Below are 56,646 nucleotides of genomic sequence, written 5' to 3' on the forward strand. Positions count from 1 at the left end.
AAGGGATCACCGCTGTTAAAATTTGCGGTGGAAAGTGAGCTTTAGTGCTTGCTGTCCACCTCAGGGCGTGTTGTTATTGGTCTATTGTTACTCTGTGTATCGCAGCATGCGCAGGCTAATAAGATACAAATTGATAAAGTACAGCCGGCTAAAGCGCTGCGTATTGTGGCACTAGCTCCGCACATAGTAGAAAACCTGTATGCAATAGGCGCGGGAGATAATATTGTTGGCACAGTTGATTACGCCGACTACCCTGCAGCGGCAAAAGGTATTACTCGTATTGGCGGTTACTATGGTATTTCAATCGAAAAGCTTTTAGTCCTTAAGCCAGATATAGTGATTGCGTGGAAAAGTGGTAATCAAAGCGATGATTTAGCACAAATAGAGCGCTTAGGTATTAAGCTTTATTTAACTGATCCAACTACAGTTACAGGCATTGCCGATGAGTTGCTTATGCTAGGCAAACTTACCGGTAACATTAAACAAAGCGAGCAAGTGGTAAAAGCATTTAATACTAAACTTGCAGCCATTACAGCCAAGCAACAGGGTAAAAGTAAACTCACCGGCTTTTATCAGCTCTGGTCTGAGCCGATGATGACAGTGTCGAAAAATACCGGAATAAGTGAGTTAATGGCTACTTGCCAAGTAACCAATGTATTTGCAAATAGCCGCACCGACTATCCACAAATAAGCATAGAAAATGTGATAGTGGCTAAGCCGCAAATTATAATTATTCCGGATGAAAAATCAGCAACACCGCAACCCACTATTAATTGGCAGCAATGGCCAGAAATACCCGCAGTAAAAAATAAGCAATTTTTATCTGTAAATGCCGACTTACTACATCGCTTTTCAGCGCGAATGCTAGATGGGCTGGCCGACATGTGTGATAAAATAGACGTATCACGCCAACAAATAAAGAGCATACAATGAGCGATTGGACTGCATTTTTAAAGCAAGAATTACAGCAAGCGTATATGCAGCAAACACTCGACTACGTTGCTAAGCGCCGCAGCGAAGACGTTGCTGTTTATCCTCCAAAAGATCAAGTGTTTAGCGCATTTACTGCAACACCGCTTAGCGATATACGCGTTGTTATTTTAGGGCAAGATCCTTACCACGGTGAAGGCCAAGCACATGGTTTGTGTTTTTCGGTATTACCTGAGGTTAAAAAACTGCCACCTTCGCTTAAAAATATTTATAAAGAGCTGGCTAGCGATATAAACGATTTTGTTATTCCTACCCATGGCTACTTACAAAGCTGGGCAGAGCAAGGAGTATTTTTACTCAATACAGTACTTACGGTAGAGCAAGGCCAAGCCCATTCGCATAAACACTTAGGGTGGGAGCAATTTACCGATAAGGTTATTGCGCATATAAACACCCATTGTGAAGGCGTAATATTTATTTTGTGGGGGGCTCATGCACAAAAAAAAGGTAAGGGAATTGATAGCGCACGCCAACATATTTTAGCGGGGCCGCACCCGTCACCACTGTCTGCTCATCGAGGTTTTTTTGGCTGTAGGCATTTTTCAGCCACTAATGCGTTATTACAATCTCAAGGTAAAACGCCGATTAATTGGCAAGTATAATTTTAACTTTTAAAACCAAAGGCCCGCAAATAATGCAATGCGGGCCTTTTTAGTTAGTCGTTTAAAAGTCGAGTTCATTAACGGCTATGCTGTCTGTAAAGTAGTCCAACTCCTGTAGTTCTTTGCGTAAACGATACTTTTCTTGTATTGCTTCGATTTCGCGCCATCTTCTTTTTTTATTTTTTTGAGAAGCTTCCTTTTTTGTTTCAGGACCTTCTATTATATTGCTCAGGCTATCCATGAATATCTCCTTTAGACTGCATTTGATACCAGTCTTATTAAAAACTAAGCTATAACTGCTCACTAATTTAATGGTATAGGTATTAACTTCGCGAATACCTATACCATAGGCCTAGCTAAAATAGAATATAAAAGTGACAATTGTGTTACTAAATTGTGATTTATTGATGAAGGTTTGCTTTATGGTGGGTTTATAAGTTTTTTACATATAAATTGCAGGCATAAAAAAACGCCGCAACTGCGACGTTTTTTATACAAGCGTTTAAGCCAATTACATGGCTTTAAAGCGTGCTTCTAATTGCTCTTGAGCATCAGCAAAAGAGCGAATACCTTCAGCTAATTTTTCAGTCGCCATAGCATCTTGGTTATGCAACCAACGAAATTGAGCTTCGCTAAGCGGTGCCGGTTTTGGCTGCTGCGCAACATCTTTTGCTAGTAAATATTCTGGTGCATCTTCAAGGTTACCCAACTCTTCTAAAAGGTTAGGGCTAATAGTTAGCTTATCGCAACCAGTAAGGGCAAGAATTTCGCCGGTATTACGAAAACTTGCACCCATAACTACCGTTTTGTAGTTGTGGCGTTTATAAAATTCAAAAATGCTGCGTACAGACTGCACTCCTGGATCTTGCAGTGGGTCGGTCGGCTTTTCCATACCGTTAGCAACGTGCCAATCTAAAATGCGACCTACAAATGGCGAGATTAAAAATACGTTAGCATCGGCGCAAGCACGTGCTTGGGCATCACTAAACAATAAAGTAAGGTTACATTTAGTACCTTCTTTTTCTAGTTGTTCAGCGGCTTTAATGCCTTCCCAAGTAGAGGCTACTTTAATTAAGATTTTATCTTTGCTTACGCCTTCTTTTTCGTAAAGACTAAGTAGCGTGTGCGCTTTATCAATAGTTGCTTGGGTATCAAACGAAAGACGTGCATCTACCTCAGTAGAAATATAACCAGGTACAATAGCGCTAATTTCTTTACCTAATAATACCGCAAAGTAGTCGCATGCTAGCGCTAGTTGCTTCGCTGGATCTTGCTCGGTTTCTTTGGCGTAGCTCCATGCTTTATTTAAATAAGGCTTATAGGCTTCAATCTCGCTCGCTTTTAATAGCAATGACGGATTGGTCGTTGCGTCTTCTGGTTGATGCTTTTTAATTGCTTCAATATCACCCGTGTCGGCCACGATTGATGAATGTTGTTTTAGCCTTTGTAGCGCGTTAGTCATTTGCTTTCCTCATTCCAAGCAAGTTAAAAGAAAATCTAAACTACTTTAATATTACACCATACTGCAACAGCGAAGTAATGCTTGATAGGTCTTATGTCCTTATCAATATAAAAACGGTTATGTATGAATTATTAAGGTAGGATCAGTCTGTTTAATATTAAACAAAACGTGCTTTTCGTTTCATTTAATGTTGAAATTGACATTAAATAAATTACAAGTCAATAGCTAACTATGATCACTGTTATTTCACCTGCAAAAAATCTTGATTACACCACGCCACCTGCAACCGATAAGTTCACTCAACCGGAATTACTTGAGCACAGCGAAGCACTGATGCAAGTATGCCGTGAACTAACCCCTGCGCAAATTGGCAGCCTGATGAAAATTAGCGATAAGCTCTCAGGGCTTAACGCTGCTCGCTTTAGTGAGTGGGCACAGCCATTTACCACAGAAAACGCTAAACAAGCGGTACTGGCCTTTAATGGCGATGTATATGGTGGTTTAGATGCTAGCACGCTAACGGCTAATCAGCTTGATTACGCACAAAGCCACCTACGCATATTATCGGGCTTATATGGGCTTTTAAAGCCGCTTGATTTAATGCAAGCGTATCGCCTTGAAATGGGCACCAAGCTTGAAAACAGTCGTGGTAAAAACCTGTATGAGTTTTGGGGCAGTGTAATTGCCAATAAACTTAACGAGGTATTAAAAGCCGAGGACGCCCAATACTTAGTTAACCTTGCTTCAAACGAGTACTTTAAAGCGGTTGATAAAAAAGCCCTTAATGCACAAATAATTACTCCACACTTTAAAGACTGTAAAAATGGTCAATATAAAGTAATTAGTTTTTACGCTAAAAAAGCACGAGGCATGATGGCGCGTTACCTCATCGAAAATAAAGTAACTCAGCTAAGCCAGCTTAAAGAGTTTACAGTAGCGGGTTATTACTTTAGCGCCGAAGCAAGTGTGAAAGAGCTTGAGCCAGTATTTTTACGCGATGAACAAAGCTAAAACTTAAACCTTTACCTAATCTATAAAAGCCATGCACAGCATGGCTTTTTTAATACTGGCGCTATACTTGCAATTGATATGCGAATTCAAGATTGATTCTAATCACATTATAAATCAATAGGTGCAAGTTACATGTTTAGTATTCCCTCAATTAGCGACGCCGAAAAACTTATCGAAGAAAAGCTCGGAGGGTGGTTTGATGTCGTTATAAGCCATATTCCTAATTTTATTGTGGCAGTTATTATTGTCATTCTATTTTCTATGCTGGCTCGCTTTGCCGGTAACTTAATGAAAAATTTATTGCGCCGCTCCCTCGATTCAAAACAGATAGCTGATTTAATGGCTTCTATATTTAAAGTGCTGATATTAAGTGTAGGAGTGTTTATAGCACTGGATTTTATGGGCTTAAAAGGCACGGTAACGTCATTACTAGCTGGTGCCGGTATTGTTGGTTTAGCGATTGGTTTTGCATTTCAAGATATGACCGAAAACTTAATAGCAGGTATTGCTATGGGTATTCGTAAGCCATTTAAACCAGGTGATGTAATAAAAACTGATGATGTGTTTGGCTCTGTGCATTCAATAAACCTGCGTAATACACTAATAGAGAGCTTTTATGGGCAGCAAATACTAGTGCCTAATAAAATACTATTTAGAAATGTATTGCGAAACTACAGCACGCTAGGCGTTAGACGCATAGAAGTGTCGGTAAGAATTTCATTAACAGAAGACATAGAAAAAGCCGCAAACGTTATTGTGGATAAAATTAATCAATTTGAGTTTGTAATACGCCAAGATGAAACGGCCGTATACGCCGAGAGTTTTGGCGACAGTAGTATTAATTTATTATTGTGGTTTTGGATTAAATACCCTGGTGAGCCAGACTTTATGACAGTACGCCACAAAGGTGTTGTGGCAGTACAGCAAGCACTAAATGAGGCTGATATTCGTATTCCATTCCCAATACGTAGTTTAGATTTTGGGGTTAAAGATGGCGAAAACCTCGATGCAATAATAAGTAATAAAGTAAATACACAATCGTCAAAGCAAGAAGGAGCCGATGGCTCTACAATCAATAAAGAAGACTAGATAACCTGAACGCTGGTTAAATTATATTGCGTAAAAGTTACTTTTAACCAGCGCGCATTTACACAGTAATGTGCGCTGGTTTACTGATTAAACCAGCAACCAAGTTGCGGTGCCTAAAAAGGCAAATATACCTACTATATCGGTTACTGTAGTGAGTATTACACTGCCAGCAAGTGCAGGGTCTATTTTCATACGTTTAAGTATTATAGGAATACACGCACCCGCCACACCCGCAACAACTAAGTTCATAAACATTGCAAACGCCAGTACCGCGCCAAGCATTAAGTCCCATTGCCATAGGGCTATAACACTGGCAATTAAAACAGCCCATAAAATACCGTTTAATGCACCAATGGCGAGCTCTTTTATCATTACAAAACGTTGGTTAGTTTGGTTAATATGGCCCACTGCTATACCACGAATAACCAAGGTTAATGACTGGCTACCGGCCACCCCACCCATTGAGGGGACAATGCCGTTAAGCACGGCTAAAATAGGCAGTATTGCTAAAGTGCCTTCAAAAAAGCTGGCAACAAAAGCAGCTGCCAGAGCCGTTAATAAGTTAACACCTAGCCAAACAGAGCGTTTTTTTGAGCTTTTTAAAACCGGTGCAAAGGTATCTTCTTCATCATCAAGACCCGCTAAACCTAATAAGTGATGCTCTGCGTCTTCACGAATTACATCAACAATGTCATCGATAGTAACACGGCCAAGTAGCTGGGCGTTGTCGTCAACTACTGGGGCTGATATCCAGTTATGACGTTCAAATAACTGCGCCACTTCGCTTTCATCCATCGAAATAGGAATAGACTCACAGTCTTCATCCATTAGGTCGTGAACAATTTTTTCGGGCGAATTGGTTAGTAAGGTACTTAACGATAAAGCGCCTAAAAAACAGTTATGCTTATCGACAACGTAAAGGTCGTCGGTACCCTCAGGGAGTTCGCCGCGCAGACGAATGTAACGCAGTACCACATCTAGGGTTACATCAGGGCGAATGGTTACTGTATCTGTGTTCATCAGCGCGCCAGCAGAGCGTTCCTGATAGGAGAGTGCTTGCGTAGCACGTTCTCTATCTTGAATGTCCATGGCGCTAACCACGTCTTTATAAACCGTGTCAGGCAGGCTTCGCAGTACTTCACCTAAGTCATCGTGGCCCATGTCTTCAGTGGCAGCAGCAATGTGCTTAGGTTCCATTTGGGCAATAATGCCTAAACGTACATCTTCAGAGAGTTCTTCAAGGACATCACCTTGTACATCTGGATCAACTAATTGCCAGAGCAGGCGGCGAACTTTATGTGGTGATGATTCTAGTAAAAGTGCGGTATCACAAGGAGCTGTTTTTGCCAGCATGCGCCTAACTTGAACAAACTGACCACTATTGAGTGACTTGGTCACTTGTTGTAATTGTTGTAGTGGGTAGTCTTGTTCGAAAGTTTCGGGCATTGGCGTCCTTAATTTATTTTTATAACGTTAGGGAAGAAGTTAGTCATTAACTTCGTTCAGTTTATCTTACTTTTTTTAGCCAAACTAGCTTAAGGTTTCACTAACCCTATATTTTAGCTCGTTTACTTGGTTTAAATAAAGTGCCTACTATTCATGTTCGTTAAAGCGCTGCGCTATTAATTGGCCAACGGCATGTAAAGCATGCTCAGCATCGGGTCCTTCGCACACTACTTTTACTTCTTTACCTTGGCTGCTTTCTAGTAACATTAAAGCCAGTACGCTATCGCCAGCGGCTTCTTTTTCATCTTGAAATAAAGTAATAGATGCGTCAAATTGTACCGCTAATTGTGCTAATACGGTAGCGGCTCTAGCATGCAGACCAAGTTTGTTTTTTATTAAAAACGTATTTTCTAAGCGCATAAGATACTCTACTTAAGCTGAACAGATGATTATTTAAATTGAATTATTTTTCTTGCTCGCGATGGCGAATTTTTACATTAGGGTGAGACATAGCAAAGCTTTCACCAATTGTTTGCGCTAAATAAACTGAGCGGTGCTGACCACCAGTACAACCAATAGCAATGGTTAAATAACTGCGATTATTACGCTCTAGGTGTGGTAACCACGTTTGTACAAAGGTTTGAATTTGCCAAGTGAATTTTTGCACAATACTATGACTAGCTAAATAATCTTTTACTGGTTGATCTAATCCAGTTAAAGGCTTGAGCTCCGGTTCCCAGTGTGGGTTTGGTAAAAAACGCGCATCAAAAACATAATCAGCACCTTTGGGAATACCATGCTTAAAGCCAAACGACTCAAAGGTAATGATAAGCTGTTTGTCTTTTTTACCGAGTATGGTTTCACGCATAGATTCAGCAAGTTGATGCACACTTAAATCGGTTGTATCAATGACATGATCAGCCCGCGTTACGAGTACATCGAGTAATTCTTTTTCTTTTTTTATTGCTAAATCTAGCGGTAGCGAATCAATCGAAAGCGGGTGCAAACGACGTGTTTCTGAATAACGGCGGATTAACGTTTGATCGTCGCTATCTAAATAAAATAACGTTGGTTTAGCAAAGTCGGGCAAGTACTCAAGGATATCGTTAAACTGCTGCTGGTCTTTAGGCAGGTTACGCACGTCTATACTAACGGCTATTTTATCGTAGTTATCAGAGACACTGCGCACTAATGAAGGCAGCAAATTTACCGGAATATTATCTACACAATAGTAACCTAAATCTTCTACAACACGTAAAGCAACTGACTTACCAGAACCTGAACGGCCACTTATAATAATTAATTCCATTTACCACCCCTTTATTAGTAACTAGGATTGATCCAAAATAACTTGGTATAACGCTTCATCAGACTTTGCCGCACGCAATTGCTTACAAAACTCTTTATCGTTTAGTTTATCAGCTATTGTGGCTAGTGTTTTCAAGTGCTGCTGGTTATCGCCATCGGGCACTATAAGCGCAACAAAAATATCAACTGGACGATTATCAATTGCATCAAAATTAATAGCGGTTTCGCTTATTAAAATTAAGGCAAGAGGCTCTTGTGCCCCGCTCATACGGCCATGTGGAATTGCTATTCCTCGGCCAATACCGGTACTACCTAGCTTTTCTCTTGCCAATAAAGCAGTGAGAATATCTTGCTGAGGTAAATACGGCATTTTTTTATGCGCGAGTTCACTGATGAATTCTAAAATTCTTTTTTTACTATTAAAAAGGACCACAGCTTTGCTGCAGTCCTGGCATATAAGTGAGCTTAATTTCATAGTGTTAGTGTCGAGCAAACTTCTCTTTGTGTTTAATTACTTGACGATCGAGTTTGTCAATCAACGAGTCAATGGCAGCGTACATATCTTGGTGTTCGGTCGATGCAAATAGCTCAGCGCCACTTACAAAAATTGTTGCTTCAGCTTTTTGACTTAATTTTTCTACATCGAGAATAACATGCACATTAGTTATGTGATCTGAGTGTCTTTGCAGCTTTGCAAATTTATTATTTACATAGTCTCTTAATGAGTCTGTAATGTCTACATGACGACCAGTTAAGTTTAGTTGCATCAGCATTTTCCTCTTTGTTGTACGTCTTAAATCAAGCTTTTACGTTGATTCGACGGGGGAATAGCCAGAGATTCGCGATATTTTGCAATTGTCCGTCTAGCTACTTTAATTCCTTGCTCAGCCAATATATCTGCAATCTTGCTATCACTCAATGGTTTGGCTAAGTTTTCTGCAGCTATCAACTTTTTAATCAGGGCACGTATGGCAGTTGATGAACATTCGCCACCATTTTCGGTGCTTACATGGCTTGAAAAAAAGTACTTAAGCTCAAAAATGCCACGTGGAGTGTGCATATATTTTTGCGTAGTGACCCGTGAAATAGTCGACTCGTGCATTTCAACTATTTCGGCAACATCGTTTAATACCATAGGTTTCATGGCTTCTGGGCCATGTTCAAAAAACGCTTGTTGCTGCTTAACAATACAATTAGTTACTTTCAGGAGTGTTTCGTTTCTACTTTCTAGGCTTTTAATAAACCATTTAGCTTCTTGTAAGTGCGAGCGAATAAATTGGCTGTCACCGCTGGATTTTACTGTACGAGACATAGCCGCATATTGGCTGTTAACACGTATTTTTGGCATGCTATCTGGGTTTAGCTCTACCACCCAGCGGCCTTTTATTTTTTTAACAGACACGTCAGGTATAACGTATTCAGACTCTTCTCTGACAATAGTATCCGCAGGCTTAGGATTAAGCGTATGAATAAGTGTCATTATTTCTTTAAGCTCTTCTTCTTTGAGCTTAGTTTTTTTCATTAACGTACGATAGTCGCGAGCAGCGAGTAAATCGATATGATCAGTTAACACCATTTTTGTTTCGTTAATATAAGGGGTGTCTTTATCAAATTGATTTAATTGAATGCATAAGCATTCTTGCAAGCTGCGAGCTGCAATACCAACAGGATCAAATAATTGAATGCGCTTTAGCACTGCTTCTATTTCATCTAGTTCTACTTCGTGTTCGTCGTCAGTTTCTTGGTTAAAGCTTGCTAAAAGGTCTTCGCAACTGAGGGTTAAAATACCAGAGTCATCTACGGCTTCAACGATAGCTATGGCAATAGCTTCGTCGGTAGGGCTAAAAGGGGTGAGCTGTAATTGCCACATTAAGTATTCATGCAGGGTTTCGGTTGATGCACCTTGATAAATAGATTCATCTTCAGGCATTGGCCCTGATGAAGAGGCAGGCGCTGCGCTCATATATTCATCCCATGATACATCCATGGCCATGTCGTCGCTTATGGTGTCTTTATTTAGTGCTTCGCCGCTATCTTGCTCATACTCGCTTGGGGTGTCGTCAGCAGAGGCGCTAACAGTAATGTCATCTGCTTTTTGCTCGTTTTTACCTGCTGATTCTTCCGTGTAATCTTGTTCATCAACTTCAAGTAATGGGTTGCTATCAAGTGCTTCTTGTATTTCTTGCTGGAGATCCAAGGTACTAAGCTGCAATAAGCGAATAGCCTGTTGCAGTTGCGGAGTCATTGTAAGTTGCTGGCCCATGCGCAGCTGTAATGATTGCCTCATTTATCTCTAACAATCCTTATAAATTGATATGATTAATCTTAGCAGATGCTTATAGTAATAACATAAATATTACAGTTTGAACTGCTCGCCTAAATAAACATCACGTACTGTTTTATCGTTTAATACAAATTCAGGAGTACCAGATGCAATTAGCTCCCCATGAGAAACAATGTAGGCTTTTTCACAAACATCAAGGGTTTCCCTTACATTGTGGTCGGTAATTAGTACGCCAATACCACGATTTTTAAGGTGTTCTATAATTTTTTTAATATCGAGTACTGAAATAGGATCCACGCCAGCAAAGGGCTCATCAAGCAATATAAATTTAGGATCTGCAGCTAAAGCACGTGCTATTTCTACGCGGCGACGTTCACCACCAGATAGCGCCATACCTAAGCTGTCGCGAATATGTTGCAGGCTAAATTCGTCCAATAAACTATTTAGGGTTTCTTCCCTGGCTTGTTTATTTAGTTGCTTACGCGTTTCTAAAATAGCCATTAAATTTTGATACACAGTGAGCTTTCTAAAAATAGAAGATTCTTGTGGTAAATAACCAATACCTAAACGAGCACGGCTGTGCATAGGAAGTAAGGTAATATCGTTATCATCAATTAATATTTTACCTTTGTCGCTATGAACTAAGCCTACAATCATGTAAAAGGTAGTGGTTTTACCTGCGCCATTTGGGCCAAGTAAACCAACAATGCTGCCAGCTTTTACTTCAAGTCCTACATTTTTAACAACTTCACGGCCTTTATAGCTTTTTGCTAATAGCTCTGCTTTTAATGTACTCATGGCTGACCTTTATTGAGTTTTTGTTCTTTTTTTACGTCTACAGGCACTAAAATAGTGTGTACCCGATCAGTTGAGTTTTCATCTTTTTCAGCGCTTATAAGCTGTTGCTCTATATCGTAGGTGATGCTTTTAGCCGTAATTTTTTGCCCAGCTTGAGAAATGTTTGCATCTCCTACCAGGGTTAAAAAACGTTTCGCTACATCGTAACGTACTTCGTTAGCGCTGGCGCTCATGACAGTGCCATCTGCTTGCTTTTCTTCAAAATATGCAGGGCTGCCCGTGGCAATTAATAGTTGTTTATTACCGCCAAGTTCGTCGCGCTTATGTACTTCTAAACGATCGGCGGTGATACGACGATTACCGTGAATTATCTCGACGTTTTTCTCAAAAATACCAACGTTTTCTTTTAGTTGGCCTTCTTGGCGGTCAGCACTAATAGAAATTTGATTAGCTAATGGGGAAGTACTTTGCTCTGCCGCATTACTATTAAATACAAGTATAAGCGATGGAATAATAAGTATTTTTGCAAGGTTATTGGTCATAATATAGTGTTCGCGTATGGTTAATTAGTTTTATCACCTCGGTTGTTAAATTGGCTTCAAGGCCTTTACCGGTGATCTTTAAATTCGGTCCAGTTATAATAACGGGCTGTTCGCTGCGCATAGTGAGTAGCATTATATCTACTTGAATATTGTCGGCGGTAATTTTGTCTATCATTGCGCCATCAATTAAGTTTTGGGCAGTTACATTACCCTCTAAAATTAATTGTCTTTCATCGTAAAGTGTTGCTTCATCAGCATTGATACGCCACGTTTTTTGTCTGTCGTCGTACAATATGAAAGTAGGTTTTTCGAATAAGGTAAATCCTAGCTGCTCGTAAAGCTCCGTTTTAACCGCAGTTACTTTATGGCTAATTTCACCGTTTTCGTCAAAAGCTGTTTGTTTTAGCTCAATGGCGGTGTAATCGGGTTTAGCTATTACTTCTGAGTCGGCTTTAGCAACCGTATTTACCTGAGTAAAATAAGGGTACCAAAGCCAAACCATACAGGTGATGAATAAAACGCTTAAGACTATGCGCGCTATATTCATGAACTGGTGCCTTGGCTAGTTAATGGTTTATTGTTTTCAAGCATAAGTAAGTCGGTTAGCTCTCTTACTGCACCAAAACCACCCGGCATTTGCGTAGTGTAATGTGCTAAGCGTTTAATTAGTGGGTGCGCGTCGTTTACTGCGACTGCAAAGCCAACTAACTCCATAACAGGCATATCTGGGCCATCATCACCAATATAAGCAATTTGCTCATCGCTCAAATTAAGCTTGTTTTTAAGCTCTTGGTAGGCAATAAGCTTGTTTTCTTGACCTTGATAAATATGCTGCACGGTTAAGCTGGTCATACGTTGTTGTACTATTTGCGAGTGCCTGCCGGTAATAACCGCTACTTCAAAGCCGCTGTTAATAAGTGCTTTAATACCAAAGCCATCTTTTGTATTAAATGCTTTTAGCTCTTCACCTTGGTTGCCAAGATAAATTCGGCCATCAGAAAATACGCCATCAATGTCGCATATAAGTAGTTTTACTTTTTTTGCGCGCGCTTTAGCGTCATCACTTAGCGCTTGATAGAGTTCTTCAAATTGCATTTATAATACTCCTGCTTTAAGTAGGTCTTGCATATTGAGTGCCCCAATAGGCTGATTATGCTCATTAATAATAATTAAGCCATTAATGCGTTTATGTTCCATAATATTAAGCGCTTGCGCAGCAAGCATATCTTGGGTTGCCGTGGTACACGATTTAGTCATTACTGCATCTATTGACGTGGTATGAATATCAACGCGTTGCTCTAAAATACGGCGTAAATCACCATCGGTAAATAACCCAGCGAGTTGCTGATTATCGTCAACTATGGCGGTCATACCTAAGCCTTTAGCTGTCATTTCAATCAGCGCATCTTTAATAGTTTGCGAAGTAGTTATAATAGGCGTATTTACACCGCTGTGCATAACATCTTTTAAGGTGAGCAGTAATCGCTTCCCTAAACTGCCACCGGGATGCGATAGTGCAAAGTCATCGGCAGTAAATCCGCGTGCTTCTAACAGTGCTACCGCCATTGCATCGCCCATAGCGAGTGTTGCCGTGGTACTGGCTGTTGGTGCTAAGCCTAATGAGCAGGCTTCTTTTTCTACTTTAATGCATACATGCACGTTAGCAAGTGTGGCCATGGTTGATTGTGTATTTCCTGTCATGGAAATAATTTTTGCACCAAGGCGTTTTAACACTGGAATAATATTAAGTACTTCACTGGTTTCGCCTGAGTTAGAAATAAGCATAACGACATCGTTTTTAGTGATCATGCCCAAATCGCCGTGGCTGGCTTCGCCTGGGTGCACAAAAAAAGCAGGGCTACCAGTGCTTGCTAAAGTTGCCGCAATTTTATGGCCAATATGCCCCGACTTACCCATACCAATAATTATAATACGGCCACTGCAGTCATACATAAGCTGACATGCCTGATGAAAATTATCATCTACATATTGTTTTATATCAAAAAGTGCTTGGCGCTCGATATCAAGAACACGTAGCCCTTGCTCGATAAAACTTAGCTTGGTCATAGACAACTCTTACCCTATTTGACTAAAGATGTAACCTTGGTAAATCAAAAATGCGCTTAGCAGTAAACCACCTTCTACTCTATTGATACGCTGTGCGCCTCTAAAGTTCAATGACATAACAATAAGTGCCAAGGTTGCTGCAATCATAATCAGTACATCACGATTAGCAATAGAAGGGTCGATTATCGATGGATTGATAATACCGGCAAGTGGTAACACGGCTAAAATATTAAAAATATTTGAGCCCACAATATTACCCAGTGCTAGGTCATCTTCATTTTTAAGCACACCTGCAACAGACGCTGCCAGTTCTGGTAAACTGGTGCCAATAGCAATAATAGTTAAGCCAATTACCAAGTCACTTAAGCCAAAGAATTTTGCAATATCGACAGCTGAGCCAACTAAAAAGTGAGAACTAACAGGAAGTAATATCAAGCCTACAATGAGCCAAAAAACTGCCTTTTTAGTGGGAACGTTATCGGGTACTTCATCGCAGGCTTCGTTTACAAATGGATCGTTATTATTTTTAGCTCTTAGGGAGATAATAATAAGTCCAAAAATAAATACAACAAAACCAATAAGTAGGGCAATTGCTTCTGGGTATGAAAAATAGTTATCTGAAAAAATATACCAAGTAGCTAACGAAATAATTAATACCAAAGGTATTTCACGTTTTAAGGTGCTTGATGAAACAGACAACGGGCGCAATAAAGCGGTAATACCCAGTACTAATAAAATATTGGTTATGTTTGAGCCAACGGCATTGCCTATGGCAGTATCGGTTTTACCGGCTAAAGCGGCAGAAGCCGAAACCATCATTTCAGGCGCTGATGAACCCATTGCAACAACGGTTAACCCTACAATTAAAGTAGGCACACCAAAGTTTTTCGCCAGTGCTGCGGCGCCATAAACGAACTTGTCTGCGCTCCAAACTAGGCCAGCAAGACCAAAAATTAAAATAACAAATGAGGTAACCATTGTATTGAACCAGTTATTGAAAATACATATTGCACGAATAGTAACAAAAGCCAATCTGAAAGTATAAATAAAACAGTGGCGAAGAGAGCGGTTAATCACTTATTTTATAAATATTTAGGGTATGCTATGCAAAGGTTTAAGCCAAGGTTAAGGTGGTTTGAGCGAGCCTTATAACTGTTTTGGCAATTACATTACAAAATCTTACGAATTGTTTTTTCCATCTTGGTCGAAAAAGCCTTAAAATAGGAATACGAGTGAATATTGTTATGGAGAGCGACTTGTCGCAATCAATAGTAGAAGTCAAGGATGTTTGCTTTTCAAGGGGCGATAGAATCATATATAAAAATATGAGTTTTAGTGTTCCTAAAGGTAAAATCACTGCCATTATGGGGCCAAGCGGCATTGGTAAAACTACCATGCTGCGTTTAATTGGCGGTCAACTAAAGCCTGACTCTGGTGATATTTTATTTGAAGGCAGTAGCATTCCAAAAATGTCACGTAAAGCCCTATATGAAGCGCGTACCAAAATGAGTATGCTTTTTCAAAGTGGTGCATTATTTACTGACATGTCGGTATTCGATAATATAGCTTTTCCGATTCGAGAGCACACTAAGCTAAGTGAAGACCTTATTCGTTTAGTGGTATTAATGAAGTTACAAGCTGTGGGTTTACGAGGCGCTAAAGATTTAATGCCGTCGGAGTTGTCAGGTGGTATGGCTCGCCGTGCAGCTTTAGCCCGCTCTATAGCACTTGACCCTGAATTAATTATGTATGATGAGCCATTTGCAGGCCAAGACCCTATTTCTATGGGAGTACTGGTAAAGCTTATAAAGTCACTCAATGAAGTGCTTGGTTTATCGTCTTTAATCGTGACCCATGATGTGAACGAAGTCATGAGCATTGCCGATCACGTTATAATAATTGCCGATCAAGGTGTTATTGGCAGTGGATCGCCAGAACAAATGCGTCAACATGAATCTCCTTTGGTACAGCAGTTCTTAAAAGGCTTATCGGATGGTCCTGTGCCATTTCATTTCCCGGCACAAATATATGCAGATGAGTTGCTTGGAGAGAATAAATGATGTTGAATTTTCTGCAAAAAATAGGGCATAAAACACTAGGTCGTTTTGCAGCGCTAGGGCGCTCAGCGAACATGTTATTTGGTGCACTTGTGCACATACCTAACTTTAAAAAAGGCACCCCCTTACTCATTCGCCAGCTTTATATGGTGGGCTCACAATCGTTGCTCATTATTGTGGTGTCGGGGTTGTTTATTGGCATGGTATTAGCGCTGCAAGGCTATACAGTGTTGGTTGGTTATGGTGCAGAGGATAGCTTAGGCCCTTTAGTTGCGCTGAGTTTGCTCAGAGAACTAGGCCCTGTGGTTACTGCATTGCTATTTGCTGGGCGGGCGGGCAGTGCGCTCACCGCTGAAATTGGTTTAATGAAAGCAACCGAGCAATTGTCATCACTCGAAATGATGGCCATTGATCCATTGAAACGTATAATTGCACCGCGTTTTTGGGCTGGTTTAATAAGTATGCCGTTGTTAGCATTAATATTTTCGGCAGTGGCTATTATTGGTGCCCATTTAGTCGGCGTTGATTGGCTAGGCGTTGATACCGGAAGCTTTTGGTCAATTATGCAATCACAAGTTTCGTTTCAGCAAGACATACTCAATGGCATAATTAAAAGCGTTGTATTTGCTATTGTAGTGACCTGGATCGCCCTTTATAAAGGATATGATTGTGTACCAACTTCTGAGGGGATCAGTAAAGCAACCACAGAAACCGTGGTGCACTCATCTTTAGCAGTGTTAGGGTTTGACTTTCTTTTGACAGCGGTAATGTTTACCAACTAGTAGGGTATAGATAATGAATTCACGGAAATTAGAGATTTTAGTTGGTTTTTTTGTCGCATTAGGCATTTTAGCATTTGCTATGCTTGCGCTTAAAGTGGCCAACACTGGTATTAGTGGCTCAGGTGACACATACACACTTAATGCTAAATTTGAAAACATAGGCTCATTAAAGCCCCGTGCACCCATTAAAGTGGGCGGTGTGGTTATTGGTCGGGTAGAATCTATTTATGTTCATCCGCAAGAATTTTTACCAGTTGTTAATATGACCATTGATGCACAGTATTTATGTCGTTTTTCAGACACTAGCTCAATCTCTATTTTAACGTCAGGCATTTTAGGTGAGCAGTACTTAGGGATTAATCCTGTTATTGCACCAGAATCTGCAGAGCAGCGTTGTTTAGGTTTAACTGTGGTACATAACGAACAAGATCAAGCAATTGATGATTTATTTGGCGTAGAAAGTAAAGCGCTAGGTGACGGTGGATCTATTACCGATACTAAGTCTGCCTTAGTGCTAGAAGAGTTAATTGGGCAGTTTTTATTCAACCAAGGTAGTGAGTAATTATTATGTTGAAAAAGTTTTTAGTTATTGCAGCGCTTAGTACCCTAACGTTTGCACAGGTAGTTAAAGCTGCCGATGTTAAACTAACAGATCCTAACAAAATGGTACGTCAAGTGGCAGATAATACCTTTGAGCGGATCACAAAAGATCAGCCATTAATTATTAAAAATAATGAGCATTTTCGTGTCATTGTTGAAGAAGAATTAATGCCCTACATTGACTACAAATATGCGGCACTGCGAGTGTTAGGCAGCGAAGTATCAAAAGTGCGTGCAATAACCGATGAGGCTGAAAAGGCGCGCGCAATTAAAGATATTCAGCGCTTTATTGTAGTATTTAGAGAGTACCTAGTAGCAACGTATGCAGGTGTTTTTACCCAATACACCAACCAACAAGTCGAGTTTGGCGCATCACAACCTTTTAAAGGTAAAGATGTGGTGGTAGTAAAAACCAAGATCATTGAAGCGGGTAAACCCGATATTAAAATTGACTTTAAAGTGCGTGAAGACAGAAGTGGTGAATGGCGTGCTTACGATATGATTGCAGAAGGTATTAGCTTACTAGATGCAAAGCAAAGTGAGCTACAAGGCATGTTACGCCAACAAGGTATTGACCACGTAAGTAACCTTTTAGAGCAAAAGAGCCAACTGCCAGTACAGTTTAGAGGCAGCGACACCAATGACTAAGTTGGTGATAAGCCAAGTTGATGAGCAACATTTTCGAGTCAGTGGTGAGCTTACTCGAAGTTCAATTGGCGATGAAAAAGGCCTGGGCAGTCAGGCAATAACCAAGCATAAAATCTGCTACTTTGACCTTAGTGACGTATCTAGGGTTGACACAGCAGGCTTAGCTTGGTTAATTCACACTTTTGCGCAGTACAAGCAACAAGGCATTCGCCTTGAGTTGCAAAATCCACCTGAACAATTGCAAAATTTAATGCAATTGGGTCAAGTTACAACCCTATTTGAGTGAGAGTTATGGAAACTAGCCAAGTCGAAATATTATTACGCGATGAACTTCAATTAGCAGAAGTACATGTTAAAGCCAATGGTAGCCATTATGAAGTAATAGCTGTTGGCGAATGCTTTGACGGTTTAAGCCGAGTGAAAAAGCAACAGCTAGTTTATGGACCATTAATGAATACTATTTCAGATGGCACCATTCACGCAGTATCAATTCGCGCTTTTACTCCTGTAGAGTGGAAACGCGAACAAAAATTTATTTTACCGCAATAAAAAAGGCCCCTACATGGATCAATTTGTAATTCAAGGTGGCACTTCGCTTGCGGGTGAAGTTACTATCTCTGGCGCTAAAAATGCGGCACTTCCTATTTTATTTGCCGCATTATTAGCCGATGGTAAAAGTACGTTTACTAATGTACCGCGCTTGCGTGACATAGTTACCACCGAAGCGTTATTAAAAACCTTAGGTGCGAGTGTTAATTGGCAAGGCGACACGCTTGTGATTGACGGCGCAACAGTGGATAAAACACTTGCTCCGTATGACCTAGTTAAGCAAATGCGTGCATCGGTACTGACACTCGGGCCTTTAGTGGCGCGTTTTGGTGAAGCACAAGTGTCACTCCCTGGTGGCTGCGCTATTGGGGCTCGACCTGTGGATATTCATATTCAAGGCTTAGAGCGCATGGGCGCACAAATCAACGTAGAAAACGGCTATATTAATGCCAAAGTAAATGGTCGCTTAAAAGGCGCTGAAATCTTTATGGAGATGGTTAGCGTTGGCGCTACTGAAAACCTAATGATGGCCGCGACCTTAGCCGATGGCAAAACTGTGCTTGAAAATGCAGCTTGTGAGCCAGAAATAACAGACTTGGCTAATTGCTTAATTGCTATGGGCGCTAAAATTACGGGTGCGGGTACAAACCGTATTGAAATTGAAGGCGTTGAGCGTTTAGCGGGTTGTGAGCACCGTATTTTACCAGATCGTATTGAAACAGGTACTTTTTTAGTTGCTGCTGCTATGGCCGGTGGCGAAGTGCTGTGTAAGATGACCGATTTTCATTCACTTGAGCCGGTAATTGAAAAGCTACGTGCAACCAATGCATTGTTAGAAGTACATGACAACAGCATTTATTTAGATATGCGCGGCAGAGAATTAAAAGCCGTTAATATTAAAACAGCTCCGCATCCTGGTTTTCCTACCGATATGCAGGCGCAGTTTACCGCATTAAATGTAGTGGCTAATGGTAGTGCCACCATTACCGAAACTATTTTTGAAAACCGCTTTATGCATGTACCTGAGCTACAACGTATGGGCGCAAATATTCGCTTAGAAGGCAACACAGCTATTTGTGGTGATACAAAAACTCTTAGCGGTGCCCAAGTTATGGCAACCGACCTACGTGCATCAGCCAGTTTAATTTTAACCGGTATAGTGGCGCAAGGTGAAACGATAGTTGATCGTATTTATCATGTTGATAGAGGTTATGAGCGCATTGAAGATAAGCTCAGCGCGTTAGGTGCTAATATTAAACGTAGAAGTAGTTAAATAACTATTTAGTTAGTTAAGGTATTTTTAAAGGCCGGATAAGCTAATTTGCTATCCGGCCTTTTTATTAAAGCTTAGTTTCAAGCTCTGCAACCGTCACCATTATTTTTTCTATTTTACCATTGCGGTACAGCTCAAATTCTATTTCTTTACCGGGTTCGGTATTGCCTATTTTTTCTAACACTTTTTGTGGGTTTGCTACCGAAAGTCCTGCTATTTCAATTACAATATCTTGCTCTTCAATACCGGCCTGCCAAGCTGGGCCTAGTGGATCTAAGTTAGTAATACGCATACCTGCCACGGGCGTTAGGCTGTCGTTTACTTCTTTGCCTGTGCTATCTACAGCTGTCCCCTCAAAGCCTAAGTAGCCACGAACCACTCGGCCATGGCGAATTAGTTTTGCCATAACCTCTTTTACTAAAGAGTAAGGAACCGCAAAAAATATTCCCTGTATGTTTAAGTTTTCGCGAGTTTTAAATTGCGCAGAAGTAATACCGACTAAATCACCATTGGAATTAACTAATGCACCGCCCGAATTGCCTACATTAATGGCTGCGTCCATTTGCAATAAATTATTATAAGGACTGTCGGTGATTTTTTGTTTGCCGGTGGCGCTAATAATGCCTTGGGTAATGGTTTGCCCTAAATTTAAAGGGTTACCAATGGCCAGTACAATGTCGCCAACACTTGATGAGTAGTCATCGTTAACAGGAATAACAGGTAAGTGATCGGCATTAATTTTTAAGAGCGCAAGGTCAGTAATAGTATCAAAACCAATAAGCTGTACATCAAAAAAGCGTCGGCCATCGGTTAATATAACCAGTATTTGGTCGGCATTATTAATCACATGATAATTGGTAAGAATATAGCCATCTTGCGACATGATCACGCCCGAACCTAGTTCTTGTACGGTGTTTTGTCGTTTATAGCGTGGTTCTTTAGAAATACTTTCTGAAAAAACGGTGACTACCGAAGGAGCCGCACGCTTAACCGCATCTGAAAAGCTTAAATGGTTGCTACTCATAGCACTGGGCAGTGGCACATTAGGCAGCAATGCAGTGCGCATATTAGGACTAAAAAAAACCACTAAAAAAGCAATACCTAGGCCTGCAAATAGAGGAGGGAGTATAAATTTTAAGATTTTTAGCACAAGATTCTTATTGTTAGTGAGCAATCTCTTTATGATGGCCAAAAAAAATAACAGCGGCAAGTGCCGCTGTTACTTTTATTGCATTTTAACGGTTATAAATTATTGAATGAGTACAAATATAGACTCACGACCGCGTTTTACCCCTAATACAATGTTGCCTTTGATGTTTTCAATGATCTGGTTCATATCATTTATGCTTTCTACGCGCTGGCGATTTACTTGCACAATAATATCACCTTCTTCAAGACCAACACGCGCTGCAGGAGAGCGCGGATCTACCGTACTAACTTCAATACCCTTAGCGTTATTTTTCTTAACGTTTTCTAATGTGGCACCTTGAAATGCAGGGTGTAATTCTTCGCCTGTTGCGGTAATACCAGATGCGCCATCTAGGGTTACTTTAACGGTTTTTATCTTACCATCGCGGTAAATACCTAATTTAACGTCTCGGCCTTCACCTAGGGTTGCTATTTTACTGCGTAATTCATGAAAGCCGCTAATATCACTACCATTAATGCTAATAATAACATCGCCTGCTTGTATGCCCGCTTTGCTGGCTGCAGTGTTATCCATTACTTGCATAACATACGCGCCCTGTTTTACGTCAAGCTGCTGTGCTTTGGCAAGCCCAGCATCGAGAGGGCGACCTGATATTCCTAGCGAGCCACGGCGAACTTCACCGTGTTCAATAATTTGATCAACTAAGTTTTTCATCATATTAGAAGGAATAGCAAAGCCAATACCTACGTTACCGCCAGATGCGCCTAAAATTGCGGTGTTAATTCCAATTAGCTCGCCATTTAAATTAACTAATGCACCACCAGAGTTACCTTGGTTAATAGCGGCATCGGTTTGAATGAAATCTTCGTAACCTTCAATATTTAAGCCACTGCGACCAAGTGCGCTTACTATGCCAGATGTAACCGTATGGCTTAAACCAAATGGGTTACCAATGGCAACAGCAAAGTCGCCCACCCGTAAATTATCAGAGTTAGCTAGCTTTACTGCGGTTAAATCATCTGCATCTATTTGTAATAAGGCGATATCAGACTCTTTATCAGTGCCAATTTTGGTTGCCTCAAACTCTCGGCCGTCTTCAAGGGTGACTATCATTTTTTCGGCGTCTTGGATCACATGGTTGTTAGTGACCACATAACCTTTCTTAGCACCAATAATAACCCCTGAGCCTAACCCGCTAAATTGACGTTTTTGACTGCGAGGTTGTGGGTTACCAAAAAAGAACTCCAGCGGATCGGCGCGGCGACGTATTTCTTTTGAGCCCGACACCTGGATACTGACAACACCAGGGGTTATTTGCTCTAACATAGGCGCAAGTGTTGGTAATTGTTGGCCATTTACTGCAATCGGCATTTTTGCGTAAGACGTAACCGGGCTCAATAATAGGCTAGTAGACAAAATAGCTGCGCTGATAAGTGATAATTTCATTTTCATAGTCAGGGTTTACTCCACTTAGGATAAGCGAAAACAAAAAGGGCTACTTTAAAAGCAGCCCTTTTCGGTTTATTTAGGGCCTGTTGACCTTTCAGGATTGTAATTTGTTCTATCTAGAGGGGGTTTAATCGCGGCGCGAGATTTGTAACCTAGTGGGCTAAGTAAAAACCGAGCAACAATGAGTAAATTCCCCCTAGGACGAACCCAAGGGCAGCGCATGTTTGTTATTTATGCTGCGTTATCGCCTGTTTATGTGAAATAACCACATGGCACAGGCTCTGCCTTGCCTAAAAATCAAACATACTGCTGCAAATTCAACCTCGAAAGAAAAACAGGCCCTTTAAAACAACAAAGCTGTTATATCTAAAGACTATGGGGTTGAAAAAAAGTTCATCAAGATGCTGTTGAAGATTTTGCTTCGCCAGCAAACAAACCAGACTCACCCGATACGTAATCAGCCGGCTGTGCATCGGCGTTAGAGCGATCTGAGCGGCGCTCTTTAAGTGAAGCTTGTAACTGCTCAGTCATCTCTTTAGAGAAAAAAGGTTCAGCAGGTGCTTTATTTCTGTCCTCTAGTAACAACTGATTAGTTTCTTCAACATGGCTAAGTAACTGATCGTAATTGTCTTTCATTTTAGTTACTAACTTACCAGTATTTGCTAAGTGATCAGCTACATCTTGTCGATATTGCTCTAGCGTATTTTTCGCTTGTTCAACCTGCTCTTCTAATTCATCATGCTTGAACTGTTTTTTAGTGACAAATGCACCGATGAAAAATGCGGCTATAGCAACAATAATAACTAAACCGACCCATGTAAATGTACCCATAAATATCACCTCTTTGGGAAAATAACTAACGAATATCTTAAATCAAACTAAGTCTAATATACCCTGACTAATGATGCGTGTTAATATGCTTTGTAAATTAAACTGCGTTTTAACTGTAAATAGATATGACTCCTTGGCAAACATACCAGCAAGACCTCAAGCGTGATGACTTTGTATACGACGCAGCACAAGAAAATGCTGTACGTCATTTACAGCGCTTATATGATGATTTAACTCAAGCAAAACCGCAACCTACCGGTTTTTTTGCAAAGCTATTTAATAAAACAGAGCCTGCACCTATAAAAGGTTTGTATTTTTGGGGCGGAGTAGGGCGTGGTAAAACGTATTTAGTTGATACCTTTTATGAAGCACTACCGGGGCAGCGTAAAATGCGCGTGCATTTTCACCGCTTTATGCACCGAGTACATGACGAGCTTAAAAAATTAAATAAAAAAGAAAACCCACTAGAAATAGTAGCTGATATTTTTAAAGCCGAAACCGATATAATTTGTTTTGATGAATTTTACGTTCAAGACATTACCGATGCTATGTTACTCGGTGGCTTAATGGAAGCACTGTTTGCTCGTGGCATAGTGTTAGTTGCTACGTCGAATATTATTCCCGATGAGTTGTATCGAAATGGCTTACAGCGCGCGCGCTTTTTGCCCGCGATTGCGCTTGTTAATGCAAATACAGAAATAGTAAATGTCGATTCGGGCATAGATTACAGATTAAGAACTTTAGAGCAGGCAGAGATATTTCACAGCCCACTCGATGAGCAAGCCGATAAAAATCTATTTGAATACTTTGATAAGTTATCACACGAACAGGGTAAATCTAATACCGCCATTGAAATTGAAGGGCGCATGATTAAAACCCGTAAAGTATCTGATTGTGTTGTAATGTTTGAGTTTAGCGAATTATGTGAAACCGCGCGTAGCCAAGTAGATTACATGGAAATTAGCCGTTTATATAACACAGTTATTTTGTCTAACGTAAAACAATTTGGGCAAGTGAATGACGACGCAGCAAGACGCTTTATTGCATTAGTAGATGAATTTTACGAACGCCACGTGACTTTAATAATTTCGGCAGAAAAACCCATTACAGAGCTCTATACTCAAGGTAATTTAAGCTTTGAGTTTAAACGCTGCATAAGTCGCTTACAAGAAATGCAGTCGCTAGAGTATTTAGCGAAAGAGCATTTAGCATAAAAGTTAGCGCCTTAGGGCTAATTTATTCTTTGAGGAAGGGGCTCAATGCTAGAGCCCAATACACAGCGAAGGTCTTTTTAATATAAAGTGCCTAGCAGTTAAAAAATTTGTGGAAAAAACAACCCGCCGGTAGTAATGCAATAAAAGTGCTGATATACTCCCGCTCCTGCCACGTTGCGTTCTATGCCTTCATATAGTCTAGCCACTTGTGAGCGGCGCAAAAGTCTAAAACTCGAAGGGGTTATAGCAAACTTAGAGCAGTAGTTAATATTAACTACTTGTGGTTTTAATTGAAAAACATTGGATTTTTATAAATGAAAACGTTTGTTGCTAAACCAGAAACAGTAAAACGTGACTGGTACGTAGTTGACGCTGAAGGTAAAACTTTAGGTCGCATCGCTACTGAAATCGCTCTCCGCCTACGCGGTAAGCATAAAGTTGAATATACACCGCACGTAGATACTGGTGATTATATCATCGTTATCAACGCTGAAAAAGTTACTGTAACTGGTAACAAATTCAAAAACAAAGTGTACTATTCACACTCTGGTTTTCCAGGTGGTCTTAAGTCTACTACTTTTGATAAACTTCAAGCTGCAAAGCCTGAAATGATCATCGAAAAAGCTGTTAAAGGCATGTTGCCACGTGGTCCTTTAGGCCGCGCTATGTACCGTAAACTTAAAGTTTACACAGGTACTGAGCATAACCATGCTGCACAACAGCCTCAGGTTCTAGACATTTAAGGAGCACCATCATGGCAAATCAATACTACGGTACAGGTCGTCGTAAAAGTTCTAGTGCTCGCGTGTTCTTACGCCCAGGTACTGGTAACATCGTAATCAACAAGCGCTCTTTAGAAGAGTACTTTGGTCGCGAAACAGCACGTATGGTTGTTCATCAAGCTCTAGAGCTTGTTGATATGACTGAAAAGTTTGATCTTCACATCACCGTTTCTGGTGGTGGTACAACTGGTCAAGCTGGTGCAATCCGTCACGGTATTACTCGTGCACTTATGGAGTTTGACGAGTCACTACGTCCACAACTTCGTAAAGCAGGTTTCGTAACTCGTGATGCACGTAAAGTTGAACGTAAGAAAGTGGGTCTTAAGAAAGCGCGTAAGCGTCCACAGTTCTCAAAACGTTAATATTTACGTTATCAAGAATTCAAAAACCCAGCTTATGCTGGGTTTTTTGTTTTTCGCAACATAATAAATGGTAACTTTGACGATAGGTAATTGATAAACTCAGCGTGTTTAATGAGCAAAAGTAAAAAAACACTCAGTGAATACTAAAAAAGTTAAATAATTATCGTAATTAGTTTAAATCCATCAGTTAATTGGTGAATTTTTTTGCTACAATTGGCTGGCAAATAATGTGAGCAGGTTTAGCCCTAGCAAATGCAGTTGTTACTGCTTGTTTTGGTGAGGTTGACCTGAGTCAGTATATTATTTTTACAGAAGCGATATGATAGTCATTCGGCTTCATACTCGAGCTAACTTAATCTATTTTTTGAGCAAGTCAGGATTATTCGAGCATGGGGCTGTGAGTAACCTTGTTTTAAACAAGGATTTAAATATGATCGTTTCTATTTTATAATTCAAAAAAATTAACCTGCTGTAACTGATGTTCTCAATATAGCAAGTGTTGAGAATCATAGTGGAGATAAGTGGATGAGCAATGCGCCTGTAGACAATGGCCGACGTCGCTTTTTAACCATAGCTACCTCTGTTGTTGGTGGTGTTGGTGCGGCTGGGGCTGCTGTTCCTTTTATTGCGTCTTGGAATCCAAGTGAGCGAGCTAAATCTGCGGGTGCGCCTGTAGAAGTAGACATAAGCAAACTTGAGCCAGGACAATTAATACGTGTCGAGTGGCGTGGTAAACCTGTATGGGTTGTATCACGGACCCCAAAAATGCTTGAGCAAATGAAAGGACATGAAGATCAACTTCGTGACCCGCATTCGCAAGAGCCACAACAATTAGAATCATCAACAAATGATTACCGTTCATTGCGTCCAGAAATATTTTTGGCTGTAGGTATTTGTACTCATTTAGGATGTTCACCTAGCTTTTTACAAGGTGGCTTTGGTGAAAAAGTGGAAGGGACTGACGACGGTTTTTACTGTCCATGTCATGGTTCTAAGTTTGATATGGCTGGCCGTGTATTCCAATCGGTACCTGCACCATTAAACCTAGAAATACCACCATACACTTTTCTTGATGAAACCACTATATTAGTGGGCGAAGAACAAGGAGTGGCCTAATGTTTGGTAAGATTATTGGTTGGCTAGACGACCGTATACCATTGACACGTGTCTGGAACATGCATATTGCACAGTACCCAGCACCTAAAAACTTTAACTTTTGGTACTTCTTTGGCTCACTAGCTATGTTAGTACTAGTTAACCAAATTCTTACAGGAATTTGGTTAACTATGAACTATGTACCTTCTGCTGAGGGGGCGTTTGCATCAGTTGAATACATCATGCGTGATGTTGATTATGGCTGGTTATTACGTTATTTACACTCAACCGGTGCATCAGCGTTTTTCATCGTTGTATATTTACATATGTTCCGTGGCATGATCTACGGCTCTTATCAAAAACCACGGGAATTACTGTGGGTATTTGGTATGTTTATTTTCTTAGCGCTAATGGCCGAAGCATTCATGGGGTACTTATTACCATGGGGGCAAATGTCATTTTGGGGTGCACAGGTAATCATTTCACTATTTGGAGCAATTCCGGTTATAGGTGATGATTTAACACTTTGGATCCGTGGTGATTACGTAATATCGGGTGCAACGCTTAACCGCTTCTTTGCATTGCATGTTATTGCTTTACCATTAGTTATCGTGATTTTAGTATTTTTACACATAGTTGCACTACATGAAGTAGGGTCAAATAACCCTGAAGGCGTAGATAACAAGCGTAAAAAAGGTACGGTAGCTGAAGAAGATAAACCTAAGTTTAAGTTCCATGAATATTATACTGATAAAAAAGATATTCTTGATGCGATCCCGTTCCACCCTTATTACACAGTAAAAGATATTGTGGGTGTGGTTGGTTTCTTAATATTGTTCTGTTGGGTGGTGTTCTTTATGCCAGCCATGGGTGGTTTCTTTTTAGAAGCGCCAAACTTTGAAGCGGCTAACCCGCTGAAAACACCAGAGCATATTTTTCCAGTTTGGTACTTTACGCCATTTTATGCAATCTTACGTGCGATCCCTGATAAGTTAATGGGTGTTGCAGCAATGGGTGCATCTATTGTAGTGCTTGCGTTATTACCTTGGATAGATCGTGGTTCAGTTCGCTCAGTTCGTTACCGTTGTGGTTTCCACAAATGGAACATTGCAGGCTTTGTTGTTACTTTTGTTCTTTTAGGTTGGGTTGGTGCAACACCACAAACTGACATGAAAACAATTGTTTCGCAGATATGTACTGTGACTTACTTTATGTTCTTCGTACTGTTATTTGTATACAGTAAGAATGAAAAAACTAAGCCATTGCCTGAGAGGTTACTGAAATGATGAAAAAGCTACTTATTGGTTTATTTGCTTTATCAATTAATGTGTTGCCGGCAATGGCTGCAGGTCCTTCAGTGGCATTATTAGATGCTGGTAATGACCTAACAGATCAGCCTTCGTTGCAACGCGGTGCTAAATTGTTCATGAACTATTGTGTTGCTTGTCATCAAATGCAATACCAGCGTTATGAACGTACTTTTCGTGATATCGGTATTCCAACGGAAATTGGCGCAGAACAGTTAATTTTTGACGGTTCAAAAGTAGGTAGCCATATTACCAATGCGATGGCGAAAGAAGATGCTGAAAAGTGGTTTGGTGCTGCGCCACCAGATTTAACTAACGTTGCACGTGTTCGTGGTTCTGATTGGATATATACGTATTTAAAATCGTTCTACAAAGATGAGTCACGTCCATTTGGCGTAAACAATACATTGTTTCCATCTGTAGGTATGCCGCATGTTCTGCAAGAACTACAAGGCTTACCAACAGCTATTACAGAAGAAGTAGAAGTGAATGGTCATACTGTGACCAGAATTATTGCTACTGAAACTGATGGCTCAGGTGAATTAAGTGTAGATGAATACGACCAAGCTGCTCGCGATTTAACCAACTTCCTTGAGTACGTGGGTGAACCTTCACGTCTTGAGTCAGAAGCAATAGGTATTAAGGTAATTGGATTTTTATTCATCCTATTTATCTTGGCATTTATGCTTAAGAAAGAATACTGGAGAGATGTTCATTAAGTTTGAACATGTTTAAAGGTAATTTTGCAATAGGGGCTTAAGCCCCTATTGCTGTTTTAGTTATTTAATGGAGGTAGGCATGGCCGTAGCTGCCAATAAGCGCCCTGTAATGACCCTTTTTTCTGGTGCTAACTGTATGTATAGCCACCAAGTACGCATTGTACTTGCTGAAAAAGGTGTAAGTGTAGATATTCATTTGGCTGAAAAAGATAACCTGCCAGAGGCACTTCACGAAATTAACCCTTACGGTACAGTGCCAACACTGATTGACCGTGAGCTTGGTTTATATCAGGCAAATATCATCATGGAATACCTTGATGAACGTTTCCCTCATCCTCCACTAATGCCTGTTTACCCGGTAATGCGTGGCCGTAGCCGTTTAATGATGCACCGTATTGATACTGATTGGTACAGCCTAGCTGACAAAATCACTAACAACGCACCAGATGCTGCTCAAGCTCGTAAAGAGCTAACAGAAGCATTGCTTGCGGTTGCAGCAATCTTTAGCGAAGCACCTTACTTTATGAGTGAAGAGTTTAGCTTAGTAGATTGTTACCTTGCTCCACTATTATGGCGTTTACCTGAATTTGGTATTGAGCTTAACGGTGCAGGTTCTAAAGAGCTTAAAGAGTATATGATCCGCTTATTTGAGCGTGAATCATTCCAAGCTTCTTTAACTGAAACTGAGCGTGAGATCCGTTTATAATGACGCCTAATCGTCCTTATTTATTACGCGCTTTTTTTGATTGGATTGTTGATAACGAATGCACGCCACATTTAGTGGTTGACGCTGATTACCCTGCAGTACAAGTGCCAACACAGTTTGTGCAAGATGGACAAATTGTATTAAACATAAGTCCTTCAGCGGTAACGCAGTTTTCGTTAGATAATGAGCAGCTTAGCTTTAGCGCGCGGTTTGGTGGTCAGCCAATGCAAGTGTATGTGCCTTTAAGGGCTGTACTTGCAATATACGCGCGTGAAAATGGCGAGGGTACGGTCTTTACAGCAGATGAGTTTTTAGAGGACGAAGACGATTTTGCTCCAGATTTTGAAAGTGTTGATTCATCAGCAAATTATGTTGACGAAACACCACCAGAAAAGCCTGAAAAGAAAAAAGGTTCGCATTTACGTGTTATAAAATAATACATTTTATAATCTGTTAATGATAAAAGAAAAACCGCTAATAAGCGGTTTTTTTATGTCTGTATAAAAGTAAAAGGTTTTAGGTATTAGGTAGAGATTAAGCCAAGCACAAAGTTTCGCTTAAGGCTTTATGCCTTAAAGCTTGCGGGAGTGGGCTGCGAGAAGTGGGTTAAGGTTGATTGTTGTAACGGCGGATTTTCCCACCGGTATAAAAAACCTTGCAGTGTTAACTACAAGGCTTTTATATTCATCGAACCAGCTATCTTTACAAATATTCAAATACTTTAATTACGCGCTCAACACCCGATACATTACGCGCAATATTTACTGCTTGCTCTGCTTCTGCGTCAGAAACTAAACCCATCAAAAATACTTCGGCATTTTCAGTCACTACTTTAATATTATTACTGCTAATATTTTTAGCGGTTAATAGCTGTGCTTTTACTTTTGAGGTTAACCAAGAGTCATGAGTTTGGGTAGTCACCCCAATATTTGAACCAATACGAATTTGGTTATGTATTTTTCGAATGCCAGCAACACTCTCAATGGCTCTATTAGCTTCGTTTTTCATTTCTTCATTGGCAACTTGGCCAACTAATAAAACAATGCCATTAACGCTTACAGCGCTAATATGAGCAAATTTATGCAAGCGATCTACTTCACTAATTGCAATGCTAGCTTTTATTTCAATATTGCTGTCATCGATCTGAGAGCCAATTGTACGACGATCGTTTGCAGCTGTTATTGCACTAGCAGTACCAGCAACCACTGCGGCTGCACACCCTTGCAGTAATACAACCGTGCCTAAAATAATAAGGGAGCGTTTAAACATAATTTTCATCCTGCGGGAAAAGCGTTAAATCAACCAGTTCACTTAAACAATGTAAGTTAACTAAATGCGACTCGATAATACGGCTTGGGCGTTTAGAAGGCGTTCTAATCTCAACATCATTAGGGCCAAGTAAACCAACTAGCTCACCGCCGTCATCACCAACCATAACTATGACCTTCATATCCTTAGTTAGTGCCGCCTCTACCGCTGAAATAATTTGTTTTTCATTACCATTAATAGCCAGTGCCAGCAGTAAGTCACCTTGTTGAGCAAAGGCACGTACTTGACGAGCAAACGTGTCGTAATCGTCAACCTGAGTACTTTGCCCTAAGTTAATACTCTCTTGCGATAACGCAATAGCTGGCAGGCAAGGGCGCTCGGTTTCATAATGATTAACTAAAACACCTGCCATGTGTTGAGCAAGCATATGGCAGTTAGCTGTACCGCAACAAATAAGCTTATTGCCGTTGATCAGGCTTTGAGCAATGGTAAAAGCGGCTGACTCTAATGCACTGGGTAATACCTCACCCGCTGCTATTTGTACCTGAATGCTTTCTGTAAAAATTTCTTTAATTGTGTCTTGCATAGAATACCAACAATTTATACCTAGTTCTTTGTTTTTAAAATACGTTTTTGAGCCAGTTAATATGCATAGACGGCTCTCCAGTGATTGCTACATAATCGATTCTTAACGGCTGATTTGTTAGGTTTTTAGCGGCTAAGTAATGATAAATACTGCGTTTTAAGCGTGCTTGTTTTTGTATACTTAATGCGTAATTAGCGCCGCCGCGAGCGTGGTTTTTACGAAACTTAACTTCCACAAAAACCAAAGTGTTACCGTCTTTCATAATTACATCAAGTTCGCCAAAGGGGCAGTAATAGTTACGCTCAATTGCTGTTAACCCTTGAGAAACTAAATACTTTTGTGCCTGGAGCTCATAATACTGGCCTTTTTCACGACTGTTTTGCCACAGCTGTTTAAACCAAGACATGTCGCCCCCTTAGTTATTCGGTAATGTATAAGTCACTGGCTGATTGCATAAATAATGGCACTGGGCGTTGTGTTTTTAGTTGCACAGCCTTAATCCGACGATTGGTATATTGTGCCCAGTCTAATGTGCGTTCAATATGCCCGCTGGTATTAACCGAGAGCTTACCACTTAAACCGCTAAACTGATTCCCAGGGGAAAGACTTAGTTGTTTAATGTCATGCAATATAGTTACTGCATCGTAGGCCATAGCAAATAAACGCTGGCTTATATCGGCGTGCTCTGGCCACAATGTTTCGTATTGCTGGCGAAGATTATGCTGTTTAATTTGCGACTTTAACATCCAAGGAAGTTCGGTAAAGTATAAGCCATCTAAGTCGCCTTTATCGGTACGATCAATTTGGCTACTATGGCTTTTAGAACTAGCATAAAGCGGGATCCTATCAGCAAATGTACTTACATTAACGTCTAAATACGGCTTTATTAAACGGGTTTCTATTGCATCGCCTAAAATATAAATAGCGTCTATATCGCTGCGCGAGCGTGTTTCGTTTTCGACTTCTTGCTTAAATAAAGTTTTAACGGTTTTGATCCGCTCTTTACTTTTATCAACTTCAAGTAAGCTGGTAATCGTATCAGGCATGTCTTGACTACTGTTATAAAAGCCAATTTGTGGTTTGGTTTCGCTATAGCGTTGCCACTGCAGGTTAAAGTAATCAACCAAACGCTGCCCGTTTGCATTATTAGGCGCAAGTAACATAGGCTTTTGGTAGCCCTGAGCTAAAAAGTGCTCTAATGCTTGTTGTACTTCATGCTCGGGATTAAGGGCAAAAAAGTAGTGCTGTAACGAAAGCCGCTCACCATCAAAGGTATTTAAATGCATAGTAGGTATGTCTATAAGCACTTGCGCATTAGCAAGTTTATCTATATTCGCTTTTAACAGTGGACCAACAACAAAGTAGGGTTTTATTTGCGCTATTTTAGCCGTAATTTCATCAACATCACTGTTTTCATCAATAAAAATGGTTTCATTAATGCTTTGCTGATCAAGTGCTGCGAGCACGCCGGCTTTAAGTGCATCACCTAAGCGTTCATTAGCACCAGATTGCGGCAGTAGTACAACTAAACGCTCTATTATTACAGGCGTTAAGTCATTCACTAACTCATCTTGTTTAGATAAAACTACTTTAGCAGGGTGCCCGGGGTAGCGTCTCAACCAATTATTAATAGCTTGGTCAAGTTCAACGGCACTGCCAGCATAAACTTGATGGTACAAAGCAAGGTTAACCCAACCTTGTTGAATAACCGACCCTCTGTTAAAGCGTTCAAGTGTATAAGAGGAAAGCTTTTTTAAGTTATCCCATAAGTTTTGGTTTAGCTGTGCAATATCAATATTGTTTTTAGTAGCAGACTCAGACGCTGCAAAAAAGTAAGGGGCTGCGCGTTTCGCAAAGTCTTGCGATGCATACACACTGGCGGTTAAAAATTGATGCCATGCAAAATGTTCAGGCTGTTTAAGTTGACCATCTAACGACTGCAAAATAACTAACGCTTGAGCGTTTTTATTTTGCTGCTTTTGCGCAAACGCAATATAAAGACGATTTTGAATCTGATCAACACTTGGGGTTAATTCTAACTCACCGCATACCTTTTCTAATAACGACCAACTTTGCTCATTCACTGCAGCATCGCGGGCACTATAAAGTAGCTGTATTTTATCGGCACCTTGGCGGTTTTGCGCCAATTGGTAGATAGATAACGCACTATTAGCTTGGTTTTTTAGTGCATTGGCACTGTTACTGAAGTTATCACTGTTTTTAGTTGGTTTTTCGGTTGTGCTACACGCCGATAACCCTGACAATATAATTAATAGACTAACTAGTTTAAGTCGCACAATGATTTCCCAATACGTTAACGCGATTTGCTTATATTACTGACTGACGCAGGAGACCTCAATGTTAAATGAGGAGAATTCACAGAAAATTGGCACTCTTTACATTGTAGCCACCCCAATTGGCAATTATGACGACTTAAGTCAGCGTGCAATCGCGACATTATCGCAAGTTGACTTAATCGCTGCTGAAGACACACGCCATACTGGCAAGCTACTTAGCCACTTTGGTATCAAGGCTAAAACCTTTGCTTTACACGATCATAACGAAAAGCAAAAAGCACAACAAATTATCGATCAGCTCAATCAAGGCTTAAATATAGCCTTAGTATCAGACGCAGGCACACCTTTGATCAGCGATCCTGGCTATGCGGTGGTTAATTTATGCCGCGAGCAAGGCGCACATGTTACACCTATTCCTGGAGCATGCGCTGCAATAACCGCTGTATGCTGTTCTGGCTTACCAACTGATCGCTTTCAATTTGTTGGTTTTACACCAGCAAAAAGTAAAGCACGCCAAGAATTTTTTATTGATGCAGTTAATTCTGGCATTACTAGCATAATGTATGAAAGTACCCATCGTATTATGGCAAGCCTTGATGACTTAGCCGAGGCACTTGGCGATGATCAGCAAGTGGTGTTTGCTAAAGAGCTGACTAAAACCTTTGAAACATTTTTTAATGGCAGTGTGAGTGAGTTAAAAGCATTTTTAACTAACGATCCTACCAAGCAGCGCGGCGAAATAGTACTCATGTTGCCGGGTAAACCTAAGCTAATAGACGACGTACCGCCTGAAGCACGTAAAATGCTAGCGCTGCTTGAAAGCGAAATGCCAATGAAAAAAGCCTGCGGTATTGTAGCCGATTACTTTGGTATGAAAAAAAATGCGCTGTATAAAACAATAATTGACGAAAAAGGGTAAATCTTTACTGCGCTTGGCATTATCCTCAGGTATAATCCGCGCCGAGTTAGCCAAGATAATCGCTGCCTGTGACGAAAATGATCAGGGGGAGGAAAGTCCGGGCTCCATAGGGCAGAGTGCCAGTTAACGGCTGGGGGGCGCGAGCCCACGACAAGTGCAGCAGAGAGAAGACCGCCAATCTTCGGATTGGTAAGGGTGAAAGGGTGCGGTAAGAGCGCACCGGGCCGCTAGTAATAGTCGGTTGCAAGGTAAACTCCACTCGGAGCAAGACCAAATAGGGTTCTATCATTTTAAATAATGAACGCGTGGCCCACGTCAGAACCGGGTAGGTTGCTTGAGCCATAGAGCGATTTATGGCCTAGACGAATGATTATCACTTTCTTCGGAAAGGACAGAACCCGGCTTATACGGCTAACTCACTCATTCAATAAAAAGCCCGCAGTGCAAACTGCGGGCTTTTTTGTGTCTAAAATAAAAGTAGGCTCGATATAACCTGATACGACCTTATAAAACTAGCTCCCTGATTTTTAACTAGATAATATTTTTACCTTGCTCGGGATCGCGGGATTGATCGGCCTGCTCGCGTATTTCATCGGTGTCGCTACTTACGTCATCTAAGTTTTTGGCTTGAGCTTGTGTTTCTGATACTTTTTTAGTTGGCGCTATAGGCTCACTTTTTTCTGGGGTTACAGCTTCAAGGTTAGGATCGCTAAGTATAATGCGTTCTCTGGCATCGTCTGGCATGCTGATGTTATGACTAGTAAATTCGTTTACTAATTCTCGCATTAGCTGTGAGGCCACTTTAGTGGTACTGAACTGCTCGCTATTAACCCAAAAAAATAACGTAAAGTTAATTGTTGATGAGCCTAGGTTTTTAATTAGTACCTGCGCAGGTGGATCGGTTAATACTGCGTTTTGTTGGTTTGCAATTGTGAGGGCTAGGGTTTGTGCGCTGCGTATATCGTTATCATACCCTATGCCTATTTCTACTTTGCCGCGCATTTTAGGGTTGGCAGTGAGGTTTTTAATAATATTTTTGTACACAGTGGCATTAGGTATTTGAATATGGTTACCGTCGTAGTCAACTAAAGTGGTTGCGCGAGCGGTTACTTTTTTAACTATGCCGAGGCGGCCTTCTACCTCAATTACATCATCTATTTTAAAAGGGCGTTGTATGCTTAATAATAAACTAGCTATAAAATTTTCGGCAATATCTCTAAATGCAAAACCGAGAATAAGCCCTATCAAACCAGTGCCACTCATTATAGCTACGGCAAACTGTGTCAGCCCAGCTAAACGTAAAAACAAGTAAATACCCAATAGTAGGATTAAAATACTTATACTTCGTCTTATAACCAGATGAATAAGTGCACTATCGGTTAAATATTCAATAGGTTTAATTAATAGGCGTGATAACGGCCTGGCAAGGATGTAACTTATTACAACTATAATAATCCCTAAAAATAGGGTGGGTAAGGTTTGCACTACTACATGTAGGAATTGCATGCTTTGCTCTTGCAAAAACGCCCACGACAATACATCGGCTTTAATGCTTGGAGTAGCAGGGGCTGCATTAACTGCAGTTATAATGTTATTTAAAGCACTGAGCATGGGGGTTATCCGTGTTAAATCATCTTTATAAACAATAATAGCAAGTTTAATACCAAGCGCATTGGTGTTGGCAAACATTTTGCTCTCTTACTGCTATATAACAAAGGAGTTAAAATGAGCGATGTAAAACGTGGTCAAGATGCACAGCAACCAGTAAATATTCCGTTGCTTGGTTGGTGGGATATTACTAAGCGTATTTTTACTCAAATGAGTCGTGATAATTTATCGTTAGTGGCCGCTGGCGTGGCATTTTATGCGTTACTGGCTATTTTTCCAGCGCTTGCTGCACTTGTATCTATTTATGCCTATTTTGCATCACCTACAGATATAGGGGCGCATTTAAGTCAGGTAATTGAGCTGCTACCAGAGAGTACCGGAGAGTTAATTTTGTCGCAAATAGCCAGTATCGCCCAAAGCTCAAGTACTAGCTTGAGTTTGAGCGCAATTGGCACATTAATATTAACTATTTGGAGTAGTTCAAAGGGCAGCCAAGCATTAATTACAGCCTGTAATATAAGTTATCAGGAATATGAAAAACGCTCATTTTTTAAAGCGCAACTTGTACGCTTTCTGTTTTCGATTGGCGCTATTGTAGTGGCTATTTTTGCGCTGTTAATTATTGGTATTTTACCGGTAGTACTTAATTTAGTGGGATTAAAAGAAAATATAGATTTACTCATCACGTTTATTTCATGGCCATTATTAGCATTTACTTTTAACTTTGCCTTAGTGCTTTTATACCGTTACGCGCCGCATCGTAAACCTGCTAAATGGCGTTGGATCACCTTAGGATCTGTTATTGCGACAATTTTATGGATAGTCGCTTCAATTGGTTTTTCATTTTATGTATCGAAATTTGCCAGTTATAACGAAACTTATGGCTCGTTAGGTGGGGTGGTTATTATGCTGATGTGGCTATACATTAGTGCTTATATTGTAATTTTAGGGGCGACAATTAATGCTGCCTCAGAGCAACAAACTGCAATAGATAGTACAATAGGCCCAGATAAAAAAAGAGGTGAGCGCGGAGCCTATGTTGCCGATCATCTTGATGTGAAAGAGCCTAATAGGTAAGTAACTTTACAAGTACTCATAATAGAGTACTTGGGTAATGTTTGGTGCCTAACGCTGTGGTTATTTTAGTGCAATGATTTGGCTTGTGGTTAGTAAGCTCATAAACTGCTCTTTAGGTAAGGGTTTTGAAAATAAATAGCCTTGCCCATAGTCGCAACCAGCTTCAAGTAACAGTTGCATTTGCTGCTTGGTTTCTATTCCTTCAGCAATTACTTTTAACCCTAACTGGTGCGCCATAACGATAATGGTTTCGCACAATACCAGCTCCTGGCTACCTTTATTAATGTTATCAACAAAGCGTTTATCTATTTTAAGGTAGTCGGTATCCATTTCTTGTAAGTAAGCGAGAGAAGAGTAACCGGTGCCAAAATCATCAAGGGCTAATTGCATTCCCGACTGAACCAGTGCCTTTAAACGGCTTTGTGTTAAAGCCTCAGGGTTGACCATTAAGCCTTCTGTTATTTCAGCAACAATTGATGATGCAGGCAGGTTTGCTGCATTAAGCATAGCTCCCCACTCATCTATCCCGCTATCTGGGGTAGATAGCTGTATTGGCGATACATTAACGCTCAGCTGAAAATCATTGGTTATGTGTGCTTTTATATCATTGAGTGTTTGTAATGCTTGGGAGAAAACAAATTGCCCAAGTATATTTATTTGTCGGGTTTCCTCAGCTAACGGAATAAAGTCAGCAGGGCTTATTAAGCCTTTTTCAGGGTGACGCCAACGAATTAATCCTTCAGCTTTGTGTACGTGCAAGTCTTTTAGGCAGACGATAGGTTGATAAAACAATTCAAACTGCTCAAGCTCTATTGCTGTTCGTAATTCTTTAAGTAGCAGCATGCGCATTTGCGCTTTTTCGCGCATGTCATGGGAGAAAAATTCAAAGCCATTACGGCCATTAACTTTTGCTTTATACATTGCTTGATCGGCTGCTTTGAGTAACTGCTCAGTATTTTCGCCATCATTAGGGGCTGAGGCAATACCTATACTGGCACTAATAAACAACTCTTCGTTTTCAATATAAATAGCCGATGACAAGCTAAGTAAAATATTTTCAGCTATTTGCTTTATATGCTGTTCTTTAATTTTACTAAATACGATTACAAATTCGTCGCCGCCAATGCGGGCAACAAACTCGGCATTTTTTGCTGACTCTAAAATACGCTGCGACACAAATTTAAGTAAAGCATCACCATAATGGTGCCCTAAAGTGTCGTTAACGTCTTTAAAGTGATCTATGTCGAGCAACATAATAACCAGTTGCTCGGCATTATTTTCTACACGCGTAAAACATTCATTTAAACGTTTTTTTAACTCTAATCGATTCGGTAAGTCAGTAAGGTGATCAAAGTGAGCTTGTTTCCAAATAAGCGCATCGGCTTGTTTTTTTTCTGTTAAGTCTGTAAATATGGCTATACGACGAACCGGCATGTTATTGTCATCATACACAGTATCTATAGTTAACCATTCCACGTAAAGCTCACCATTTTTACGGCGATTAATAATTTCTCCCTGCCAACGCCCCGTGCTTGTTAGTTCTGCCCACAGAGCCTGATAAAATGTCTTATCGTGCTTGCCAGAGGACAAAACACTGATCGTTTTATTAATTACTTCTTCTTTAGAAAAAAGCGTGGTTTTACTAAAAGCAGGGTTAACATCGAATATAATGCCATTTTCATCGGTTATAGCCATTCCTTCACTACTGTTACCGTACACAAGCGACGCTAAGTGTAGGGCTTCTTCATTTTGTTTGCGCTGGGTTATATCGCGTAGCACTACTACAAACTCATGGTTAGTTTGCATTGGGTTTATTCTGGCTTCAAAGCTTTTAATATCAGTTTGGCTTTGCAAGGTAAACTCTAAGTTACTTGAGCTTTTTGAAGTTGAAGTAGGGAGGTTATTGAGAATTAACTGTGCATTACGCTCAGTAACAAAACTAGCTAAAGTTAAGTTGTTTACCGATTGCGTAACATCAGGAATATTAAATGATCCCCCAATATTAGAAACATCACCTTTGTTGTTAATCTTTAAGTAACTATCTGGCAGTGCACTTAATAAACTGGTTAACTCATCGTGTTTATTTTTAAGGTTAGCCTCAGTAGCTAAGCGAGTTTCAGCCATTATTTTAAAGCGTTGATATAAAACCTTGAGCTCGGGGCTGTTAGGAGTATCATTTTGCTCAGATGGCATAACGCCATTTGCTAAGCTGTCGGTTGCTTTAGTTAGGTTATTAATAGGTGTAAAAATACTTACTTTAAGTAGTTTGTAGGCAATAAATGTTAGCAGTAATAAAAAGATTATAAATACAGTTAAAGAGATTATAAAGTTATGATTTATTTGTGCTAAAACATCGGTGACGGGTAAACCAATATAAATATCTAAGTTGTTATTATGTGGATCGTTATAAATAGTTGAGCGAGAAAAAATACGGATAACACCTTGCTCATCTGTAATAAAATGAGAATCAGCCTGCATCGACTCCACATAACTTTGGGCAATGCTATTACCTATTAAAGTAGTGTTTTTGGGGTAGTGAGCTAAAATTTTAGTGTTAGAATCAACAATGGCAACTAACGATCCATCAGGTAAGTTAATTTCATTTATTGCTGCATTCCACCAATCTAAGGCAATCACAATTATAACAGCGCCTTTGGTAACCCCAGCGGTATTTTTTAACGACAGCGCAAAATTCACCGTTGTTGTTTGTAAACTTCGATCTAGCTGAAAATAGCCTACAGATAGCATGTCGCTATTTAATGCATTTTTAAAATAATCTCTATCTGCAATATTTATATTTTTTACTTGCCCCGATGTGGCGCAACTAATATTCCCCTGCAAGTCAATCATGCCAATATTAGCAACATTATTGTAGAGTGACTTAAATAGCTCAAAATAGTCAGGGCAGGTGGTTAGCAGCTCATCATGCTTGCTTTCTTGTTGTGCGATATAGCGCGCTAAACGCTCAATATCATCAAGCATATTTTTTTGTTGTAATGAAAAACGGTTGGCAATATTGGTTGCTTGTAGCTCACTTTGCTTAATTGAATAGTTACGTTCTAGTAATAACGTAAAAATGATCACAGCGACCCCAGGAATGCTAAATAAAATAAGCAAACGGTAAAGCTGATTTTTAAGTGAAGTGGTAAAAATAATAATGCCTTAATAGAGATTTACGCCAAAAATAATTGTAGCTAACTTTTTGTTTAATAACCATATAAATAATAAGGATTAAAGCATTGCTTATTAAATCAAAAATCAGCTGTAATAACTACTTTAACAGCAAGTCATTTAATAACGGTTATAGCAAACTGTAATTTTTTAGGATAAAAACTAAAATTCGTTTAAAAAGAATAAATGGTACGAATTAAACATATATACGTAAATTTTCAGTGTGCTTAAATAGTGTTATCTACTTTATTGGAGCAATAAAATGAAAGTAATTAAACAACTAAGTGCGCACGCAACCCAAGATGGTGATGGCGTTAATATTAGTAGAATTCCCGGTTTTGATGGCAAGCACCTAGATCCCTTTTTAATGATTGACGAACTAAAGTCAGATAATAAAAACGATTACATTGGCGGTTTTCCTGCGCATCCTCATCGTGGTATGGAAACCTTTACCTATATTATTAAAGGTGGCTTTGAACACCGTGACCAAATGGGTAATAAAAAGGCCATAAAAGCAGGCGATGTACAATGGATGAGTACAGGTAAAGGGGTAATGCATAGTGAAATGCCATTGGCAGATGCTAATGAAGGGTTACATGGTTTTCAGATATGGATCAATATGCCCAGTGCAGAAAAAATGCGCGCACCAATTTACCAAGATACAACAGCGCATCCTGCGCCAGTTGCCACCAATGATAATGGAGTAACACTTAAAGCATTGGCAGGCACATGGCAGTTTGCCGATCAGGCTTTAACATCAAGCCTACAAACACTCGCTGCAAATGCCGCTTTAGCTGATGTAACTTTACCTGCAGGACAGCGTTTTGAGTTGCCACCACTGAGCCAGCAAAAAGTGATGCTATATATTCATACCGGTTCGTTAACTACGCAAGCAGGTAACGTTATTGCAGCAAAACAGCTGTTAATACTAGAACCAGGTAGTGACATTGACTTATATACAGAGCAAGGAGCAGGTGTGCTTATTTTAGCTGGTGATGAGCTTCAACAACCAATTGCTCACATGGGGCCATTTGTAATGACCACTGAAGCTGAAATTCAGCAAGCTATTCGTGATTATCAAAACGGTGAGTTTGGTAATATTTAGAATCGCCGATTTATGATCAATGATCAATTAAGCCGCTTAACAAAGGCTAAAGCTATCAATTAGTGCTGCGCTATTATTTATTGCGCGGCACTGGTTTTATCCATTAAGCTAATAATCTTGCTAGCCAAGCATATTTTTTGATTAAACCAGATTTAGTACTACTAGCCTGCACAACAGCACCGGCTAAAAATGCGCTTGAAATACCAACTTTGGTAACCGCAAAGCGTTTTAATCTGTACTTAAACGCCATGTGATGTTGGCGTTTTAATTCACTTTGTAAATCCATTTGTTTACTAAGATTATTCACCGCTTTGTTTGGCGACTGAATTAAATAGTTAACCAGCATTGTTATCTCCTTGAAGGTTAAATAACCTGAATTTTGGATAATAAATCTATCTCAAACAGCTACTTTAAGCGCTAACTGCGTTGAATTTACTTGCAATAGGCCAGCTATTGACGCGTCAATTCGTCTTGTTTTCACTGAAAGTTTCTGGCTAGAGAAAATAAATTTAAACATAGCTATGATTCAATACGTTAGTAAATCTTTTAACCAGAGTTCAGGTTAAATAACTGTTTTAAGCTACGTAATGTTTTACTAAAGCCAATTTTGTTACTTAAATAAATAGCACTTTTCCAAAGCCAAATTAAGCCTATAACTTGTAGTAAAGTTGCGGTTGCTATACTTAGCCATACAGAGGCAAATAACTCATAAACTCCAAAGCCAATTGCGCCCAATAAAACAATCCACAACAAAATCAAACCGCTGGCAAAACAACCCAAAAGTATAGTAATGAGTGCAAGTGATCTGAGCGACAAATGCCACTCAGCTTTTGCTAATTGTTTGGTAAGTTTGCCTTGCGTTTTGTAGTCATCCTTTATTTGCTCAGAATAGGATAAAAGCTTAGCAATATGATCTTGCCAATCTTCCTTTTGGCTCGCGTCTTGGGCCGTTTGATTTTGAGCGTCACCATCCTTGGTCGCTGTTGTTTGTGGATTATTCATCATTGTTTACTTACGACGAAACAATGCAGTTACTAGCATACCTGCGGCAAATGCAATTCCAGCTGTTGCTAATGGGTTCTCTGCTGCAAGGGTGCGTGTTTTAGATGTATATTCACCTAGTTTTTCACGGGCAATGAGTTGCTTTTCACTCAGTGTTTCAGCAGAGCTAGTTGCCCCTTTTCTTACGCTGCTCTCTGCTACGGCTGCTTTACTAGAAAGTGCATCTACTGCGTCGTGTGCAGCCGATGTTGCTTTTTCTGTAAAGGGTGCTTCGTTAACTTCAGGTTTAGTCGCTGTAGTTGTTGATGTTTTAGTATTTGTTGCAGTAGCCATAATCAATCCTTAATAAAAATAAAGTTAAAAAATTTATTGGTAAGTATATAGCTGCAATGATCAAACCAACTTTAAAATAACTTTAACTATATGATTTATATTGATATATGTGTTTTACGGTTGGCCAGCTTTAACTTGAGTCGTAACAATTGCCATATAATTGAGTAAATTTTACAAATGGCTAAATCACGCCTTAAAATTTGTAATTGTTCACTGGTTATTCAGTAAGCAAAAAGTGTAAACGAAAGGTTACTTAAAATGATAAGAAAAAATCTCACCACGAATTCCATTTTTTCCCACTTAATTCAATCGCTTTACGCTAAGCCTTATTTTTTCTAGCTTTGAGACGCGTTAAAGGAAGCCTGATTACTTGACAAAAAGCCTTGTCAAGCCCTAAACTGGAGCACTGTGGTAAAAAGTGGTTTATAGTGGATCAAAATGGATCGGGTTAATCAAAAGTGTTGATTAAAACAATTTTAAAGTAGGCTTTTTATGTTTCGTGGCGCAAGTTCGCTGAGTTTGGATGATAAAGGACGTTTTGCGGTACCCACTAAGTACCGAGACGATCTATTGTCTGAAGATCAGGGAACGGTTATTTGTACCGTCGCATTAAATGAGCCGTGTTTATGGTTATATCCATTGGCACAATGGCAAGAAATAGAAAGCCGCCTAGCAAAAATATCTAATATGAACCCACGAGCCCGTCGTATGCAGCGCATGTTGCTGGGTAATGCTACTGAATATCAACTTGATAAAAATGGCCGGATTTTGCTAGCGCCTTCTTTGCGCGCCCATGCAGATCTTGGCAAAAAAATCATGCTAGTTGGTTTAATGAATAAATTTGAAATATGGGATGAAGCGCGTTGGCATCAGCAAATGCGCCAAGATACAGAGCTTGAAAGGCTTGGTGATTTTGAACCACACCCAGATTTAGATAATTTCACACTCTAACGGCACAATAAAAGGCAAACAATAGCTAATGACAGCACAATTTGAACACGTATCCGTGCTTATGGACGAAACCATAGATGCACTTGCAATTAAGCCAGACGGTATATACATGGATGGCACTTTTGGACGTGGCGGTCATTCAGGTCAAATATTAGCGCGCCTTGGTAGTGAAGGTCGCCTACAGGCCATAGATCAAGATCCACAAGCAATTAAATCGGCTGAAAAATTTGCAGATGATCCACGCTTTGCAATTGCTCATACACGCTTTTCAAACCTATACGATGTGGCTGAGCAAAACGATCTGATTGGCAAAGTTGATGGCATTTTACTTGATATTGGCGTGTCGTCGCCACAGCTTGACGATGCACTGCGTGGCTTTAGCTTTATGAAAGATGGCCCGCTGGATATGCGCATGGATCCAACCACAGGGCGCAGTGCTGCACAGTGGCTGGCCGAAGCTGAACTTGACGATATTACCCATGTTATTAAAAAACTAGGTGAAGAAAAGTTTGGTAAGCGCATTGCGCACAAAGTGCTGGAAGTTCGCGAACATACGCCAATTACCACCACTAAGCAGCTTGCCGACTTGGTAGATGAAGCGGTACCGGTTAAAGATAAATTTAAACACCCAGCTACACGAACTTTTCAGGCTATTCGCATTTATATAAATAGTGAATTAGAAGAAATTCAAACAGCATTACAATCTGCGATTAAAGTTCTTAAGCCAGGTGGTCGCTTAGTTGTTATTTCGTTCCACTCTTTAGAGGATCGTATTGTAAAACAATTTATTAGAAAGCAAAGCCGTGGCGAGACGCTACCTCGAGGTTTACCTTTAACTGACGCACAAATAAATCAAAATTTGACATTAAAAGCTGTGGGTAAAGCCATTAAGCCAAGCGCTGCAGAAGTAGAGCGTAACCCACGTTCACGTAGCTCTGTACTTAGGATTGCGCAGAGGCTGGGATGAGTAAAAAAGCGAGCTATCGTCAACCTAATTTATTTTTTGAAATAATTAAAGGCCTAGGTGCTAATAAGCTTACCTCGGCCTTATTGGTTGTGATACTCGCTTCTAGTTTAACTTTGGTGCAAATAACGCACCTTGCGCGAGGGCAACTTATCGAGCAAGACTCGTTACTGCAACAACGCGACGAATTAGATTTAGAGTGGCGTTACTTATTAGTAGAAGAAGAGTTTTACTCTCAGCATGCACGCATTGAAGAAGTTGCTATATCGCAGTTAAAAATGAAACGGCCAACCAGCCAAGATGAGCAGGTGATAATACTACAATGAGAACTCGCGGCAAAAAACCGGTTAATAATTTAATCACATGGCGCTTTACTTTAGTTTGCGCAGTGGTGTTTTTAGTGTTTGTAACACTCGTAGCCCGTGCTGCTTATTTGCAAATATTAGAACCAGATAAAGCCCGATCAGAAAGCGATAAGCGTACGGTGCGAGTTGAAAAGCTGCATGTACAACGAGGCATGATATTTGACCGCAATGGTAAAGAATTAGCGGTAAGTGTACCTGTAGTGAGTGTGTATGCAGACCCCAAAGCACTGCACAAATCATTGGTATCTAAAGTACTAAGGCAAGCACGTAAAAATGGTGAAGATCACCAAACATTAGCAGAAAATGCTGCTGAGCTAGATAAGCGTACTGCACTTTATTATAAAAACGATTTGCGCTGGCGTGAGCTTGCCGATGTTTTACGTTTAGAACCTAAAAAAATAAACTCACGCTTGCTAAACGATCCAACGCGCCGCTTTGTATATTTAAAGCGTCAAGTAACCCCCGCAGTGGCAAATTACATTGGTGATTTACGCCTACCAGGCATTCATTTACTCGACGAGTCAAAACGCTATTATCCCGCAGGCGAAGTAACTGCGCATATTATTGGCTTCACAAATATTGATGGTAAGGGTATTGAAGGCATAGAAAAGCTTTACGAAAATGCCCTTACAGGTGAAGAAGGCCGTCGTACAATTCGTAAAGACGCCCAAGGCCGTGAAGTTGCAGTACTTGACGAGCGAGAGCGTGTAGAGCCCGAAAGCATTCACTTAAGTATTGATCAGCGCATTCAAGGTATTGCTTACAAAGCGCTAAAATCGGCAGTGCTTACTTATAAAGCCACATCTGGCTCTGCCATGGTGGTAGATGTTAAAACCGGCGAAGTATTGGCTATGGTAAATAGCCCATCGTTTAATCCTAATAATTTAAATGACGCTGCCCCGCATAAGCGCCGTAACCGTGCTATTACAGATTTGTTTGAACCAGGTTCAACCGTTAAGCCTCTAGCCATTTTAGCTGGGCTAGACTACGGCGCAATTAAGGCCGATGACACCATTGACACCTACCCAGGTTGGATGCGATTAGGCGGCAGCTTAGTACAAGATACCCGTAACCACGGTGAGATGACGCTGCGCGAAATTTTAAAATATTCCTCAAATATGGGCGTTGCTAAAGTAACTCAGTTGGTACCCAAAGATTATTTAGTGGGATTATTTCAAAAGGTAGGATTTGGATCGGATTCTGGCACCGGTATGGTGGGTGAAAGCAGTGGGTTGTTTTATCCAAATCGCCGTTGGTCTGACTTCGAAATTGCTACATTATCATTTGGTTATGCTATTGCGGTAAGTACCGCGCAAATGGCACGTTTTTACACCATGTTAGGCGCAGGCGGAATTAATCGGCCATTAACCATTTTAAAGCAAGATGACATCCCTGAGGGGGAGCGTGTTTTTAAACAAAAAGACGTAGAAGCGGTTGTACACATGATGGAAAGTGTATTTGAAAAAGACGGTACAGCGCGCAGAATTAACGTAGATGGTTATCGCGCTGCTGGTAAAACAGGTACTTCTAAAAAAGCAGCTGTTGGTGGCTACGGTGACGAATATGTAGGCTACTTTGCCGGTATTGCACCTGCAAGTAATCCTAGATTAGCAGTGGTAGTGATGATTAACGAACCCGGCGGCGATGTGTACTATGGAGGTGCCACTGCTGGCCCTGCATTTGCAGAAATCGTCTCTAACGCATTAAGAATATTAAACGTAGCGCCCGATAAGGAAGAGGTAGCGTACGTAAAAGGTAAAGAGAACGATGCGTGATTTAAAAGCAATTTTAAAATATATAGAGATAGATGCTCCCTCGCAGCAGGTAGGGCACCTACGCCTTGATAGCCGGGAAGTAACGCCCGGTGATGTATTTGTGGCAATTAAAGGTCATCAATTAGATGGCGGACAATTTATTGCGAAGGCAATTGAAAATGGCGCGGTTGCAATTATTGCCGACAGATTATGCGAATTTGAAACTAGTTTTGAGCCACTTTACTTAGTGTCAGAGCTGACTAAAAAGCTCCCTGAGCTGGCGAGTCGCTTTTACCAGCAGCCAAGCCATATGCTTGATTTAATTGGTGTGACAGGTACAAACGGTAAATCGACCACCACGGCTATGATCGCTCATTTAGCGCAGTTTTGTAACAGCCAGTCGGCCATTATTGGCACCTTAGGCTATGGTCATCCAGATAATCTAACACCACTAATAAATACCACGCCATCGTCGGTTGATTTACAACGAATTTTAAATGATTTAAAGCAGCAAAATACCAAGCTAGTGGCGATGGAAGTGTCATCCCACGGATTAGTACAGCAGCGGGTTGCACAGTGTCAATTTAAAGCGGCGGTATTTACTAATTTATCGCGCGATCACCTCGATTACCATGGTGACATGGCGCGTTATGGTGATGCCAAGTTAATGTTGTTTAAAGACTTTGAGCCTGAACTTGTGGTTCTTAATCAAGATGATGGACAAACAGATCAGTGGCTCGAAAAATACAGCTTTAATAGTTTAGTGTGTTACGGGCGAAAAAACTTGCCACCTAAAAATGCACAGTTTGTGTACTTTTCAGACGTTACTTATTCAGCGCAAGGCATAGCAGCACAATTAACTACAAGCTGGGGCGATATTGCTATAAAGTCGCCGTTATTTGGCGAATTTAATTTATATAATTTAACTGCGGCACTTGCAACTTTATTGGGGCTAGGTTATCCGCTAGCACAATTAATTGCAGGCTGTGCGCAATTGCAACCGGTAGCCGGACGCATGCAAGCATTTAGCGCCAAAGGCAAGCCAACCTGTATTGTTGATTACGCTCACACACCCGAGGCACTTGCGCTTGCGCTGCAAGCATTACAGCAGCATGTACCTGGTGGAGTAAGTTGTGTATTTGGTTGTGGTGGCGACCGCGATAAAGGCAAGCGGGCATTAATGGCACAAGCGGCAGAGCAAAATGCGGATAAGGTTATTATTACCAGTGATAATCCACGTTCAGAAAATCCTGACGCCATTATTGCCGATGTAGCACAAGGTTTAGCGCAGCCAACAAAAGCTTATTTAGAGGCCGATAGAGCAACAGCTATTAGTTACGCTATAAACAATGCCAAAGCAGACGAGGTTATTCTTATTGCTGGTAAAGGCCATGAAGACTATCAAATAATAGGTGAACAGCGCATCGATTTTTGCGATCGCCGTTACGTACAACAACAACTAAAAAAAGCAGTAAGAGGGACTCAAGCATGATCCCGATGGATTTTGATTGGCTAGCTAACGTGCTGGCAACCGATTATCAAGGTGATAATCAACCAGTGCTAAATATAAATACAGATACTCGCAGCATTTGCAGTGGTGAAGTATTTTTAGCACTAAAAGGGCCAAATTTTGATGGTCATAAATTTATTGCCCAAGCAAAACAAAATGGTGCGATTGGCGTTGTTGTGCAGCACAAAGTTGATGTTGATATTCCACAGTTTATAGTTGCCGATCCCCGTTTAGCATTGGGAATTATAGGCGGCGCAGTAATGGCGCAAGTAGCCCCTAAAACTATTGCCATTACTGGCAGCGTTGGCAAAACCACAGTAAAAGAAATGTGCGCTGCAATTTTATCTGTGCATGGTGATGTACTAGCCACTAAAGGTAATTTTAATAACGATATTGGCGTACCGCTAACCTTATTACGCTTAGAGCCGCAACACCGTTTTGCCGTTATAGAGTTGGGTGCAAATCATTTAGGTGAAATTGCTTATACCACCGCTATGACCAAACCCGATGTTGCCGTGGTATGTAATGTAGCCGCCGCTCACTTAGAAGGTTTTGGCAGCTTAATGGGTGTGGCTAAAGCCAAAGGCGAAATTTTTGATGGGCTTAAAGATGATGGCGTTGCCATTGTTAATTGCGACAGTGAGTTTAGCCAATATTGGCTAGATAAACTCGATGGCCGTAAAGTAACGCGTTTTTCGAGCAGTGAAAAACTCGATATTTGGGCTGAAAATATTAGCCTAGATGAAAATGCTCGCGCTAGCTTTACCCTATGCACTAAAAACGCACAAATACCGGTTAAGCTTGCGCTACCAGGTAAGCATAATATTAGTAATGCACTTATTGCAGCAGCACTAACCAGTGAGTTTGATGTCACCCTTGAGGATATAGCCAATGCGCTGGCAACCATGGGAGATGTAAAAGGCCGCGTTAATTTAATTAATGTTTCAGACTTATTAACTGTGGTTGATGATACCTATAACGCCAATGTTAAATCGGTTAAAGCCGCCATTGATTTACTAAGTGACATGCAAGGGCATCGTATTTTAGCACTGGGCGACATGGGTGAACTTGGCGAAGAAGCACGTCAATATCATCAAGAAGTAGGCGAATATGCATTAGAGCAAGGCATCAATGAGCTGTTTACTTTAGGTGTATTAAGTCGCTATGCCAGTGATGTGTATGGCCTGCCAAATAGACACTTTTCAAACCGTGAGCAAATGCTGCAACAAATTCAAACAAGTATTAAAAAAGTAGATAAAAAAACCACCATAGTCGTGAAAGGATCACGCAGTTCTCGCATGGAGCTTTTAGTAACCGATTTAGTTAATGGCCAGCAACAAGCCATCAATGGAGTATTTTAATGTTAGTTTGGCTGGCAGAGTATTTAACCCAATATTACACGGGCTTTAATGTTTTTTCGTACTTAACCCTACGTGCGATTTTAGGGATTTTAACCGCATTAATGATGTCGCTTTATTTAGGGCCTAAGTTAATTCGCGCTTTGCAACGTATGCAAATAGGGCAAACAGTGCGCGATGACGGTCCACAATCGCATTTATCAAAATCGGGAACACCTACTATGGGTGGCTTACTGATTTTAGCGGCTATTTTTACCAGTACCTTATTATGGGCCGATTTATCAAATAAATATGTTTGGGCAACGTTATTTGTTATTGGCTCGTTAGGAGTGGTTGGCTTTGTGGATGACTACCGAAAAGTTATTCGTAAAGACCCAAAAGGTTTAATTGCTAAGTGGAAGTATTTTTGGCAATCAGTTATAGCCTTAGTTGTTGCTTGTGCATTATTTTTTACCAGCACTCAAGCCAATGAAACTTCGTTAGTTGTACCATTTTTTAAAGATGTATTACCGCAACTAGGCTTGTTTTACATTGTTATTACCTACTTTGCGTTAGTAGGAACATCAAACGCGGTAAACCTTACCGATGGACTTGATGGCCTTGCCATAGTACCCACTATTTTAGTGGCAGCAGCACTGGCAATTATTGCTTACTTAACTGGTAATGTGAATTTTTCGAATTACTTACATATTCCATATTTACCGCTGGCCAGTGAGCTTGTTGTGGTATGTACCGCAATAGTAGGCGCAGGGCTGGGCTTTTTATGGTTTAACACTTACCCAGCGCAAGTATTTATGGGTGATGTAGGCTCATTAGCATTAGGCGGTGCATTGGGTATTATTGCCGTATTAGTTCGCCAAGAGTTACTGCTTATTATTATGGGGGGAGTATTTGTAATGGAAGCCTTGTCGGTTATTTTACAAGTAGGCTCGTATAAATTACGCGGGCAACGAATTTTTAGAATGGCGCCTATCCATCATCATTACGAATTAAAAGGTTGGCCAGAGCCGCGGGTTATTGTGCGCTTTTGGATTATTTCAATCGTGCTAGTGTTAGCTGGCCTTGCGACGTTAAAGATTCGATAAATGCGATACTTAAGTGAGATAAAAAACAAACAAATAACAGTGCTCGGACTCGGTGTAACCGGTCTGGGCATTGTGCGTTTTTTAGTGTCTCAGGGTTTAACACCAACCGTGGTTGATAGCCGAATAAACCCACCGGGAATTGATTGGCTAAAACAAAATACGCCAACCTTAACTACCTGTTTTGGTGATTTGGACAGTGCCGATCTTTGCGCCAGCGATATGATCATTATTAGCCCAGGCCTTAGCTTAACAATTCCAGCAATTGCTAAAGCTATAAACGCAGGCGTTGAAGTGATTGGTGATGTTGAGTTGTTTGCCCGTATTAATACTAAACCTGTGGTTGCTGTTACGGGATCTAATGGTAAATCCACAGTAGTCACACTGGCGCAGCAGGTATTACTTGCTGCTGGTTATAAAGCAGCATTAGGTGGCAACATTGGCACCGCAGTGCTTGATTTACTACAAAGTGATTTAAGTAACAACGACGTTGATGTGTACGTATTGGAGTTGTCTAGTTTTCAGCTAGATACCACAACAAGTTTACAGCCAATTAGCGCCACCGTGCTGAATGTTTCAGAGGATCACCTCGATCGTTACGCCAGTTATCAAGCTTATATAGATTCCAAGCTGAGTATTTATAATAACGCAGCTTTAGTGATAACCAATGCAGACGACGAAGCCACGCATAGTAAAGCAAAATCCCAATTAAGTTTTGGTGCTAACCAGGGCGATTACAGCCTAGGCGAATATCAGCAACAAACATATTTTATGCAGGCTAACAAAGCCTTTTTACCAGTAACTAGCTTGGCAGTAGTAGGCAAGCACAATTATTTAAATGCTCTTGCGGTAATGGCGCTACTTAGCCCGTTTAATATTAGTAAAGCACAATACAGTACAGCATTTAGCCAATTCAATGGCCTTGCACACCGCTGTCAGTTTGTTGCTGAACGTGCTGGAGTTAAATACTTTAATGACTCTAAAGCCACTAATGTGGGGGCTACTATTGCTGCAATAGATAGCCTTGCAACTAATGGCCAACAATTAATAGTTATTGCTGGTGGGGATGCAAAAGGAGCCGATTTAAACGCCCTTACACCTTACTTACAGCAGCATGTTAAAGCGCTAATTTGCTTTGGAAAAGATGCCAAAGATTTAATGGCATTAACCAATAAAAGCCATTTAACCAATAATATGAGCGAAGCGGTAACACTGGCTAAGCAATTAAGCGAGCCCGGTAATATTGTGTTACTTGCCCCAGCTTGTGCCAGTATTGATATGTACAATAACTACATGCAACGCGGCGATGACTTTATACAATGTGTTATGGCGGAACAGCCATGATGGCCTTTGCCGATATTAAAGAAGCACTAACGCCCAAGCCTTCGGCGCAGCTCTACGATGTACCATTATTGTATTGCATGCTGATGTTAATGGGGGTGGGTTTTGTCATGGTTACCAGTGCATCTATGCCTACAGCAGACAGATTATTTGGTAATATTTATCATTTTACTATTCGGCACGGTATATTTTTAGCTTTGTCGTTTTGTTTATTTTGGATCACCACTTCAGTGCCTATGAGCTGGTGGAAAAAAGCGAATCCGTACTTGTTGTTAGTGGGTTTAGGCTTATTACTTATAGTGCTTATTGTTGGCCGAGAAGTAAACGGTTCAACTCGTTGGATACCCATAGGGCCGTTTAACATTCAGGCATCTGAGCTGGCTAAGCTATTCTTTTTTAGTTATATATCAGGTTATTTGGTGCGTAAACGTAGCGAAGTCCAAGAAAACATAAAAGGTTTTATTAAGCCAATACTAGTATTTGCGGCTTATGCAGGATTAATTTTAATGCAGCCTGACTTAGGTACTGTGGTCGTTATGTTTGTAACTACCGTGGGTTTATTGTTTTTAGCTGGTGCCAAACTTTGGCAGTTTTTTGTATTAATTCTAACCGGTGTTGCCTTGGTTATCGGGCTAATAGTGCTAGAACCATACCGTATGGCGCGGGTTATTGGCTTTTTAGAACCGTGGGACGATCCATTTGGCAAAGGGTATCAGTTAGTGCAATCGTTAATGGCTTACAGTCAAGGTGATTGGTTTGGCCAAGGCCTAGGTAACAGCGTACAAAAGCTACAATACTTACCCGAGGCGCATACCGATTTTATTTTTGCGGTAATAGCCGAAGAGCTTGGTTTTGTTGGTGTATCGAGCATATTAATAGTATTAGGCACCTTAGTGTTTAGAGCCTTACTAATTGGCCAAAATGCACTTAAAAATGGTAAAGAATACGAAGGCTATTTAGCGTTGGCAATAGGTATTTGGTTTGCTTTTCAAACCATGGTGAACGTAGGCGCAAGTGCGGGTATTTTACCTACTAAAGGGTTAACACTGCCGTTTATTTCTTACGGTGGGTCGAGTTTACTCATGATGACAATTGCTGCTGGTATTTTATTACGTGTTGATTTTGAAACTAAAATGGCGACCAAACAAGCCACGTCAGGTGGAGCTAAGCGATGAGTAAAAAGTGTGTTGTAGTTGCCGGTGGTACTGGCGGACATATATTTCCGGGTATTGCTGTGGCCGACTACTTAAAGCAGCAAGGCTGGCAAGTAAGTTGGATAGGCACTCCCGATAGAATGGAAGCAACGGTTGTTCCTAAGCATAATATTGATATCAATTTTATTAATGTAAAAGGCGTACGTGGTAACGGAATAAAGCGTCTTATTAAAGCCCCATTCATGGTGCTTAATGCAATATTACAAGCGCGTAAGGTATTGAAAAGCGAAAAGCCCGATGTGGTACTCGCTATGGGCGGTTATGTAACTGGCCCAACAGGTATTGCAGCTAAAAGTTTAGGTATTCCGCTGGTGATCCATGAGCAAAACGCCATTGCCGGTATGAGCAATAAGTGGCTTGCTAAGTTTGCTAATCGGGTATTGGCGGCTTTTCCAAGTGCATTTGCTACAGGGCAAGCCGAGTTAGTTGGTAATCCAGTGCGAGAAAGCGTGGCAAATATTGCAGTGCGAGAAGTATCAAGCCCAATTAATATTTTAGTGGTAGGCGGCTCATTAGGGGCGCAAGTACTTAATACAACTTTGCCTGCTGCGTTTGCAGAGCTGGGTAATACCAATGCTATAAGTGTTTGGCACCAAACGGGTAAAGGGCACTTAGGCAGTGTTGAAGCTGCTTATAAGTCGCATGAATTTAGCACTGAAAATACAAAAGTAGCTGAATTTATAGATGATATAGACACAGCTTACGGCTGGGCTGATATTGTTATTTGCCGCTCGGGCGCGCTCACTGTGAGTGAAATTGCCGCTGCTGGTAAAATGGCAGTGTTTGTGCCTTTTCCGCATGCGGTGGACGACCATCAAACAGCTAACGCACAGTATTTAGTTGTGGCAAATGGTGCATTACTAATGCCACAAGGGCAGTTTAATCAACAATCAATTGTTGCGCTTTTAAGCCCATATTTAGCTAAACCTTCATTAATTAAAGAAATGGCGGCAAATGCAAAACAGCAAGCCATTTTAGATGCCACAGCAAGCGTAGCTATGCACTGTGAGCAAGTAACCAATAAGAGAGCATAAGTGAAACAAACGTCAATAAGAGAGCAATATACACGACCAGCAATGCGTCGCATTGAAACCATCCACTTTGTTGGTATTGGCGGCGCAGGCATGGGCGGCATTGCCGAAGTACTCGCGTTTGAAGGTTATAGGATTACCGGTTCAGACATTGCGCACAGCGCTATGACAGACAGGTTAATTAAAGCCGGTGCAGAGGTGTTTATTGGGCATCACGAAAATAACGTAAAAGATGCCAATGTAGTGGTTGTTTCCAGTGCTATTGATGAAACAAATCCAGAAATTATAGCCGCAAAGGCCGCAAGAGTACCTGTGGTACGCCGCGCCGAAATGCTCGCTGAGCTAATGCGCTTTCGCCACGGTATAGCTATTGCGGGTACACACGGTAAAACTACAACAACCAGTTTAATTGCCAGTATTTATGCACAAGCTGGCCTTGATCCAACATTTATAATTGGTGGCTTGTTAAATAGTGCCGGCAGCAATGCAAAAGTAGGTAAAAGCGACTTTTTAATCGCCGAAGCGGATGAAAGCGATGCCTCATTTTTACACTTACAGCCAATGGTATCGGTGATCACTAATATTGAAGAAGATCACATGGAAACCTATGGCGGCAGCCTAGAAAAAATGAAAGACACTTATGTGGACTTTATTCATAACCTGCCGTTTTATGGCTTAGCTGTAGTGTGTATTGACTCTGAAGTAGCGAGCGAGCTTATACCGCGTTTTGGTCGCCCAGTGATTACTTATGGCGAGTCGAGCGATGCGGATTATCGCATGAGCGACTTTAGCCAGTCGGCAAACACGTGCAAGTTTACGGTAACCAATAAACAAGGCGAGAGCTTAACCGCAACGCTAAATATGCCAGGCAAGCATAATGCACTTAATGCCACTGCAGCTATAGCGGTAGCAAAAGATCAAAATATTGCTAATTTCGCTATTTTAGAAGCATTGCAAAAATTTGAAGGTATTGGCCGACGTTTTCAGCACTACGGTGAATTTGAAAACGAACGTGGCAGCGTAATGTTAGTTGACGATTATGGGCATCATCCGTCAGAAGTGGCCGCCACTATTACCGCTGCTCGTGAAGGCTGGCCAGATAAGCGTTTAGTTATGGTGTATCAACCTCATCGCTTTACTCGTACTCGCGACTTGTACGAAGATTTTGTAAAGGTATTAGCCGAGGTTGATCAGTTGTTACTACTCGATGTATACAGTGCTGGCGAAGAGCCAATTGTAGGCGCAGATAGTAAAAGCTTATGCCGTAGTTTACGCCAGCGCGGTAAAGAGCCCCGCCACGTAGCTAATAGCGCAGAGCTGGCAAGCGTATTAGCCGATTGCTTACAAAATAACGATTTAGTATTAACCCAAGGGGCTGGCAACATAGGGCAATTAGTAAAAACCTTAGCCGCTACGGGTATGTCGATAGAAAAACTTAAACAAGGTGAAGTATGACACAGTTAAATACGCAGTTTGGTAAAGTAGCGGTGCTGTTAGGGGGTAACTCAGCAGAGCGTGAAGTGTCATTAAGATCAGGACAAGCGGTATTAAATGCATTGCAAAATCATGGCATAAACGCCATTGCCTTTGACCCAAAAGAGCGCCCGTTATGGGAGCTAAATGAGTTAGCAATTGATAGAGTGTTCATTGCACTGCATGGTCGTGGTGGCGAAGACGGTACAGTGCAAGGTGCGCTTGAATTTATGAACCTGCCGTATACTGGCAGTAACGTACTAGGCTCAGCGCTGGCTATGGATAAAGTGCGTTGTAAGCATTTATTTAAATCGGCAGGGTTAAGTACCGCTCCTTATACCGTGGTTGATGCCAAAAAAGGCTTTGATGCAGCGGCAATAATGCAGCAATTTAAAAAAGTGATGGTAAAGCCGTCACACGAAGGCTCAAGTATTGGTATGGCACAAGCAAGCACGCCACAAGAGCTTGAAGATGCACTGAGTAATGCGTTTAAGTTTGATAGCCAAGTGCTAGTTGAACAGTGGATCAGTGGCCGCGAATTTACCATAACGGTATTAGGCGATGAAGTGTTGCCAGTAATCGAAATGACAACCCCCAATGGTTTTTATGATTACCAAGCTAAATATCAAGCAACCACCACGCAGTATCATTGCCCTGCAGATTTATCGCCTGCAGATACCGAGCACTTACAAGCAATGGCACTCGATGCATTTGATTTAGTAGGTGCTAGCGGCTGGGGACGCGTAGATGCAATGCAAGATCAGCAAGGTAATTTTTACTTATTAGAAGTAAATACAGTACCCGGTATGACCGAAAAGTCGCTTGTACCTATGGCGGCAAAAGCACATGGTGCAAGTTTTGAGCAATTAGTTGTTCGCATTTTGGAGCAAACACTTTAATATGCATCCCCTTTTAGAAAAAACGCTACAAATCAAACAGCAACTTAACTGGTCGCTAATTTTTGGGGTGAGTTTTTTTCTAGCTGTGGTAATCGGCTTAGTGCAAATTACTACAGGTGTATCGGATTGGTTGGTAGAAAATAAAGATGCCCAAATTAAACACTTAACGGTGCAGGGTAATCCTAAATATACCGACGAAATCGCTATTATTAGG

Annotated in this window: 61 protein-coding genes and 1 other RNA gene (1 of these 62 only partly in view); 36 read left to right on the forward strand and 26 right to left on the reverse strand. The window is 40.7% G+C overall.

Going from position 1 to position 56,646, the window contains the following annotated elements; all coding sequences use genetic code 11:
• Nucleotides 1–51: 51 nt before the first annotated feature.
• Together AAEZ22_RS07135 and ung are read left to right on the forward strand one after the other, a co-directional pair.
• A complete protein-coding gene (locus AAEZ22_RS07135) occupies nt 52–933 on the forward strand; it encodes a cobalamin-binding protein (protein WP_502935260.1) in 882 nt (293 codons plus the stop codon).
• Nucleotides 930–1,592, forward strand: a complete 663-nt coding sequence (gene ung, locus AAEZ22_RS07140; protein WP_086995237.1) for a uracil-DNA glycosylase — start codon at nt 930–932, stop codon at nt 1,590–1,592. Before AAEZ22_RS07135 ends, ung begins: the two co-directional genes overlap by 4 nt.
• A gap of 61 nt (nt 1,593–1,653) precedes the next feature.
• Here the strand turns inward: ung and AAEZ22_RS07145 are convergent, their stop codons facing one another.
• The gene (locus AAEZ22_RS07145) at nt 1,654–1,833 is read right to left on the reverse strand and encodes a DUF3545 family protein (RefSeq protein ID WP_011329208.1); all 180 of its coding nucleotides are present in this window, start codon (nt 1,831–1,833) and stop codon (nt 1,654–1,656) included.
• A gap of 270 nt (nt 1,834–2,103) precedes the next feature.
• The gene (gene tal, locus AAEZ22_RS07150; RefSeq protein ID WP_086995240.1) at nt 2,104–3,054 is read right to left on the reverse strand and encodes a transaldolase; all 951 of its coding nucleotides are present in this window, start codon (nt 3,052–3,054) and stop codon (nt 2,104–2,106) included.
• 231 nt (nt 3,055–3,285) lie between these two features.
• Here tal and yaaA point away from each other — a divergent pair, with 231 nt between their 5' ends.
• Nucleotides 3,286–4,065: a peroxide stress protein YaaA gene (yaaA, locus tag AAEZ22_RS07155; protein WP_011329206.1), complete on the forward strand. Its 780-nt coding sequence runs from the start codon at nt 3,286–3,288 to the stop codon at nt 4,063–4,065.
• Nucleotides 4,066–4,197: 132 nt separating this feature from the next.
• Nucleotides 4,198–5,154 (forward strand): mechanosensitive ion channel family protein, encoded by a 957-nt coding sequence (locus AAEZ22_RS07160; RefSeq protein ID WP_352296675.1) that lies wholly within the window; start codon nt 4,198–4,200, stop codon nt 5,152–5,154.
• Between the two features lie 87 nt (nt 5,155–5,241).
• Here AAEZ22_RS07160 and mgtE read toward each other — a convergent pair whose 3' ends face one another.
• The 12 genes from mgtE to AAEZ22_RS07220 all read right to left on the reverse strand — a co-directional run bounded on the left by mgtE (nt 5,242) and on the right by AAEZ22_RS07220 (nt 14,577).
• On the reverse strand, nt 5,242–6,600 hold the full coding sequence (mgtE, locus tag AAEZ22_RS07165) for a magnesium transporter (protein WP_011329204.1): 1,359 nt from the start codon (nt 6,598–6,600) through the stop codon (nt 5,242–5,244).
• A 147-nt stretch (nt 6,601–6,747) separates the two neighbouring features.
• On the reverse strand, nt 6,748–7,020 hold the full coding sequence (locus AAEZ22_RS07170) for an HPr family phosphocarrier protein (RefSeq protein WP_352296678.1): 273 nt from the start codon (nt 7,018–7,020) through the stop codon (nt 6,748–6,750).
• Nucleotides 7,021–7,063: 43 nt separating this feature from the next.
• Entirely contained in the window at nt 7,064–7,909 is an 846-nt protein-coding gene (gene rapZ / locus AAEZ22_RS07175) for an RNase adapter RapZ (protein WP_011329202.1), read from the reverse strand.
• 21 nt (nt 7,910–7,930) lie between these two features.
• Complete coding sequence (ptsN, locus tag AAEZ22_RS07180) at nt 7,931–8,383, reverse strand: PTS IIA-like nitrogen regulatory protein PtsN (RefSeq protein WP_041454569.1); 453 nt, start codon at nt 8,381–8,383, stop codon at nt 7,931–7,933.
• Nucleotides 8,384–8,387: 4 nt separating this feature from the next.
• Nucleotides 8,388–8,675 (reverse strand): ribosome hibernation promoting factor, encoded by a 288-nt coding sequence (gene hpf / locus AAEZ22_RS07185; RefSeq protein ID WP_011329200.1) that lies wholly within the window; start codon nt 8,673–8,675, stop codon nt 8,388–8,390.
• A gap of 26 nt (nt 8,676–8,701) precedes the next feature.
• Nucleotides 8,702–10,195 carry an RNA polymerase factor sigma-54 gene (locus AAEZ22_RS07190; RefSeq protein WP_041454568.1) on the reverse strand — a complete coding sequence of 498 codons (1,494 nt, stop codon included), beginning with the start codon at nt 10,193–10,195 and terminating at the stop codon, nt 8,702–8,704.
• 69 nt (nt 10,196–10,264) lie between these two features.
• Nucleotides 10,265–10,990, reverse strand: coding sequence for an LPS export ABC transporter ATP-binding protein (gene lptB, locus AAEZ22_RS07195; protein ID WP_352296681.1), 726 nt, complete (start codon nt 10,988–10,990; stop codon nt 10,265–10,267).
• On the reverse strand, nt 10,987–11,532 hold the full coding sequence (lptA, locus tag AAEZ22_RS07200) for a lipopolysaccharide transport periplasmic protein LptA (RefSeq protein ID WP_352296684.1): 546 nt from the start codon (nt 11,530–11,532) through the stop codon (nt 10,987–10,989). Before lptA ends, lptB begins: the two co-directional genes overlap by 4 nt.
• Complete coding sequence (lptC, locus tag AAEZ22_RS07205; RefSeq protein ID WP_089368740.1) at nt 11,522–12,079, reverse strand: LPS export ABC transporter periplasmic protein LptC; 558 nt, start codon at nt 12,077–12,079, stop codon at nt 11,522–11,524. The genes lptA and lptC overlap by 11 nt, the downstream gene beginning before the upstream one ends.
• Complete coding sequence (gene kdsC, locus AAEZ22_RS07210; RefSeq protein ID WP_011329195.1) at nt 12,076–12,627, reverse strand: 3-deoxy-manno-octulosonate-8-phosphatase KdsC; 552 nt, start codon at nt 12,625–12,627, stop codon at nt 12,076–12,078. Before kdsC ends, lptC begins: the two co-directional genes overlap by 4 nt.
• A complete protein-coding gene (locus tag AAEZ22_RS07215; RefSeq protein ID WP_011329194.1) occupies nt 12,628–13,599 on the reverse strand; it encodes a KpsF/GutQ family sugar-phosphate isomerase in 972 nt (323 codons plus the stop codon).
• 9 nt (nt 13,600–13,608) lie between these two features.
• The gene (locus AAEZ22_RS07220; protein ID WP_041454567.1) at nt 13,609–14,577 is read right to left on the reverse strand and encodes a calcium/sodium antiporter; all 969 of its coding nucleotides are present in this window, start codon (nt 14,575–14,577) and stop codon (nt 13,609–13,611) included.
• A gap of 266 nt (nt 14,578–14,843) precedes the next feature.
• Between AAEZ22_RS07220 and AAEZ22_RS07225 the strand changes: the two genes are divergently transcribed.
• The 7 genes from AAEZ22_RS07225 to murA are packed head-to-tail and all read left to right on the forward strand — an operon-like array spanning nt 14,844 to nt 19,508.
• Complete coding sequence (locus AAEZ22_RS07225; protein ID WP_011329192.1) at nt 14,844–15,659, forward strand: ATP-binding cassette domain-containing protein; 816 nt, start codon at nt 14,844–14,846, stop codon at nt 15,657–15,659.
• Entirely contained in the window at nt 15,659–16,438 is a 780-nt protein-coding gene (mlaE, locus tag AAEZ22_RS07230) for a lipid asymmetry maintenance ABC transporter permease subunit MlaE (RefSeq protein ID WP_041454775.1), read from the forward strand. Before AAEZ22_RS07225 ends, mlaE begins: the two co-directional genes overlap by 1 nt.
• A gap of 13 nt (nt 16,439–16,451) precedes the next feature.
• Nucleotides 16,452–17,000 (forward strand): outer membrane lipid asymmetry maintenance protein MlaD, encoded by a 549-nt coding sequence (gene mlaD / locus AAEZ22_RS07235; RefSeq protein WP_011329190.1) that lies wholly within the window; start codon nt 16,452–16,454, stop codon nt 16,998–17,000.
• A 5-nt stretch (nt 17,001–17,005) separates the two neighbouring features.
• On the forward strand, nt 17,006–17,686 hold the full coding sequence (locus tag AAEZ22_RS07240; RefSeq protein WP_352296687.1) for an MlaC/ttg2D family ABC transporter substrate-binding protein: 681 nt from the start codon (nt 17,006–17,008) through the stop codon (nt 17,684–17,686).
• Entirely contained in the window at nt 17,679–17,972 is a 294-nt protein-coding gene (locus tag AAEZ22_RS07245) for an STAS domain-containing protein (RefSeq protein ID WP_011329188.1), read from the forward strand. Before AAEZ22_RS07240 ends, AAEZ22_RS07245 begins: the two co-directional genes overlap by 8 nt.
• Nucleotides 17,973–17,977: 5 nt before the next feature.
• Complete coding sequence (locus AAEZ22_RS07250; protein ID WP_011329187.1) at nt 17,978–18,235, forward strand: BolA family protein; 258 nt, start codon at nt 17,978–17,980, stop codon at nt 18,233–18,235.
• Between the two features lie 13 nt (nt 18,236–18,248).
• A complete protein-coding gene (gene murA / locus AAEZ22_RS07255; RefSeq protein ID WP_352296690.1) occupies nt 18,249–19,508 on the forward strand; it encodes a UDP-N-acetylglucosamine 1-carboxyvinyltransferase in 1,260 nt (419 codons plus the stop codon).
• 67 nt (nt 19,509–19,575) lie between these two features.
• Here murA and AAEZ22_RS07260 read toward each other — a convergent pair whose 3' ends face one another.
• The 3 genes from AAEZ22_RS07260 to AAEZ22_RS07270 all read right to left on the reverse strand — a co-directional run bounded on the left by AAEZ22_RS07260 (nt 19,576) and on the right by AAEZ22_RS07270 (nt 22,938).
• Complete coding sequence (locus tag AAEZ22_RS07260) at nt 19,576–20,658, reverse strand: trypsin-like peptidase domain-containing protein (protein WP_011329185.1); 1,083 nt, start codon at nt 20,656–20,658, stop codon at nt 19,576–19,578.
• 99 nt (nt 20,659–20,757) lie between these two features.
• Nucleotides 20,758–22,110: a Do family serine endopeptidase gene (locus tag AAEZ22_RS07265; RefSeq protein WP_352296692.1), complete on the reverse strand. Its 1,353-nt coding sequence runs from the start codon at nt 22,108–22,110 to the stop codon at nt 20,758–20,760.
• A gap of 393 nt (nt 22,111–22,503) precedes the next feature.
• Nucleotides 22,504–22,938 (reverse strand): Z-ring associated ZapG family protein, encoded by a 435-nt coding sequence (locus AAEZ22_RS07270; protein WP_011329183.1) that lies wholly within the window; start codon nt 22,936–22,938, stop codon nt 22,504–22,506.
• Between the two features lie 125 nt (nt 22,939–23,063).
• On the opposite strand from AAEZ22_RS07270, the gene zapE reads away from it, so the two are divergent.
• The 8 genes from zapE (at nt 23,064) to AAEZ22_RS07310 (ending at nt 29,560) form a co-directional block, all read left to right on the forward strand.
• Nucleotides 23,064–24,152, forward strand: coding sequence for a cell division protein ZapE (zapE, locus tag AAEZ22_RS07275; protein WP_011329182.1), 1,089 nt, complete (start codon nt 23,064–23,066; stop codon nt 24,150–24,152).
• A 314-nt stretch (nt 24,153–24,466) separates the two neighbouring features.
• Nucleotides 24,467–24,895, forward strand: a complete 429-nt coding sequence (gene rplM, locus AAEZ22_RS07280; RefSeq protein WP_011329180.1) for a 50S ribosomal protein L13 — start codon at nt 24,467–24,469, stop codon at nt 24,893–24,895.
• An 8-nt stretch (nt 24,896–24,903) separates the two neighbouring features.
• Nucleotides 24,904–25,296: a 30S ribosomal protein S9 gene (rpsI, locus tag AAEZ22_RS07285; RefSeq protein ID WP_086995409.1), complete on the forward strand. Its 393-nt coding sequence runs from the start codon at nt 24,904–24,906 to the stop codon at nt 25,294–25,296.
• 525 nt (nt 25,297–25,821) lie between these two features.
• The gene (petA, locus tag AAEZ22_RS07290) at nt 25,822–26,412 is read left to right on the forward strand and encodes a ubiquinol-cytochrome c reductase iron-sulfur subunit (RefSeq protein WP_011329178.1); all 591 of its coding nucleotides are present in this window, start codon (nt 25,822–25,824) and stop codon (nt 26,410–26,412) included.
• A complete protein-coding gene (locus AAEZ22_RS07295) occupies nt 26,412–27,677 on the forward strand; it encodes a cytochrome b (RefSeq protein WP_011329177.1) in 1,266 nt (421 codons plus the stop codon). Before petA ends, AAEZ22_RS07295 begins: the two co-directional genes overlap by 1 nt.
• Nucleotides 27,674–28,417 carry a cytochrome c1 gene (locus AAEZ22_RS07300; RefSeq protein WP_011329176.1) on the forward strand — a complete coding sequence of 248 codons (744 nt, stop codon included), beginning with the start codon at nt 27,674–27,676 and terminating at the stop codon, nt 28,415–28,417. Before AAEZ22_RS07295 ends, AAEZ22_RS07300 begins: the two co-directional genes overlap by 4 nt.
• Before the next feature lie 79 nt (nt 28,418–28,496).
• Nucleotides 28,497–29,123, forward strand: a complete 627-nt coding sequence (sspA, locus tag AAEZ22_RS07305; protein ID WP_011329175.1) for a stringent starvation protein SspA — start codon at nt 28,497–28,499, stop codon at nt 29,121–29,123.
• Nucleotides 29,123–29,560, forward strand: coding sequence for a ClpXP protease specificity-enhancing factor (locus tag AAEZ22_RS07310; RefSeq protein WP_011329174.1), 438 nt, complete (start codon nt 29,123–29,125; stop codon nt 29,558–29,560). Before sspA ends, AAEZ22_RS07310 begins: the two co-directional genes overlap by 1 nt.
• A 265-nt stretch (nt 29,561–29,825) precedes the next feature.
• On the opposite strand, the gene dolP is transcribed toward AAEZ22_RS07310, so the two are convergent.
• From dolP to AAEZ22_RS07330, 4 genes are read right to left on the reverse strand one after another with little or no spacing between them, the layout of a single operon-like run.
• Complete coding sequence (dolP, locus tag AAEZ22_RS07315) at nt 29,826–30,392, reverse strand: division/outer membrane stress-associated lipid-binding lipoprotein (protein ID WP_011329173.1); 567 nt, start codon at nt 30,390–30,392, stop codon at nt 29,826–29,828.
• The gene (locus AAEZ22_RS07320) at nt 30,385–30,978 is read right to left on the reverse strand and encodes an SIS domain-containing protein (protein WP_011329172.1); all 594 of its coding nucleotides are present in this window, start codon (nt 30,976–30,978) and stop codon (nt 30,385–30,387) included. The genes dolP and AAEZ22_RS07320 overlap by 8 nt, the downstream gene beginning before the upstream one ends.
• Nucleotides 30,979–31,012: 34 nt before the next feature.
• Nucleotides 31,013–31,384 (reverse strand): YraN family protein, encoded by a 372-nt coding sequence (locus tag AAEZ22_RS07325; RefSeq protein ID WP_011329171.1) that lies wholly within the window; start codon nt 31,382–31,384, stop codon nt 31,013–31,015.
• Nucleotides 31,385–31,397: 13 nt separating this feature from the next.
• Complete coding sequence (locus AAEZ22_RS07330) at nt 31,398–33,275, reverse strand: penicillin-binding protein activator (RefSeq protein WP_352296696.1); 1,878 nt, start codon at nt 33,273–33,275, stop codon at nt 31,398–31,400.
• A 61-nt stretch (nt 33,276–33,336) separates the two neighbouring features.
• On the opposite strand from AAEZ22_RS07330, the gene rsmI reads away from it, so the two are divergent.
• Entirely contained in the window at nt 33,337–34,194 is an 858-nt protein-coding gene (rsmI, locus tag AAEZ22_RS07335; protein WP_086995415.1) for a 16S rRNA (cytidine(1402)-2'-O)-methyltransferase, read from the forward strand.
• 43 nt (nt 34,195–34,237) lie between these two features.
• Nucleotides 34,238–34,616, forward strand: an RNA gene (gene rnpB, locus AAEZ22_RS07340) — RNase P RNA component class A.
• A gap of 109 nt (nt 34,617–34,725) precedes the next feature.
• On the opposite strand, the gene AAEZ22_RS07345 is transcribed toward rnpB, so the two are convergent.
• Complete coding sequence (locus AAEZ22_RS07345; RefSeq protein WP_352296746.1) at nt 34,726–35,805, reverse strand: mechanosensitive ion channel family protein; 1,080 nt, start codon at nt 35,803–35,805, stop codon at nt 34,726–34,728.
• A gap of 114 nt (nt 35,806–35,919) precedes the next feature.
• Here AAEZ22_RS07345 and AAEZ22_RS07350 point away from each other — a divergent pair, with 114 nt between their 5' ends.
• Entirely contained in the window at nt 35,920–36,879 is a 960-nt protein-coding gene (locus AAEZ22_RS07350; RefSeq protein WP_182683928.1) for a YihY/virulence factor BrkB family protein, read from the forward strand.
• Between the two features lie 60 nt (nt 36,880–36,939).
• On the opposite strand, the gene AAEZ22_RS07355 is transcribed toward AAEZ22_RS07350, so the two are convergent.
• On the reverse strand, nt 36,940–39,963 hold the full coding sequence (locus AAEZ22_RS07355) for a bifunctional diguanylate cyclase/phosphodiesterase (protein WP_352296699.1): 3,024 nt from the start codon (nt 39,961–39,963) through the stop codon (nt 36,940–36,942).
• A 349-nt stretch (nt 39,964–40,312) separates the two neighbouring features.
• Here AAEZ22_RS07355 and AAEZ22_RS07360 point away from each other — a divergent pair, with 349 nt between their 5' ends.
• Nucleotides 40,313–41,155, forward strand: coding sequence for a pirin family protein (locus AAEZ22_RS07360; RefSeq protein ID WP_086993251.1), 843 nt, complete (start codon nt 40,313–40,315; stop codon nt 41,153–41,155).
• 103 nt (nt 41,156–41,258) lie between these two features.
• Here AAEZ22_RS07360 and AAEZ22_RS07365 read toward each other — a convergent pair whose 3' ends face one another.
• The 3 genes from AAEZ22_RS07365 to AAEZ22_RS07375 all read right to left on the reverse strand — a co-directional run bounded on the left by AAEZ22_RS07365 (nt 41,259) and on the right by AAEZ22_RS07375 (nt 42,490).
• On the reverse strand, nt 41,259–41,501 hold the full coding sequence (locus AAEZ22_RS07365) for a hypothetical protein (protein ID WP_011329164.1): 243 nt from the start codon (nt 41,499–41,501) through the stop codon (nt 41,259–41,261).
• A 200-nt stretch (nt 41,502–41,701) separates the two neighbouring features.
• A complete protein-coding gene (locus tag AAEZ22_RS07370) occupies nt 41,702–42,157 on the reverse strand; it encodes a threonine/serine exporter family protein (RefSeq protein WP_182683955.1) in 456 nt (151 codons plus the stop codon).
• Nucleotides 42,158–42,163: 6 nt separating this feature from the next.
• Nucleotides 42,164–42,490: a hypothetical protein gene (locus tag AAEZ22_RS07375; RefSeq protein WP_011329162.1), complete on the reverse strand. Its 327-nt coding sequence runs from the start codon at nt 42,488–42,490 to the stop codon at nt 42,164–42,166.
• Between the two features lie 492 nt (nt 42,491–42,982).
• Here AAEZ22_RS07375 and mraZ point away from each other — a divergent pair, with 492 nt between their 5' ends.
• The 13 genes in view from mraZ to AAEZ22_RS07440 are tightly spaced (at most 42 nt apart) and all read left to right on the forward strand, a layout consistent with a single transcriptional unit that may run on beyond the window.
• Nucleotides 42,983–43,441: a division/cell wall cluster transcriptional repressor MraZ gene (mraZ, locus tag AAEZ22_RS07380; RefSeq protein ID WP_011329161.1), complete on the forward strand. Its 459-nt coding sequence runs from the start codon at nt 42,983–42,985 to the stop codon at nt 43,439–43,441.
• Between the two features lie 28 nt (nt 43,442–43,469).
• Entirely contained in the window at nt 43,470–44,408 is a 939-nt protein-coding gene (rsmH, locus tag AAEZ22_RS07385; protein WP_089368734.1) for a 16S rRNA (cytosine(1402)-N(4))-methyltransferase RsmH, read from the forward strand.
• Entirely contained in the window at nt 44,405–44,731 is a 327-nt protein-coding gene (gene ftsL, locus AAEZ22_RS07390; RefSeq protein ID WP_011329159.1) for a cell division protein FtsL, read from the forward strand. Before rsmH ends, ftsL begins: the two co-directional genes overlap by 4 nt.
• Entirely contained in the window at nt 44,728–46,545 is a 1,818-nt protein-coding gene (locus AAEZ22_RS07395) for a penicillin-binding transpeptidase domain-containing protein (RefSeq protein WP_352296702.1), read from the forward strand. Before ftsL ends, AAEZ22_RS07395 begins: the two co-directional genes overlap by 4 nt.
• Nucleotides 46,538–48,016: a UDP-N-acetylmuramoyl-L-alanyl-D-glutamate--2,6-diaminopimelate ligase gene (gene murE, locus AAEZ22_RS07400; RefSeq protein WP_306287749.1), complete on the forward strand. Its 1,479-nt coding sequence runs from the start codon at nt 46,538–46,540 to the stop codon at nt 48,014–48,016. Before AAEZ22_RS07395 ends, murE begins: the two co-directional genes overlap by 8 nt.
• A complete protein-coding gene (locus AAEZ22_RS07405) occupies nt 48,013–49,395 on the forward strand; it encodes a UDP-N-acetylmuramoyl-tripeptide--D-alanyl-D-alanine ligase (protein WP_352296705.1) in 1,383 nt (460 codons plus the stop codon). The genes murE and AAEZ22_RS07405 overlap by 4 nt, the downstream gene beginning before the upstream one ends.
• Nucleotides 49,395–50,477, forward strand: a complete 1,083-nt coding sequence (gene mraY, locus AAEZ22_RS07410) for a phospho-N-acetylmuramoyl-pentapeptide-transferase (RefSeq protein ID WP_011329155.1) — start codon at nt 49,395–49,397, stop codon at nt 50,475–50,477. The genes AAEZ22_RS07405 and mraY overlap by 1 nt, the downstream gene beginning before the upstream one ends.
• Nucleotides 50,478–51,818, forward strand: a complete 1,341-nt coding sequence (murD, locus tag AAEZ22_RS07415; RefSeq protein ID WP_306287750.1) for a UDP-N-acetylmuramoyl-L-alanine--D-glutamate ligase — start codon at nt 50,478–50,480, stop codon at nt 51,816–51,818.
• Complete coding sequence (gene ftsW, locus AAEZ22_RS07420; protein ID WP_041454565.1) at nt 51,815–52,990, forward strand: cell division protein FtsW; 1,176 nt, start codon at nt 51,815–51,817, stop codon at nt 52,988–52,990. The genes murD and ftsW overlap by 4 nt, the downstream gene beginning before the upstream one ends.
• Nucleotides 52,987–54,063 carry an undecaprenyldiphospho-muramoylpentapeptide beta-N-acetylglucosaminyltransferase gene (murG, locus tag AAEZ22_RS07425; protein ID WP_350628189.1) on the forward strand — a complete coding sequence of 359 codons (1,077 nt, stop codon included), beginning with the start codon at nt 52,987–52,989 and terminating at the stop codon, nt 54,061–54,063. Before ftsW ends, murG begins: the two co-directional genes overlap by 4 nt.
• Nucleotides 54,064–54,105: 42 nt before the next feature.
• Nucleotides 54,106–55,515 (forward strand): UDP-N-acetylmuramate--L-alanine ligase, encoded by a 1,410-nt coding sequence (murC, locus tag AAEZ22_RS07430; RefSeq protein WP_225740939.1) that lies wholly within the window; start codon nt 54,106–54,108, stop codon nt 55,513–55,515.
• The gene (locus AAEZ22_RS07435) at nt 55,512–56,432 is read left to right on the forward strand and encodes a D-alanine--D-alanine ligase (protein ID WP_011329150.1); all 921 of its coding nucleotides are present in this window, start codon (nt 55,512–55,514) and stop codon (nt 56,430–56,432) included. The genes murC and AAEZ22_RS07435 overlap by 4 nt, the downstream gene beginning before the upstream one ends.
• Before the next feature lies 1 nt (nt 56,433).
• Nucleotides 56,434–56,646: the 5' portion of a cell division protein FtsQ/DivIB gene (locus AAEZ22_RS07440; protein WP_011329149.1), read on the forward strand. It continues 567 nt past the right edge of the window; 213 of the gene's 780 nt are visible here — the first part of the coding sequence; its start codon is at nt 56,434–56,436; the stop codon falls past the right edge of the window.

Origin of the sequence: Pseudoalteromonas sp. 20-MNA-CIBAN-0454, assembly GCF_040308685.1 — a bacterium.
Lineage (GTDB): Bacteria > Pseudomonadota > Gammaproteobacteria > Enterobacterales > Alteromonadaceae > Pseudoalteromonas > Pseudoalteromonas nigrifaciens.

Coding starts and splice junctions, on each gene's coding strand:
- lptA (WP_352296684.1), bottom strand. CDS start 11,532: ATGACCAATAACCTTGCAAAAATACTTATTATTCCATCGCTTATACTT.
- AAEZ22_RS07360 (WP_086993251.1), top strand. CDS start 40,313: ATGAAAGTAATTAAACAACTAAGTGCGCACGCAACCCAAGATGGTGAT.
- yaaA (WP_011329206.1), top strand. CDS start 3,286: ATGATCACTGTTATTTCACCTGCAAAAAATCTTGATTACACCACGCCA.
- AAEZ22_RS07160 (WP_352296675.1), top strand. CDS start 4,198: ATGTTTAGTATTCCCTCAATTAGCGACGCCGAAAAACTTATCGAAGAA.
- AAEZ22_RS07435 (WP_011329150.1), top strand. CDS start 55,512: ATGACACAGTTAAATACGCAGTTTGGTAAAGTAGCGGTGCTGTTAGGG.
- AAEZ22_RS07215 (WP_011329194.1), bottom strand. CDS start 13,599: ATGACCAAGCTAAGTTTTATCGAGCAAGGGCTACGTGTTCTTGATATC.
- AAEZ22_RS07220 (WP_041454567.1), bottom strand. CDS start 14,577: ATGGTTACCTCATTTGTTATTTTAATTTTTGGTCTTGCTGGCCTAGTT.
- lptB (WP_352296681.1), bottom strand. CDS start 10,990: ATGAGTACATTAAAAGCAGAGCTATTAGCAAAAAGCTATAAAGGCCGT.
- AAEZ22_RS07245 (WP_011329188.1), top strand. CDS start 17,679: ATGACTAAGTTGGTGATAAGCCAAGTTGATGAGCAACATTTTCGAGTC.
- dolP (WP_011329173.1), bottom strand. CDS start 30,392: ATGTTTAAACGCTCCCTTATTATTTTAGGCACGGTTGTATTACTGCAA.
- rsmH (WP_089368734.1), top strand. CDS start 43,470: ATGACAGCACAATTTGAACACGTATCCGTGCTTATGGACGAAACCATA.
- AAEZ22_RS07225 (WP_011329192.1), top strand. CDS start 14,844: ATGGAGAGCGACTTGTCGCAATCAATAGTAGAAGTCAAGGATGTTTGC.
- murG (WP_350628189.1), top strand. CDS start 52,987: ATGAGTAAAAAGTGTGTTGTAGTTGCCGGTGGTACTGGCGGACATATA.
- murC (WP_225740939.1), top strand. CDS start 54,106: ATGCGTCGCATTGAAACCATCCACTTTGTTGGTATTGGCGGCGCAGGC.
- AAEZ22_RS07170 (WP_352296678.1), bottom strand. CDS start 7,020: ATGCGCTTAGAAAATACGTTTTTAATAAAAAACAAACTTGGTCTGCAT.
- AAEZ22_RS07370 (WP_182683955.1), bottom strand. CDS start 42,157: ATGAATAATCCACAAACAACAGCGACCAAGGATGGTGACGCTCAAAAT.
- AAEZ22_RS07190 (WP_041454568.1), bottom strand. CDS start 10,195: ATGAGGCAATCATTACAGCTGCGCATGGGCCAGCAACTTACAATGACT.
- ptsN (WP_041454569.1), bottom strand. CDS start 8,383: ATGAAATTAAGCTCACTTATATGCCAGGACTGCAGCAAAGCTGTGGTC.
- ftsW (WP_041454565.1), top strand. CDS start 51,815: ATGATGGCCTTTGCCGATATTAAAGAAGCACTAACGCCCAAGCCTTCG.
- rapZ (WP_011329202.1), bottom strand. CDS start 7,909: ATGGAATTAATTATTATAAGTGGCCGTTCAGGTTCTGGTAAGTCAGTT.
- zapE (WP_011329182.1), top strand. CDS start 23,064: ATGACTCCTTGGCAAACATACCAGCAAGACCTCAAGCGTGATGACTTT.
- kdsC (WP_011329195.1), bottom strand. CDS start 12,627: ATGCAATTTGAAGAACTCTATCAAGCGCTAAGTGATGACGCTAAAGCG.
- AAEZ22_RS07295 (WP_011329177.1), top strand. CDS start 26,412: ATGTTTGGTAAGATTATTGGTTGGCTAGACGACCGTATACCATTGACA.
- AAEZ22_RS07270 (WP_011329183.1), bottom strand. CDS start 22,938: ATGGGTACATTTACATGGGTCGGTTTAGTTATTATTGTTGCTATAGCC.
- rplM (WP_011329180.1), top strand. CDS start 24,467: ATGAAAACGTTTGTTGCTAAACCAGAAACAGTAAAACGTGACTGGTAC.
- mraZ (WP_011329161.1), top strand. CDS start 42,983: ATGTTTCGTGGCGCAAGTTCGCTGAGTTTGGATGATAAAGGACGTTTT.
- AAEZ22_RS07345 (WP_352296746.1), bottom strand. CDS start 35,805: ATGCTCAGTGCTTTAAATAACATTATAACTGCAGTTAATGCAGCCCCT.
- AAEZ22_RS07325 (WP_011329171.1), bottom strand. CDS start 31,384: ATGTCTTGGTTTAAACAGCTGTGGCAAAACAGTCGTGAAAAAGGCCAG.
- AAEZ22_RS07240 (WP_352296687.1), top strand. CDS start 17,006: ATGTTGAAAAAGTTTTTAGTTATTGCAGCGCTTAGTACCCTAACGTTT.
- AAEZ22_RS07250 (WP_011329187.1), top strand. CDS start 17,978: ATGGAAACTAGCCAAGTCGAAATATTATTACGCGATGAACTTCAATTA.
- tal (WP_086995240.1), bottom strand. CDS start 3,054: ATGACTAACGCGCTACAAAGGCTAAAACAACATTCATCAATCGTGGCC.
- AAEZ22_RS07300 (WP_011329176.1), top strand. CDS start 27,674: ATGATGAAAAAGCTACTTATTGGTTTATTTGCTTTATCAATTAATGTG.
- ung (WP_086995237.1), top strand. CDS start 930: ATGAGCGATTGGACTGCATTTTTAAAGCAAGAATTACAGCAAGCGTAT.
- hpf (WP_011329200.1), bottom strand. CDS start 8,675: ATGCAACTAAACTTAACTGGTCGTCATGTAGACATTACAGACTCATTA.
- murE (WP_306287749.1), top strand. CDS start 46,538: ATGCGTGATTTAAAAGCAATTTTAAAATATATAGAGATAGATGCTCCC.
- AAEZ22_RS07350 (WP_182683928.1), top strand. CDS start 35,920: ATGAGCGATGTAAAACGTGGTCAAGATGCACAGCAACCAGTAAATATT.
- ftsL (WP_011329159.1), top strand. CDS start 44,405: ATGAGTAAAAAAGCGAGCTATCGTCAACCTAATTTATTTTTTGAAATA.
- AAEZ22_RS07365 (WP_011329164.1), bottom strand. CDS start 41,501: ATGCTGGTTAACTATTTAATTCAGTCGCCAAACAAAGCGGTGAATAAT.
- mraY (WP_011329155.1), top strand. CDS start 49,395: ATGTTAGTTTGGCTGGCAGAGTATTTAACCCAATATTACACGGGCTTT.
- AAEZ22_RS07265 (WP_352296692.1), bottom strand. CDS start 22,110: ATGAAAATGAAATTATCACTTATCAGCGCAGCTATTTTGTCTACTAGC.
- AAEZ22_RS07145 (WP_011329208.1), bottom strand. CDS start 1,833: ATGGATAGCCTGAGCAATATAATAGAAGGTCCTGAAACAAAAAAGGAA.
- mlaD (WP_011329190.1), top strand. CDS start 16,452: ATGAATTCACGGAAATTAGAGATTTTAGTTGGTTTTTTTGTCGCATTA.
- petA (WP_011329178.1), top strand. CDS start 25,822: ATGAGCAATGCGCCTGTAGACAATGGCCGACGTCGCTTTTTAACCATA.
- murD (WP_306287750.1), top strand. CDS start 50,478: ATGCGATACTTAAGTGAGATAAAAAACAAACAAATAACAGTGCTCGGA.
- sspA (WP_011329175.1), top strand. CDS start 28,497: ATGGCCGTAGCTGCCAATAAGCGCCCTGTAATGACCCTTTTTTCTGGT.
- lptC (WP_089368740.1), bottom strand. CDS start 12,079: ATGAATATAGCGCGCATAGTCTTAAGCGTTTTATTCATCACCTGTATG.
- AAEZ22_RS07395 (WP_352296702.1), top strand. CDS start 44,728: ATGAGAACTCGCGGCAAAAAACCGGTTAATAATTTAATCACATGGCGC.
- mlaE (WP_041454775.1), top strand. CDS start 15,659: ATGTTGAATTTTCTGCAAAAAATAGGGCATAAAACACTAGGTCGTTTT.
- murA (WP_352296690.1), top strand. CDS start 18,249: ATGGATCAATTTGTAATTCAAGGTGGCACTTCGCTTGCGGGTGAAGTT.
- rsmI (WP_086995415.1), top strand. CDS start 33,337: ATGTTAAATGAGGAGAATTCACAGAAAATTGGCACTCTTTACATTGTA.
- mgtE (WP_011329204.1), bottom strand. CDS start 6,600: ATGCCCGAAACTTTCGAACAAGACTACCCACTACAACAATTACAACAA.
- AAEZ22_RS07375 (WP_011329162.1), bottom strand. CDS start 42,490: ATGGCTACTGCAACAAATACTAAAACATCAACAACTACAGCGACTAAA.
- AAEZ22_RS07310 (WP_011329174.1), top strand. CDS start 29,123: ATGACGCCTAATCGTCCTTATTTATTACGCGCTTTTTTTGATTGGATT.
- AAEZ22_RS07320 (WP_011329172.1), bottom strand. CDS start 30,978: ATGCAAGACACAATTAAAGAAATTTTTACAGAAAGCATTCAGGTACAA.
- AAEZ22_RS07405 (WP_352296705.1), top strand. CDS start 48,013: ATGATCCCGATGGATTTTGATTGGCTAGCTAACGTGCTGGCAACCGAT.